This is a genomic window from Shewanella sp. 10N.286.51.B7, from assembly GCF_002873615.1.
Classification (GTDB): Bacteria; Pseudomonadota; Gammaproteobacteria; order Enterobacterales; family Shewanellaceae; genus Shewanella; species Shewanella electrodiphila.
This window is the reverse complement of sequence record NZ_MCUF01000001.1, coordinates 1-57671: the sequence shown is the minus strand read 5'-3', so window position 1 is coordinate 57671 and position 57671 is coordinate 1. Positions and strand designations below refer to the sequence as shown.

General features: G+C 40.2%; 46 protein-coding genes, 1 pseudogene and 1 riboswitch (1 of these 48 running past the window's edge). Of the genes and pseudogenes, 22 read left to right on the top strand and 25 right to left on the bottom strand.

Annotation, left to right across the window (positions count from 1 at the left end; all coding sequences use genetic code 11):
* From BCU84_RS00235 to BCU84_RS00220, 4 genes and pseudogenes are all read right to left on the bottom strand, one after another.
* On the bottom strand, positions 1-644 hold the start of the coding sequence (locus BCU84_RS00235; RefSeq protein ID WP_198589501.1) for a hypothetical protein. Its footprint begins 1300 nt before the window's first position; the window shows 644 of its 1944 coding nt (coding positions 1-644); its start codon is at positions 642-644; the stop codon falls past the left edge of the window.
* Between the two features lie 415 nt (positions 645-1059).
* Positions 1060-2460, bottom strand: coding sequence for a site-specific integrase (locus BCU84_RS00230; protein WP_102526092.1), 1401 nt, complete (start codon positions 2458-2460; stop codon positions 1060-1062).
* A gap of 90 nt (positions 2461-2550) precedes the next feature.
* A pseudogene (gene bcp, locus BCU84_RS00225) lies at positions 2551-2886 on the bottom strand (thioredoxin-dependent thiol peroxidase); the annotation flags it as partial.
* Positions 2887-2908: 22 nt separating this feature from the next.
* Complete coding sequence (locus tag BCU84_RS00220; RefSeq protein WP_102526090.1) at positions 2909-3436, bottom strand: ACT domain-containing protein; 528 nt, start codon at positions 3434-3436, stop codon at positions 2909-2911.
* A gap of 355 nt (positions 3437-3791) precedes the next feature.
* Here BCU84_RS00220 and dapA point away from each other — a divergent pair, with 355 nt between their 5' ends.
* From dapA to BCU84_RS00195, 5 genes are all read left to right on the top strand, one after another.
* The gene (gene dapA / locus BCU84_RS00215) at positions 3792-4679 is read left to right on the top strand and encodes a 4-hydroxy-tetrahydrodipicolinate synthase (RefSeq protein WP_102526089.1); all 888 of its coding nucleotides are present in this window, start codon (positions 3792-3794) and stop codon (positions 4677-4679) included.
* The gene (gene bamC / locus BCU84_RS00210; protein ID WP_102526088.1) at positions 4680-5780 is read left to right on the top strand and encodes an outer membrane protein assembly factor BamC; all 1101 of its coding nucleotides are present in this window, start codon (positions 4680-4682) and stop codon (positions 5778-5780) included.
* A gap of 319 nt (positions 5781-6099) precedes the next feature.
* Complete coding sequence (locus BCU84_RS00205) at positions 6100-7182, top strand: efflux RND transporter periplasmic adaptor subunit (protein WP_102526087.1); 1083 nt, start codon at positions 6100-6102, stop codon at positions 7180-7182.
* Entirely contained in the window at positions 7179-10274 is a 3096-nt protein-coding gene (locus BCU84_RS00200; RefSeq protein ID WP_102526086.1) for an efflux RND transporter permease subunit, read from the top strand. Before BCU84_RS00205 ends, BCU84_RS00200 begins: the two co-directional genes overlap by 4 nt.
* Before the next feature lie 233 nt (positions 10275-10507).
* Positions 10508-10843 carry a Fis family transcriptional regulator gene (locus tag BCU84_RS00195; protein ID WP_102526085.1) on the top strand — a complete coding sequence of 112 codons (336 nt, stop codon included), beginning with the start codon at positions 10508-10510 and terminating at the stop codon, positions 10841-10843.
* 134 nt (positions 10844-10977) lie between these two features.
* Here the strand turns inward: BCU84_RS00195 and fadE are convergent, their stop codons facing one another.
* Positions 10978-13425, bottom strand: coding sequence for an acyl-CoA dehydrogenase FadE (gene fadE, locus BCU84_RS00190; RefSeq protein ID WP_102526084.1), 2448 nt, complete (start codon positions 13423-13425; stop codon positions 10978-10980).
* A 243-nt stretch (positions 13426-13668) separates the two neighbouring features.
* Here fadE and BCU84_RS00185 point away from each other — a divergent pair, with 243 nt between their 5' ends.
* On the top strand, positions 13669-14448 hold the full coding sequence (locus BCU84_RS00185; RefSeq protein WP_102526083.1) for a class II glutamine amidotransferase: 780 nt from the start codon (positions 13669-13671) through the stop codon (positions 14446-14448).
* A gap of 212 nt (positions 14449-14660) precedes the next feature.
* On the opposite strand, the gene BCU84_RS00180 is transcribed toward BCU84_RS00185, so the two are convergent.
* The 3 genes from BCU84_RS00180 to BCU84_RS00170 all read right to left on the bottom strand — a co-directional run bounded on the left by BCU84_RS00180 (position 14661) and on the right by BCU84_RS00170 (position 16685).
* A complete protein-coding gene (locus tag BCU84_RS00180; RefSeq protein WP_241906313.1) occupies positions 14661-15362 on the bottom strand; it encodes a DUF3108 domain-containing protein in 702 nt (233 codons plus the stop codon).
* A gap of 201 nt (positions 15363-15563) precedes the next feature.
* Complete coding sequence (locus BCU84_RS00175; protein ID WP_102526082.1) at positions 15564-15908, bottom strand: MGMT family protein; 345 nt, start codon at positions 15906-15908, stop codon at positions 15564-15566.
* A 96-nt stretch (positions 15909-16004) separates the two neighbouring features.
* Positions 16005-16685, bottom strand: a complete 681-nt coding sequence (locus tag BCU84_RS00170) for a hemolysin III family protein (protein WP_102526081.1) — start codon at positions 16683-16685, stop codon at positions 16005-16007.
* A 428-nt stretch (positions 16686-17113) separates the two neighbouring features.
* On the opposite strand from BCU84_RS00170, the gene BCU84_RS00165 reads away from it, so the two are divergent.
* From BCU84_RS00165 to BCU84_RS00125, 9 genes are all read left to right on the top strand, one after another.
* Positions 17114-18445 (top strand): hypothetical protein, encoded by a 1332-nt coding sequence (locus BCU84_RS00165; RefSeq protein ID WP_102526080.1) that lies wholly within the window; start codon positions 17114-17116, stop codon positions 18443-18445.
* Positions 18446-18649: 204 nt separating this feature from the next.
* Positions 18650-18748: riboswitch (TPP riboswitch) on the top strand.
* A gap of 241 nt (positions 18749-18989) precedes the next feature.
* A complete protein-coding gene (gene thiC, locus BCU84_RS00160) occupies positions 18990-21023 on the top strand; it encodes a phosphomethylpyrimidine synthase ThiC (RefSeq protein WP_102526079.1) in 2034 nt (677 codons plus the stop codon).
* 2 nt (positions 21024-21025) lie between these two features.
* Positions 21026-22747 (top strand): thiamine phosphate synthase, encoded by a 1722-nt coding sequence (gene thiE / locus BCU84_RS00155; protein WP_102526078.1) that lies wholly within the window; start codon positions 21026-21028, stop codon positions 22745-22747.
* The gene (locus BCU84_RS00150; protein WP_102526077.1) at positions 22737-23528 is read left to right on the top strand and encodes a HesA/MoeB/ThiF family protein; all 792 of its coding nucleotides are present in this window, start codon (positions 22737-22739) and stop codon (positions 23526-23528) included. Before thiE ends, BCU84_RS00150 begins: the two co-directional genes overlap by 11 nt.
* A gap of 26 nt (positions 23529-23554) precedes the next feature.
* A complete protein-coding gene (gene thiS, locus BCU84_RS00145) occupies positions 23555-23758 on the top strand; it encodes a sulfur carrier protein ThiS (protein WP_102526076.1) in 204 nt (67 codons plus the stop codon).
* Between the two features lies 1 nt (position 23759).
* Positions 23760-24524 (top strand): thiazole synthase, encoded by a 765-nt coding sequence (locus BCU84_RS00140; RefSeq protein WP_102526075.1) that lies wholly within the window; start codon positions 23760-23762, stop codon positions 24522-24524.
* Positions 24525-24543: 19 nt separating this feature from the next.
* Positions 24544-25653, top strand: a complete 1110-nt coding sequence (gene thiH / locus BCU84_RS00135; protein ID WP_102526074.1) for a 2-iminoacetate synthase ThiH — start codon at positions 24544-24546, stop codon at positions 25651-25653.
* Between the two features lie 148 nt (positions 25654-25801).
* Positions 25802-26086 (top strand): chemotaxis protein, encoded by a 285-nt coding sequence (locus BCU84_RS00130; protein ID WP_102526073.1) that lies wholly within the window; start codon positions 25802-25804, stop codon positions 26084-26086.
* Positions 26087-26095: 9 nt separating this feature from the next.
* A complete protein-coding gene (locus BCU84_RS00125) occupies positions 26096-27457 on the top strand; it encodes a putative metalloprotease CJM1_0395 family protein (RefSeq protein ID WP_102526072.1) in 1362 nt (453 codons plus the stop codon).
* A gap of 102 nt (positions 27458-27559) precedes the next feature.
* Here the strand turns inward: BCU84_RS00125 and BCU84_RS00120 are convergent, their stop codons facing one another.
* The 8 genes from BCU84_RS00120 to cmoA form a co-directional block, all read right to left on the bottom strand.
* Positions 27560-28462, bottom strand: coding sequence for a LysR family transcriptional regulator (locus BCU84_RS00120; protein WP_102526071.1), 903 nt, complete (start codon positions 28460-28462; stop codon positions 27560-27562).
* An 81-nt stretch (positions 28463-28543) separates the two neighbouring features.
* On the bottom strand, positions 28544-29671 hold the full coding sequence (locus BCU84_RS00115) for a DUF3541 domain-containing protein (protein WP_102526070.1): 1128 nt from the start codon (positions 29669-29671) through the stop codon (positions 28544-28546).
* Positions 29649-31388: a hypothetical protein gene (locus BCU84_RS00110; RefSeq protein ID WP_102526069.1), complete on the bottom strand. Its 1740-nt coding sequence runs from the start codon at positions 31386-31388 to the stop codon at positions 29649-29651. Before BCU84_RS00110 ends, BCU84_RS00115 begins: the two co-directional genes overlap by 23 nt.
* Positions 31351-32310, bottom strand: a complete 960-nt coding sequence (locus tag BCU84_RS00105; protein ID WP_102526068.1) for an alpha-L-glutamate ligase-like protein — start codon at positions 32308-32310, stop codon at positions 31351-31353. Before BCU84_RS00105 ends, BCU84_RS00110 begins: the two co-directional genes overlap by 38 nt.
* Positions 32310-33815, bottom strand: coding sequence for a UUP1 family membrane protein (locus BCU84_RS00100; RefSeq protein WP_102526067.1), 1506 nt, complete (start codon positions 33813-33815; stop codon positions 32310-32312). The genes BCU84_RS00105 and BCU84_RS00100 overlap by 1 nt, the downstream gene beginning before the upstream one ends.
* A gap of 8 nt (positions 33816-33823) precedes the next feature.
* Positions 33824-34591, bottom strand: coding sequence for an ATP-dependent zinc protease (locus BCU84_RS00095; protein WP_102526066.1), 768 nt, complete (start codon positions 34589-34591; stop codon positions 33824-33826).
* Between the two features lie 55 nt (positions 34592-34646).
* The gene (cmoB, locus tag BCU84_RS00090; protein ID WP_102526065.1) at positions 34647-35639 is read right to left on the bottom strand and encodes a tRNA 5-methoxyuridine(34)/uridine 5-oxyacetic acid(34) synthase CmoB; all 993 of its coding nucleotides are present in this window, start codon (positions 35637-35639) and stop codon (positions 34647-34649) included.
* Positions 35636-36367, bottom strand: coding sequence for a carboxy-S-adenosyl-L-methionine synthase CmoA (gene cmoA / locus BCU84_RS00085; RefSeq protein ID WP_102526064.1), 732 nt, complete (start codon positions 36365-36367; stop codon positions 35636-35638). Before cmoA ends, cmoB begins: the two co-directional genes overlap by 4 nt.
* Positions 36368-36660: 293 nt before the next feature.
* Here cmoA and BCU84_RS00080 point away from each other — a divergent pair, with 293 nt between their 5' ends.
* The 7 genes from BCU84_RS00080 to BCU84_RS00050 all read left to right on the top strand — a co-directional run bounded on the left by BCU84_RS00080 (position 36661) and on the right by BCU84_RS00050 (position 47843).
* Positions 36661-39495 (top strand): transporter substrate-binding domain-containing protein, encoded by a 2835-nt coding sequence (locus tag BCU84_RS00080; protein WP_102526063.1) that lies wholly within the window; start codon positions 36661-36663, stop codon positions 39493-39495.
* Between the two features lie 261 nt (positions 39496-39756).
* On the top strand, positions 39757-41538 hold the full coding sequence (gene aspS / locus BCU84_RS00075) for an aspartate--tRNA ligase (protein WP_102526062.1): 1782 nt from the start codon (positions 39757-39759) through the stop codon (positions 41536-41538).
* Between the two features lie 115 nt (positions 41539-41653).
* Positions 41654-42400 carry a YebC/PmpR family DNA-binding transcriptional regulator gene (locus BCU84_RS00070; protein ID WP_102526061.1) on the top strand — a complete coding sequence of 249 codons (747 nt, stop codon included), beginning with the start codon at positions 41654-41656 and terminating at the stop codon, positions 42398-42400.
* Positions 42401-42423: 23 nt separating this feature from the next.
* Complete coding sequence (ruvC, locus tag BCU84_RS00065) at positions 42424-42945, top strand: crossover junction endodeoxyribonuclease RuvC (protein WP_102526060.1); 522 nt, start codon at positions 42424-42426, stop codon at positions 42943-42945.
* The gene (ruvA, locus tag BCU84_RS00060) at positions 42942-43559 is read left to right on the top strand and encodes a Holliday junction branch migration protein RuvA (protein WP_102526059.1); all 618 of its coding nucleotides are present in this window, start codon (positions 42942-42944) and stop codon (positions 43557-43559) included. The genes ruvC and ruvA overlap by 4 nt, the downstream gene beginning before the upstream one ends.
* 10 nt (positions 43560-43569) lie before the next feature.
* Complete coding sequence (gene ruvB / locus BCU84_RS00055; RefSeq protein ID WP_102526058.1) at positions 43570-44577, top strand: Holliday junction branch migration DNA helicase RuvB; 1008 nt, start codon at positions 43570-43572, stop codon at positions 44575-44577.
* A gap of 752 nt (positions 44578-45329) precedes the next feature.
* A complete protein-coding gene (locus BCU84_RS00050; protein ID WP_102526057.1) occupies positions 45330-47843 on the top strand; it encodes a TonB-dependent receptor in 2514 nt (837 codons plus the stop codon).
* Between the two features lie 72 nt (positions 47844-47915).
* Here the strand turns inward: BCU84_RS00050 and gloA are convergent, their stop codons facing one another.
* From gloA to BCU84_RS00005, 9 genes are all read right to left on the bottom strand, one after another.
* Complete coding sequence (gloA, locus tag BCU84_RS00045) at positions 47916-48326, bottom strand: lactoylglutathione lyase (RefSeq protein ID WP_102526056.1); 411 nt, start codon at positions 48324-48326, stop codon at positions 47916-47918.
* A gap of 330 nt (positions 48327-48656) precedes the next feature.
* The gene (gene nth / locus BCU84_RS00040; RefSeq protein ID WP_102526055.1) at positions 48657-49298 is read right to left on the bottom strand and encodes an endonuclease III; all 642 of its coding nucleotides are present in this window, start codon (positions 49296-49298) and stop codon (positions 48657-48659) included.
* 33 nt (positions 49299-49331) lie between these two features.
* Positions 49332-50027, bottom strand: a complete 696-nt coding sequence (locus BCU84_RS00035; protein WP_102526054.1) for an electron transport complex subunit E — start codon at positions 50025-50027, stop codon at positions 49332-49334.
* Complete coding sequence (gene rsxG, locus BCU84_RS00030) at positions 50020-50655, bottom strand: electron transport complex subunit RsxG (RefSeq protein WP_102526053.1); 636 nt, start codon at positions 50653-50655, stop codon at positions 50020-50022. Before rsxG ends, BCU84_RS00035 begins: the two co-directional genes overlap by 8 nt.
* 23 nt (positions 50656-50678) lie before the next feature.
* On the bottom strand, positions 50679-51728 hold the full coding sequence (gene rsxD / locus BCU84_RS00025) for an electron transport complex subunit RsxD (protein ID WP_102526052.1): 1050 nt from the start codon (positions 51726-51728) through the stop codon (positions 50679-50681).
* A 2-nt stretch (positions 51729-51730) separates the two neighbouring features.
* Positions 51731-54247, bottom strand: coding sequence for an electron transport complex subunit RsxC (gene rsxC, locus BCU84_RS00020; RefSeq protein ID WP_102526051.1), 2517 nt, complete (start codon positions 54245-54247; stop codon positions 51731-51733).
* The gene (gene rsxB, locus BCU84_RS00015) at positions 54241-54858 is read right to left on the bottom strand and encodes an electron transport complex subunit RsxB (protein WP_102526050.1); all 618 of its coding nucleotides are present in this window, start codon (positions 54856-54858) and stop codon (positions 54241-54243) included. Before rsxB ends, rsxC begins: the two co-directional genes overlap by 7 nt.
* Positions 54859-54860: 2 nt before the next feature.
* Complete coding sequence (rsxA, locus tag BCU84_RS00010; RefSeq protein WP_102526049.1) at positions 54861-55439, bottom strand: electron transport complex subunit RsxA; 579 nt, start codon at positions 55437-55439, stop codon at positions 54861-54863.
* Positions 55440-55563: 124 nt separating this feature from the next.
* Positions 55564-57465: a GGDEF domain-containing protein gene (locus tag BCU84_RS00005; protein ID WP_102526048.1), complete on the bottom strand. Its 1902-nt coding sequence runs from the start codon at positions 57463-57465 to the stop codon at positions 55564-55566.
* Between the last annotated feature and the right edge of the window lie 206 nt (positions 57466-57671).

Genomic DNA, 57671 nt, shown 5'->3' with positions numbered 1-57671 from the left:
CCGTAGAGTGCTGAAAGCGTTTCAAGGGTTTTAATAAACTTCACTCCATCCCGTTTATCAATATCGAAGCTTTGGTTGGTAAGTACAGCGTCTACCTCTTTATTTGCGCGTGCCTTAAAGCTCGATACCTTAACCACCTGTAAGCTTTTATCCCGCTCATCAGTATGAATCGTGACAGGATGAGCGATGCTTTGTACGTCGCCATCGTTTAATGAGGTAAAAAAGCACATTAGGTGATAAGCCGCCCCCATCGCCATGCTAAACGCGGCGGCAGACTTTACGGATGAGCCCGTTTTACTCTTCCCAAGGTTTTGGGCTTTGAGAGACGTTTTAATTGAAATGATTTCTTGGTGGCCACCTAAGTCAATAACGACAGGCAACTCGTCAGGCAGGGCAAGGTTTTCTTTTTTTGCCGCAATGAGCAGTGGGGCTAGGGTGAAAAATAACTCACTCAACCGAGCAACAAGCATCTCTTCTTCTGCGTCAGAGTAACCCTTATTTGGTGTCTTTTCGCCATTAAACCCTCGGTGATGGGTTGCCCATGTGTCAGCGGGTAATCCACACCATGAAAGGGCGGTGCGAAGTGCTGAAGTTATTTGAGTGGCTGTGCTTTCTTGGATACCCAGTTCATCACCGTGTCTCATTTCCCATAGCCTTTTGGATGGGCGGTACATTTTCACCCGGTGCCGCAGTTCGCCATCATTCCCTGAATATTTTAAATAGCCAGCTTCAGAAAAGGGGTCAACGTTTACGGCGTCACAAAAGGCAATGAAGGCTCTTAATGCCTCGTAGAGCCCCGAGATGGTTCGTATCGATCTACCATTATCAACATACTGGTTGGTCTTCTTACAAAAGCTCCTTAAAAAAGGGATACGGCTGTCGATTTTGACGTTATTGCTGTCTGCGGCAAGGTGTAACAGGTGTGATATATCAAACTCGGTTGCCTTCCTGAGTCTGCCGTCCTTATAGGGGATGGTAAGGTGCAACGGAACCACATTCTTATTGTTTCTGACGTGCTTAACCGTCTTTGAGTTCTTCGCGAGTGGGCTTTTTCCCATGCTACCATCCCTTATTAATCTTGTTGTTTTTGCTCTCTGCAACCCGTAACTGCTCATCAAACTTATTCATGAAATTAATGTACTTTTCCGTGGTTGCGGTGCTCGAATGTCCCATAAGCGAGGCTAACTCGTCCATTAGGTACTCATAGGCAACCTGCCGCTCCCTAGACTCACGCCAAAGCCAATGAGTCGCAAAGGTTGAACGCAAATCATGAACTCGGTAGTACCAAGTAGGTTCTATCGTTTGGATTAGCCTTCTCAATACTCCAAAATGGACTTCCACAGTGTTTTCTGTATACGGGCGTCCTTTATTGGAAACAAAAAGGTAATCAGTGCAATCCACCTCTTCTTTAGAATCAATCAGCTCTTTGCGTTTAACTAGGTGCTTTTGTCGTAGTTTGCTTTCTTTGTATTGCTCTAATTCTTCGTAAAGCTCGATAGGGACTTCAACAATACGGGGCTTACTGCCCTTGGTGCGTGTAATGTGAACGGGTACAACGTCTAATTCACTAAAATCCTTGTTACCAATGTTGTGTGCTGGGAAATGAGTGGCTTCTTCAACTCTAAGTCCTGACTCCTCACACAACCTTAGCATTAGGGAGATAGGCTTTGGCAACGTATCGATATGTTGGTTGAACAACGCTTTCTGTTCGAACGTCATAGGTTTTAATTTTTTATCAGCAGGCGTTTTATCATTCTTTGGAAACATCTTCATGATGTTTGACATTTCATAAACACGTTTTGAACCAGATTGAGTATGTGCAAGCATATCGTGTTGATTAATGCCTTCATAAATCTCAACGGTAGTGAAATGTGTTAATACATGTTCATCATCATTTTTGAGGTAACCATGTCTGTACATCCACTTGTAGAAGCCAATAACGGCCCCCATATAGCTTCTTGCAGTGGCAAGAGAGTATGCTTCATCACCTGTTGAATTTTGTTTAGCACGACAGTTTGCTAAAAGATGTTTAGCAAAGCACCAAGGTGCACCTTCTTCTTCATACTTCGTTAGAGACTTATACGTTAAATACTCAGTTGGTATTTCGTTACCATCGTCATCAAATCGAGGGTAATGTGTAGAATCTAAGTAGCGAGTATAAGCCAGTAACCCCTTTGCAATTGAGTCGGTGTCCTTAACGGCTCCCTTACCACGTAACTTAGAGACTAGGTAAAGAGATTGTGGGTAAACAACACTCCCATCAGGCGCAATGATAATATCTGTTTTCTTGGAGTATGATTGAAGTTTGGAAGGAGAAAGGTAGGGTGAATAAGTCACCTCTCCAGAGTCAGTATTTATGCGCTCTGAAACTTGGAGTTTTGCTAATGTATCAACCTCTATTGAAAGCAGTCGGTAGTCATCATAAATATCAGAATGTTTTTCATCATGTGTTCTTATCACAAACTATCCTCAATATGTTTACCACATATTAAAGATAGTTTCGTCATAAAAAACTATCAAGGTTTTTTGTCATGCAACTTTATCAAGGGTAAATTTCTTTTCGCCCCAGACGCCAAATGCATCGGCGATAGCGTGGTCTTCATCACTCAATAACGAGAAGTTAAGCTCTTGTTTGTCGTTAAACTTAAGCAGTTTAGCAACAGGATCAGGACTTAACCCTAGAACAGTAACCTTGTGGTTGGCAAGTTCAGCTTTACTGTCTCGTAAACCTTGAGCTTGAACTGTACAACCTGGAGTAGACGCTTTTGGGTAAAAATAGACTAATACTGGCCCCTCTTTTAATGCATCCGTTAAAGAGATAGTTTCATCAAATTGGTTTTGTAGAGAAAACTGCGGTGCTAAATCACCAACGGTTAGGGTATTCATGTAAAGTCCTTATTCAATTATTTTATTTTTCACTTGCCTGCATATGATTGATTGAGCAATCTAAAGAGAGTTCAGTTGCGAGTTCATGAATACTTTTCTCAAGCTTTATTAGATCAACTTTTTCAGGAACGTTAATCGTGAACAAAATTGTTTGAGTTAAGTTGTCATCATCAGCATGAGAACGCACAGCAGCTAAATCTAAAGAACGATCAGCTAAGAATTCAGTGATACGTTTCATCGTGCCGCGCTGATCTTGGCCATTAACGCTGACTTCAATACGAGAAACAAAATTCTTAGGCGTATGTTTGGAGGTACGCTTCATCACAGTGAGCAACTCAAGCTCAACACTTAAGCCTGGTAGCAAGGTTTCTATCTTAGTGATTGCAGCCCAAGAACCTGAAATCATCATGATGAGTGTGAACTCATTACCGAATAAAGCCATACGGCTATCGACGATGTCACAATCACATTCACTGGCTAAACGGGCTAGGCGACTTACTAAACCAGGGCGATCTGCACCCATAGCAGTAACGACCAGATAGTTGGTCATGGATTTTCCTCACTTTTTCGATATCATAGAGCGTAAACTAGCGAACTAACGCAAAGTTTTTTTGCGGAGCGTAATGCTAACATAACTAGAACTAAACCACATAAGTATGTACGTAATAGGCTATAAACTGTCTGAAAAGTGGTATGTTGAGACACTTATAATTAATAAGTATTGATTTGTAAGGAAATAAAGTTTATTTCTGCATGTATTAAATAAGATATAAATTCTAAATAAGTGTTTAAATAAGTCGATAATTTTACAGTTTTGTAGAAATGCATTTGAGAGCCCCGTTAATGCTTGTCATTAGTAGTAGGCATAAGTAACATAGCGAATCCTGAAACCTTGGGGAATTTAGATGATAAACGGAAGCATCGTTGCCTTAATCACACCTATGAATAGTGATGGCACAGTAGATTACAGCAGTCTAGAAAGACTAGTAGAATTTCATATTGACCAAGGCACAGATGCGATTGTTGCCGTGGGTACCACTGGTGAGTCAGCGACTCTGCCAATGAAAGAGCATGCACAAGTGGTTGCTCAAACCGTTAAGTTTGCTGCTGGCAGAATACCTGTTATTGGCGGAAACGGTGCAAATGCAACGGCTGAAGCCATTGAGTTGACCCAATCTATGGCCGACTCAGGTATCGTTGGTATGCTTGGGGTTACGCCATATTACAATAAGCCTTCACCTAAGGGCTTAATTGCTCATTACAAAGCGGTTGCTGCTTGTACTGATATCCCACAAATTCTATATAATGTGCCAGGCAGAACATCAGTTGATATGTTGCCTGAAACGGTAGCTGAATTAGTTTCAGTGAGTAACATTATTGGCGTTAAAGAAGCGACCGGTGATTTGACCCGTGTGGCTAAATTACGTGAACTTTGTGGTAATGACTTTAAGTTATACAGTGGCGATGATGCTACTGCTCGTGACTTTTTATTATTAGGCGGTGACGGCGTAATTTCTGTTGCGAATAATATTGTACCAAAATCATTCAAAGCAATGTGTGACGCTGCATTAGCAGGCGATCATGCACTATCAGAAAGCATTAATTTGCCGATGAAAGCACTGTATGAACATTTGTTCTGTGAAGCTAACCCAATTCCGGTTAAATGGGCTGCACATCAGATGGGTTTAATCAGTCAAGGTCATATTCGTTTACCTTTAACTGAACTTTCTGAGCAGTTTCATGGTCTGTTGTTAGAAGCGATGAAACAAGCCCATATAGAGGTAAACCGATAAATGTTGAAGCAAGTCACCCCAATTTTACTGATTGCTGCCGTTACAGCGTGTAGTACGCCGACAGATCGTCGAGTTGCAAATGGTAGTGAAGATTTTACCAATGCCAAAGAAGTACCACTTCTTACCATTCCAGAAGGATTAACTGAACCGACGTACAGTCGTGAATATGATATCCCTAAAGCTGGTGAAGGCGTAAACAAAGAACTGATTGGTAAACGTTTAGATATCCGTCCTCCATTATTAGTTCTGCCGATGTCTGAAGGTACTCGTGTCGAAGAAGGCACCGATAATATTAAAATTATCGTTGAATCTATCGCAAGCACAAAAGACCTTAAGCAAGAAGTGTTTGAAAATCTTAAAGGCTTCTTAGCTAAGTACGATGTTGCTATTGAAAAAGAAGATTATGAAGCTGGCGTTCTCGAAACGGGTTGGATTGAGAACAAAGACGTTATCGAAACAAGCTGGTTTGGCGATGACAAAGTTTATTTACTTCGTCAACGCTACCGCTACGATGTTGACGTGAGTCCTCATGGCCGTTCAGGTAGCATGAGTATCGATCTTGTAGAACATGAAGAATCTTATGACGGTGAAGAACAAGAAATCTTTTTAAGCGGTGAAGACCAACGTCGTTACACCATTGATATGCTCAATAACACCATTGCTTATATGAGTGTTAAGCGTGAAAAGCAAATCAAAGCTGACCGTATTGAACAGAGTTTAGGGATTGATGTAGATCTCGTTGCTGAAACTGAAGAAAGAGGCGCTTTCTGGATTGCTGAAGCTGATTATACAAAAACATGGGATCGTTTGCGTATCGTTATGCCTGAGCTAGGTTTTGATATTGTTGATATGAACTCAGCTAAAGGCCTTTATTACATCGTTCTTGAAGAAAGCGGCGGATTCTGGAGCTCGTTATGGGGCGAAGATAAATTACCGTTAGAACGTGGTAACTATCGTGTTGAACTTGTTGAAACAGCAGACAAAGAACAAACAGAAATCTTTATTAAAGATGCTGCCGGTGAGCCGTTAGATAACGAAGTTATTACTGAGCTTTACCGCGTATTAAGCGAAGCGATGAAAGCAGACCGTAAAGTACGATAGGCTATAAAGTAAATAATTATTTGATGTTGCTTTAAAATGCATCAATTTATTACAAAGAGACACATTTATGTGTCTCTTTTTTTTATGCTTAATTTATCGGAACATACAGTTATTTAGTTTGAATTAATCTACATAAGAGGTGATAACCGCTGATATGTGAACTGTAATTCAGTTTTAATCGTACAAAACCGAGTGTTAATGAAATGTGTATTTTGTAAGTAAAGGTAAAACGCCTTGATACCAGCTTGCTGCTGGGTAAACTAACGTTTGCTTCAATCCTTTTAACATTTTGTATATGAGTTTGACGAACGGAATTCCGATGAAAAAAATAATTATATTACTCGTTGCATTAGGTCTAGCTTGGTTCGGCTACCAATCGACTCTATCTCCTAGTAACACCAAAGAGCGTGTTAAACCTATTCCGAATGTTGTTGTGGCCAAAGTTGCCATGTTACCTGTGCGTGATGAAGTGGAAGCGATTGGTACAAACAAGGCTTTCGAATCTATTACCATTACCCCTAAAGTGACTGAGCAAATTGCGACAATCAATTTTAACGACGGTGAAAAAGTACAGAAGGGCGACTTACTGGTTCAACTTCGTAACCGTGAACAACTCGCCAAAGTGCAAGCTGCAGAAGTCAAAGTGAAAGACCACCTGCGCGAACTTGACCGAATCCGAAGTCTTGTGACCAGTAAAACAGTGGCGGAACTTGAGCGAGATAGGTTACAAACTTTAATCGACACCACTCGCGCAGAACTTGAGCAAGCTAAAGCGGCATTAGAAGACAGAGCCATTCATGCGCCGTTCTCTGGCCGTTTAGGGCTTAAACAAGTCAGTGTCGGTTCGTTAGTGTCTCCTGGCACTCAAATCACCACCTTAGATGATGTCAGCAAGATTAAGCTCGACTTTTCAGTACCTGAGCGTTTTATTCAAGAATTACAGTTAGGCAAAAGTGTTGAGTCAAAAGCCATCGCTTTCCCTGATCGTATTTTTAAAGGCGTTGTGACTTCAATCGATAGTCGCGTCAACCCTTCAACGCGCGCAGTGATTGTACGCGCCATCATTGATAACGCCGATGCTGCTTTATTGCCGGGCATGTTAATGAAAGTAAAACTGATTAAACAAAATCGAGAAACCTTACTATTACCAGAATCTGCGATTATCCCAATTCAATCTAAACAGTTCGTATACATAGTTAACGATGAAAATGTGGTAGAGCAAAAGCCAGTAACGCTTGGGATCCGTAATCGTGGCTGGGTAGAAATCATCGACGGCGTGGAGATTGGTACGCCGGTCATTATTCGTGGCTTACTTAAAGTCAGACCGGGCGATGAAGTGAAAACAGAAGCAGCTGAAGCATTTAATTTTGCCAAGGTCGCTGGTTCGGAGAATGCGGCATGATTTTAACTGATATCTCTGTAAAAAGACCGGTATTAGCCTCTGTTATCAGTATTTTGATTATCATTCTTGGTTTAGTGTCTTTTGAAAAATTGCCATTACGAGAATACCCTAATATTGACCCGCCAGTGGTATCGATTGACACCCGCTATCGTGGTGCGAGTGCCTCGGTTGTTGAAAGCCGTATTACCCAACTAATTGAAGATAGGATAAGCGGCGTAGAAGGGATTAAGCATGTTAGCTCCCGTAGCCGTGACGGGCGCTCATCTGTCACATTAGAATTTGATGTTGGCCGTGATATTGAAGCGGCTGCCAATGATGTCCGTGACAGAATTTCTGGCTTACTCGATAACTTGCCTGAAGAAGCCGATCCACCAGAGGTTGAAAAAGCCAATGGTGGTGATGAAGTCATCATGTGGTTAAACCTGGTCTCTGATCAAATGACCACATTGCAGCTCACCGATTATGCGCGCCGTTATTTAACTGACCGTTTTTCTGTGGTCGATGGCGTGGCTAATATTCGTTTAGGTGGCGGTAAAGTCTATGCAATGCGGATTTGGATTGACCGACAAGCCTTAGCGTCTCGAAATTTAACCGTAGCTGATGTTGAATCTGCGCTGCGCTCAGAAAACGTAGAATTACCAGCGGGTTCCATTGAATCTAAAGAGCGTCACTTTACTGTCCGTGTGGATAGAAGTTTTAGAACAGAACAAGACTTTGCCAATCTCGTGATTACTCAAGGTAATGATGGCTATTTGGTGAGGTTAGGTGATGTTGCTAAGGTGCAAATTGGCTCTGAAGAAGAGCGGATTATGTTCCGTGGTAATACTGAGTCGATGATTGGTTTAGGGGTGTCTAAACAATCTACCTCAAATACCTTAGAAGTGGCACGTGCTGCCAATGCGTTAGTGGATGAAATCAATCCTACATTACCTGCAGGAATGGAGATAAAACGCTCATACGACAGTTCAGTATTTATTGAAGCATCGATTAAAGAGGTTTATCAGACGTTGTTCATTGCAATGATACTGGTGATCATTGTGATTTATTTGTTCTTAGGTAGCGTGCGCGCCATGCTGATACCTGCGTTAACCGTTCCTGTATCACTTATGGGCACGTTTATCGTGTTATATACACTTGGGTATACCATTAACCTTTTAACCCTTTTGGCGATGATCTTAGCCATTGGTATGGTAGTAGATGATGCTATTGTGATGCTGGAGAATATTCACCGCCGAATTGAGCAAGGCGATTCTCCATTAAAAGCGGCATACCTTGGTGGACGCGAGGTGGCATTCGCTGTTGTTGCAACAACCTTGGTACTTATCGCAGTGTTCATGCCGATTAGTTTCCTTGATGGTGATCTAGGAAAACTATTTAAAGAATTTGCTGTCACCATGAGTGCAGCAGTGATGTTTTCAAGCTTAGTGGCCCTGACACTTAGCCCAATGATGTGTTCTAAATTACTAAAACCTGCAGGTCAATCATCTTGGTTAGTGCGTAAAGTCGATGCCATGATGGATTTTGTCACTAATATCTACCAGTCCAATCTGCAATCAGCCATTAAACAACCTTATTTTATCGGTTTAATTGTTGTTGCTGCATTTGCTGTCAGTGGTTATTTGCTTAATAAAGTCCCGCAAGAATTTGCACCACAAGAAGATCGCGGTTCGATGTTCTTAGTGGTTAATGGCCCACAAGGTGCAAGCTTTGAATATATTGAAAAGTATATGGATGAAATCGAAGGTCGCTTAATGCCTTTAGTTGAATCTGGAGATATCAAGCGTTTGTTAATTCGCGCACCACGTGGTTTTGGATCTGGTGCTGACTTCTCTAATGGTATGGCCATTATCGTACTTGAAGATTGGGCTGAGCGTCGCCCAGCGAATGAAATCATTACCGACATCCGTTCGCGTATATCTGACTTAGCTGGTGTAAGAGCTTTCCCGATCATGCGTCAAGCCTTTGGTCGAGGTGTGGGTAAACCTGTGCAGTTTGTATTAGGGGGTCCAAGTTACGAAGAACTCGCAATGTGGCGTGACATCATGATTGAAAAAGCAGGTGAGAACGAAATGCTTGCGGGTCTTGATCATGATTACAAAGAAACTAAGCCGCAGTTGAGAGTTGCAATTGATAAAGATCGCGCAGCAGATTTAGGTGTATCAATTTCGCATATTGGTCGCACGTTAGAGTCGATGTTAGGTTCTAGATTAGTCACTACCTTCATGCGCGATGGTGAAGAATACGATGTGATTATTGAAGGTAATCGAGAAAATCAAAACACTGCAACGGATCTTGAAAATATTTATGTTCGTTCAGACCGAAGCGGTGAGTTAGTTCCTTTATCAAATTTAGTGACAGTAGAAGAGTACGCTGATGCCAGTTCACTTAACCGCTATAACCGAATGCGGGCTATTACCATTGAGGCTAACTTAGCCGATGGCTATAGTTTGGGTGAAGCATTAGATTATATGAATGATATTGCGGATACTTATTTACCTGCTGAAGCTGTTATCAGTTACAAAGGCCAGTCTTTAGATTATCAAAGTTCTGGTAGTTCAATGTACTTTGTCTTTGTGTTGGCTTTAGGGATTGTGTTCTTGGTGTTGGCTGCGCAATTTGAAAGTTATGTGCATCCAATGGTGATTATGTTAACGGTTCCGCTAGCCACTTTAGGCGCGTTAATTGGCCTGTGGTTTACTGATCAAAGTATCAATATCTACAGCCAAATCGGAATTATCATGCTGGTGGGGCTTGCGGCTAAAAACGGTATTTTAATCGTTGAGTTTGCCAACCAATTACGTGATAAAGGGATTGCGTTTGATGATGCGGTAATACAAGCATCATCCCAGCGATTACGTCCTATCTTGATGACAGGTATTACGACAGCAGCTGGCGCAATACCCTTAGTTATGTCGAGCGGAGCAGGTGCTGAAACTCGCTTTGTTATTGGCGTGGTGGTACTGTCAGGCATATTGTTAGCCACGTTCTTTACACTACTTGTGATACCTGTGGCGTATAGCATATTCGCCCGTAATAGCAGCTCACCAGATGCGATCACAAAACAGCTTGAACAAGAACTTTCAAATGATTAATTAAGCTAAATTAAAACTGAAGAGCTAATTAGCAAACTTAAAAGCCAGTTATTCGTAACTGGTTTTTTATTGTTTTATATTTATGACTATTAAGCATAAATGAATATCTCATTGTTTATAAATCCCATGTGATATGTTCCGATAGTTAACGTTAGTCGTAAAATAATGACTAAGCTCAAAATCAATGGATAATAGCTATATGCTGTCACAATCAAGTACCAAGTAGAGCGCAGATGAAAAAGACCGACAAAAAATTAGATAATCAAATTAGAGATACGCTGACAGATGTGTGCGAGGTATTACTCGAGCAATGTTCAGGGTTTGAATGGTTAACCCATACTGTTAATTTCAATGCTTTCCCTGCGTCGTTAAAAGTGGTGTGTATTTTTGAAAATGATCCGCAGCTCACTCAATTAGCGTTGAGCAAAGAAGATGCTTTTATTCAAAACTTAATCATCCATAAATTATTGCAACAGGGCATTAAAGTACAAGCCAAACAAATCGTGTTTGATAGTGAAACACGATGTGAGGCGCAGAATAACGGTAATTGGGCACAGCGCTTGAAGTGAGGTTTGGTATTTGACCAACTAAATAATAAAAAGATGACTTAAGTTATGTTGGCAGTTGCGCTATCGTCACTTGAATTAGAGGCATAAAAAAGGGAAAGCAGATGCTTTCCCTTTGGCTTTAATAGACTAAAACGTTACGCTGCTTGTATTTGTTTCGCAACAGCAGCCGTTTTTGCTTCTAGTTCTTCTGAGTCGAAATCATCAACGTTAATTGATTTCAAACGCCCAACTTCAGCTCTTTCGAGTAATGCAACTTCAGCATCGCTTAACACGCCAAGTGCTTTACCTTCTGCAGCAATTTTATCTAACCACATGAATGGTAGACGTTTACCTGCTGCTTTACATACCTTGTCATATAATGGCTCTGAAGCCAGAATATCCAGTAAGGTTTGTTCTTGAATACCCACTACGTTGTGCTCTGAAGGCGTCCAGAATTGGCCTTGACCTAAGCGGTCTCGGCTGGCACACGGAGTTTGCATAATCTTTGATACTTTATGGTCCAGTACATCACTAGGACGCTTAAGAGGGCGACCAAACGGGAAGATAACAGCACGTAGTGCAAAACCTAGTCCCATAGGGAAGTTATCTAATAAGTCATCTAATGACGTTTGTAACTTATAAAGTGAATCTTCAACCGCCCATTGTACTAATGGTAAGTCTTCAGTTAAACGACCTTCATCTTCGTAACGTTTAAGCGTTGCTGATGCTAGGTATAGCTGACTTAATAAATCACCTAAACGTGCTGAAATACGTTCTTTACGTTTTAAGTTGCCGCCTAAAGTGGCCATTGCCAAGTCAGACAATAAGGCTAAGTTAGCACTGAAACGGTTCATTTGCTGATAGTAACGTTTTGTTTTATCGCTATATGGTGATTTAGAGAAATGACTTGATGTCACACCCATCCAGAAGCTTCTAACAAAGTTAGACATGGCAAATCCGATATGACCGAAAATGGCACTATCAAAGTTACTTAGTCCTTTGCCTGATGTGGTATCAAAAGCGGATTCCATTTCAGCAAGTACATATGGATGACAACGAATCGCACCTTGACCGTAAATGATCATCGAGCGGGTAAGAATGTTTGCACCTTCAACAGTAATTGCAATTGGCGCTGCTTGGTAGCCGCGACCTAAATAGTTATTCGGGCCAAGACAAACACCTTTACCACCGTGGATATCCATCGCATCGATAACACACTTTTGCATTCTGTCGGTAAGATGGTATTTAACGATGGCAGAAATAACCGATGGCTTTTCACCTAAACCAATCCCTACAGTCGTAAGAGAGCTTACAGCGTCCATAAGGTAAGCATTACCACCGATACGTGCCATTGGCTCTTCGATGCCTTCTAACTTACCAATAGGAAGCTTAAACTGACGACGAATACGTGCATAAGCACCCGTTGCGAGAGCTGCAGTTTTAATGCCGCCAGCCGAATTTGAAGGTAGAGTAATACCTCGACCAACCGATAAACATTCAACCAGCATACGCCAGCCTTGACCTGCCATTTCTGGGCCACCGATGATGAAGCTTAATGGTACAAAGACTTCGTTACCGCGAGTTGGACCGTTTTGGAACATACAGTTCAGTGGGAAGTGACGGCGACCTGTTTCAACACCTGGAATATCCGTTGGGATAAGCGCACAAGTAATGCCTAAATCTTCAGTATCACCTAATAAGCCATCTGGATCGCGTAGTTTAAATGCTAAACCTAATACAGTAGCAACAGGGGCAAGGGTGATGTAGCGTTTGTTCCATGTTAGTTTCATACCTAACACTTCTTCGCCCTCAAATTCCCCTTTACATACCACACCAAAATCAGGAATGGCGCCTGCATCACTACCAGCTTCTGGGCTAGTTAATGCAAAACAAGGTACTTCTAAACCTTTTGCAAGACGAGGTAAGTAGTGGTCTTGTTGCTCTGGCGTTCCATAGTGCTGCAATAATTCACCAGGGCCTAACGAGTTTGGTACACCTACTGTTGAAGCAAGTTCACTACTTAAACCAGCAAGTTTTTGTAATACACGTGATTGAGCGTAAGCAGAATATTCAAGACCACCGTATTTTTTCTTGATGATCATGGCAAAGAAACCTTCGTCTTTCAGGTATTGCCATACTTCTTGGGGTAAGTCAGCTAACTCATGAGAAACTTGATGCTGGTTAACCATTTTACACACAGTTTCAACAGGGCCGTCTAGGAAGGCTTGTTCTTCTGCAGTCAAACGCCCTTTAGGATAATTGTGCAATTTATTCCAGTTTGGGTTACCGGCAAACAAATCTGCTTCCCACCATGTGGTTCCAGCTTCGATTGCTTCTTTTTCTGTTGAAGACATTTCAGGCATGATGCCCTGATAGACTTTAAGCAATGGACGTGAAATGAAGTTTTGGCGAAATGATTTTACGTTTAGCGGTAGTGCTAAGACTAAAAAAACAATCCATGCCACGATACCAACAATATCTAATACGCTGCCAATCAGCATGACGACTGCAGCGGCGATGGTAGCCGTGAGTAGCGATACTCGCATATAAGTGGCTGCGCCGAGCACTGCAATCATGGCGATGATCCAAGTCAGGGTAGTCAATGTCTTTCTCCTTAAAGCATTCAAAAATTGAGCACTTACAAATTAATGATCCTATTCACAGAAGTGACTTGTGGTCAGACCTCTATCACATAAAATTAAACCTTACTGCACACGATTACAAGTTTTTTCAAACAATTGTTTAAAATATTTTCTACAATAAAAATATCCCAAAAATGTTTTGCACTAGGTACAATAGTTATTAGATAAAATTATGACTTATAAAACTTTTTAAGGCGTTTCCCCATGTGTGAGTTATTAGCGATGAGCGCTAACGTTCCAACTGATATTGTGTTTAGTTTCACAGGTTTAGCTGAAAGAGGCGGTGTCACTGGTCCTCATGTCGATGGCTGGGGAATTACTTTCTATGAAGGCAAGGGTAGCCGTACTTTTAAAGATGCTTGTCCAAGCAGTGAATCACATATTGCCAAATTGATTAAATCTTACCCTATTAAAAGTGAGATAGTGGTTAGCCATATTCGTCAGGCTAATCGTGGTTGTGTGTCACTTGAAAATACCCATCCTTTTACCCGTGAGTTATGGGGTAAGTATTGGACATATGCTCACAATGGTCAGTTATCTGATTATCAAGAAAAGTTTGTTGTTAATCGTTTCCAACCGGTTGGCGATACAGACAGTGAATTAGCATTTTGTTGGATTATGGAACAGGTGTTAGTTGAATTTGGCCCTAAGCAACCTGAAGATATGAATCAAGTGTTTACATTCATAGCTGGGTTAGCCGACGAAGTAAGAGCCCTTGGTGTGTTTAATATGATTTTGAGTGATGGGATCGATTTAATGACCTATTGCAGTAATAACTTATGTTACATCACCCGCCGTGCACCTTTTGGCAAAGCAAAGTTAATTGATACCGATGTGGTTATTGATTTTGATAAAGAAACCACACCGAACGATGTGGTCACTGTGATTGCGACTAGACCACTAACTAAAGATGAAGAGTGGCATATTTTAAAACCGGGTGAATGGAAGCTATTCAGACAAGGTGAGCTTCAGGCCTGCAACTAATTGTAGATATTATCTGAACTCTTTGTGATAGAAGAAATATCTTTGTGATAATAAAAAGTGACAGTCGATAATCGACTGTCACTTTTTTTTGGGTTAAAACTTAATTACTTGGACATTGAGCAAATGTAGATTTAAATCTGCAATTTTTAGTACGAGAACGTCTGAAAAAACCTTACTATTATATGGGGTGTTTCAAACACCTGCTTTATAGTCTATTTAGTAAAAGGTACAAGTGTTTCGTTTTCTATAGGCTCTAAAAATTGATAATTATCTATTTGTATATCGAGCTGTTTACTGCCTTTTGAGAAATGACTTAACCTTATTGGTAAGTAGCCTAAATCAGGTGCCATCCAAAAAAATGTCTGACGTTTTTTGCTGGTTCTGACGACTTCAATTTTAATGGTGTCGTATGAGCCACTTTCAAGTGTCATTAATTCTTTACCAACAATCTTAAATTCGTAATCATCTAACTCTTTTTCTTTGACCATGGTGTAGTGCAATTTTTCTGGAGGATTGTACATATCCATCCTAAATTGCAGTTGCACCATTAATGGATCGAGAATGTTGTTTTCGAATGTTAACTTTTCGCGCTCGTCTTTATATATAGTATGAATAACACCTTGCCCTTCAGCGAATACCGTTTGTTCACTATAGTCACTACCGGTTCCTGAGCGTTTACTCATGTAGCGGATAGGTTTTAATCTACTATCTACTAATTGAAACTCGCTGCTAATATTACGCACATCAGACAACATCAATAAACTGACATCGCTATCGAAACGATATTGATAGTAACCATTATCTGAGGCCGGCAGTTGATAACGAGCCTTGCCTAAATGAATACTGCCATAGTAAACATTATATTCAGCATTGTGAGCAGCAAGGGGCTTGAGGTAGTTAGGTGAATGTTCTATTTCTGTGTCTGTGGCAATATTCTGTGTGTGTTTATCTGATTGTTGTGCTGTGGTGATAGGGGATGTTTCGGCATTAACGGGTGAAAAAGGCTGCAGCAATAGGGCTGCTATTACTACTGCAGTTAATGAAGTGTTATTTGTCGTAGTAATATTCGAAAAATCGGATAATAATTTAACCAAAGCAGTACCTACGTAAGAGAGTTAAAAAGGTAACGATAAAACCAATGTCGCCATATCGGGTTTCCATTCAAATTTTGACAGTGAAATTTTGCCTTTGTTCACTTCAATTCCTTCTGATCTTAGTCGCTCTTGTTGGTTTTGGAAATTAATCGTGTTGAGTTTAAAAGATATTTTACCTTGGCTATTGATAACTCTATGCCAAGCTAAGTTTAAATGTGGTGGTGCTTCTTGTAGTGCTCGAGATACATAGCGAGCACGACCAGGAAGTCCTGCTAAATCTGCAACTTTGCCATAGGCAAGTACATTGCCTTCAGGGATCATGTTGACGATAAACCAGATTTTTTGTTTTGGCGAAAGCGGATTCATTCAATAATCATCACAGCAAAAACAACAGCATAATCTATCAGTTGCTTGATAGGAATCTTTGCAAAGTTAAAGTGACGTTTTATTTGAACAGAGCATTTAAATCACGGCTAAATAGATGCACAAAAAGTGTGATAATGCGCCAGCGAGTACAAACAAATGCCATATAGCGTGGTTATACGGAATACGCTTATTAATGTAGAAAATGACACCTATGCTGTAAAAGGCTCCGCCTGCTAATAGCAGATTAAAACCTAAATCTGTCATACCTTTGATGAGATCATTCATAACCGTAACGCATAACCAGCCCATAACGAGATATAGGATGACACTAAAGGCTTTGAAGCGGCCGATAAAAAGTGTCTTGAATATGATGCCACCCAGTGCAAGTATCCAAATAGCAGCCAAAACAATATTTGCTTGTTCCCCGTCTAAGCTAATCAGCATAAGGGGAGTGTAAGTGCCGGCAATTAATGTATAAATGGCACAATGATCGGCCATTTTAAAACGTTTTCGCCAAAGTTGTGATTTGCTTGAATGGTATAAAGTTGATGCTAGAAATAGTAAAACGATACTGAGACCGTAAATTCCGATGCCAAGCATCTCAGTGGTATTTAAATGTGTCGATCCTTTAACTAACATTGCCACCATGGCGACGAGGCCTGCTAACACTCCTATTCCATGGGTGACACTGTTTGCTAGCTCTTCAGTCGCACAATAGTCAGACTGAGAACATGAGTTAGTTTCAATTTTGGGAGCCACATTTAACTCAAGAGACATCTTGGTATACAACTTAATAAACTAATTGGAAAATTAGAGTAACAGCTTAAATTGTAAAACACTAGATTTTTAGCGTACATGTGTAAGCTAAATTTAAAAGTGTATTATTTCAGTTTGTTAACAAAGTATTATGTGTTTTATGGTCTTCTCGATGCTTTATTGAACTAATTTAAAGATTGAGTATCAGATAATATTCAGCGATTAAAACAGTAGTGAATACTTGTAGTGGATGCCTGTAGCATTAGCCTTTAGAGACAGCAGCTGTAAGCAGAGTTTAGGTTGACCAAGACTAGACAATCAAACCAATGCTTTATTAATCGCTTGATAAATCGTGTTAACACGGACATTTTTTAACACTAACTTTTTTACACTATATGCGATAAAGCGTTATAGCGTTTTATAATCACCAAGGCGATAGGATGCGCTAAATGACCCACAAGCATGAACCTAAACTTTTAACAAAAGAGCTATCTACTTCGTCGTTAGCTGCTGTAAAGGATAGTGCTTCATCAAAACAAAACTCGCCCCATGCAAATTTTAATGAAGAGATTAACCTCAGCGAATCTACAAATTTCAATCAATCTTTTTCAGAAGATATTCAAAGTCATATTATTGCTAGCGATGCCGTTTCTCAATATGTAAATGATAGCGATAACATTGCGCTTTCTGAATTAAACTTGTCTTTAGCCTTAGCCATAGCAAGCCAAAACCGCAACGAATCATTAAGTTTTGATGAGCCATTTCAACTTGATGAATCTTTTAAATTAGATAGTAAAATAACTCGATCAAATTATTCATCCGCAAAAGATATTGGTACCGTTTCTAAATTTAAAACGATAAGGAAATCGTTAACTCCAACCGTGTTTATGGTAGCAATTGCTCATATTTTAGCTTTTGTCATATTGCTAGTTCTTGCTGAACAGACAGTCAACATTTTCGTAGAAATCGCCACCTCGAAGCAAGAAAATCAAACAGAAACGAAAGAGATCAATGCTTATTTCATTACTGCTGAGCAGTTAGACAGCCTAATCAATCAAGATACGTCAGCCTCAGACGTGAATGAAACCCAAATTGATCACACTGCTACTGAACCACAAGATAACGCCATTACAATACAAGATGCAGTCAAAGAGGAAGTCATAGAGGAACGAGTTGATGATGCAACAAGTGTAGAAACTAAAATCAATACTATTAATTTACCTGTAAAGAATTCATCTGATAACCAATTAATTGAAGTTAAAGAAATTTATGAAATCAATACGATAATTGAAACCAAAGAAGATTTTAATTGGGCAAATGTAGACAGCATGTATTTACAGCAAGAAAAGGATGATGATTTAAGCTCCCATTTGTTTAAAGACATAAAATTAAATCAACACTTATTTACAGGAACAAATGCAGTTAAGCATCAAGTATTGAAAAACTTAAATCAGCAAGCGCTTAATACTTTAATTTCACAGCAAGCTCATTTAGCGACCTCAAAGAGTGGGGCAAGTTTAAGTGAGCTCACGCCTGAGATGTTTGATATTGAAATTATTGAGATTGAAGACAAGCGACAAGCAACCACACTTGACCATAGATTAGACCCCAATAGAATTATGAAACATGGGGAGACATGCTATCGTATTGTGCCATTACCTACGCAAATTAATCCTCATGCAGAAGGTCTAGGTTTTGCTGAGCCCTGTGATAGTGCAAAAATGAAGAAAGCCTTGGGGAAGGCAATTCAAAATAGATTATCTAAAGTGCAATTACCTTAAACATTTGCTGACTATTTATCCATTTTTGAAACCAATCATTGCTTTTACTCTTAATAATAATTCACTTAATATGTTAATTTGATATTCATAATTAGTATTGTTATTGAATATCAGATACTTGTCGCATGAATTAATTTGATTGATTCTTGTGTTCGCCTGACTTTATTTCACTTGTATTTTATTTCATTAGCTGAGTATACTGCTTGCATCTTGTCGGAGTGCCTTATGGCTGAGACCGTTTATTCGGGATCCGTTGAACCTGATCAGGTTAAAACCTGCGAAGGAAACAAGCAGTTAATTTGCTATTTCTTCTTATTGTTTATGTTCAATTTAATTCAGCAAACGTTGAAATTGATGTTGAAACATATAGTGTGATTTTGATTGTTCTTTACCTTTAGAATGACCAAAAATACAAAAAAAGTATCCAAAATTTATGGATGTTTTTTAAACATTAAATGCAAATTACAGAGTTATGTATAACTCGCTCGTCATCAACACACCTCTCCAGACAAGCAACTCTATTTCATTAATTTTGAGGTTGCTAATGTCAAATCGTCGTCAAACCCGTGAACAAGCCCAGGCTTTCATTGATACGTTAAAGCCGCTACAACACCCTAATTCCGAGAAAATATATTTAAGCGGATCCCGTGAAGATTTATTAGTCGGTATGCGCCAAATTCATCAGACAGACACCATTTTAGGTGGCAGCGACGATGCTCCAGTAACAGAGAAAAACCCGCCAATCAAAGTGTATGATTGTGCAGGTGCTTATTCAGATCCCGATGCTGAAATTAACGTTCGATTAGGTTTAAACAAATTTCGCGAAAGTTGGATTGATGAACGTAAAGATACCGAGCAACTTGCAGGTGTGAGTTCTGATTTTACTCAGCAACGATTAGCGGATGATGGCTTGGATCATTTACGTTTTGAAGCGTTAGTTCCCCCAAGGCGTGCTAAAACGGGTAGGTGTGTTACTCAAATGCACTATGCTCGCCAAGGTATTATCACACCAGAAATGGAATACATTGCCATTCGTGAAAATATGGCCCGTGAGCAAGTTACCGATGAAATCCTTACGCAAAAAGCACCAGGTGAAGCCTTTGGCGCAGTGATTGGACAACCAATTACGGCTGAGTTTGTTCGTGATGAAGTGGCTCGTGGCCGCGCTATTATTCCATTAAATATCAACCACCCAGAAGCTGAACCCATGATCATTGGGCGTAACTTTTTAGTAAAAGTAAACGCGAATATTGGTAATTCTGCGGTGACGTCATCAATCGAAGAAGAAGTCGAGAAATTAGTCTGGTCTACCCGCTGGGGCGCGGATACGGTTATGGATTTATCAACTGGCCGTTATATTCATGAAACGCGAGAGTGGATCATCCGAAATTCCCCAGTACCCATTGGCACGGTGCCGATTTATCAAGCGTTAGAAAAAGTGAACGGTGTTGCTGAAGATCTTACATGGGAGGTATTTCGCGATACCTTGATTGAACAAGCAGAGCAGGGCGTTGATTACTTTACTATTCATGCTGGTGTGTTGTTGCGTTATGTGCCGATGACCGCCAAACGGTTAACTGGTATCGTTTCCCGTGGTGGTTCAATCATGGCGAAGTGGTGCTTAAGCCATCATAAAGAAAGTTTTTTATATGAACATTTCAAAGAGATCTGTGAAATCTGCGCCGCTTATGATGTGTCTTTATCTTTAGGTGATGGCATGCGCCCTGGCAGTATTGCCGACGCGAATGATGAAGCACAATTTGCAGAACTCGAAACCTTAGGTGAATTGGTAAAAGTGGCTTGGGAATATGATGTGCAAACCATCATTGAAGGTCCTGGTCATGTGCCAATGCAATTGATCAAAGTGAATATGGAAAAGCAACTCGCCCATTGCGATGAAGCGCCATTTTATACTTTAGGCCCACAAACGACGGATATCGCTCCTGGTTACGATCATTTTACCTCAGGCATTGGCGCTGCAATGATGGCTTGGTATGGCGTTGCTATGTTGTGTTATGTCACGCCAAAAGAGCACCTAGGTTTACCCAACAAAGAAGATGTTAAACAAGGTTTAATTGCTTATAAAATTGCAGCTCATGCAGCAGATGTCGCCAAGGGGCATCCTGGCGCTCAAATACGTGATAATGCATTGTCAAAAGCCCGTTTTGAATTCCGCTGGGAAGATCAATACAACTTAGGTTTAGACCCTGATACAGCCCGCGCTTATCATGATGAATCTTTACCACAAGAATCTGCCAAAGTCGCCCATTTCTGTTCTATGTGTGGTCCCAAATTTTGCTCAATGAAAATCACACAAGAAGTCAGAGAGTATGCAGCAAAGCAAGAAAAACAAGCACAAAGTGCAGGAACAGAGCAGCTAGTATCGGTTGTGGATGCCAGCGAATTTAAAGCGAAACAAGTTTCAGATGCTAATGCTGAAAAACAAGTCGTTGACGTTAATGCGGCGATGGCGAAGAAGTCTGCAGAATTCAAAGCCACAGGTTCAGCACTATACCACGCCGTATCTGACAAACCGCTTGTCACCCCAGAGGCTGAGCTTGAAGAGCTTGAGGGGTAAGCATGCACAGGCCATACGACCTTAAAAAAGTGCAAGCTAAGCCCGTGCAAGCTGGGCAATTGCAAACTAAGCCTATCGTCTGGACCATAGCAGGTTCAGACAGTGGCGGCGGCGCGGGTATTCAAACTGACTTAGCAACCATAAATGATTTAGGTTGTTTTGGTTGCAGTGTCATTACCACAATTACTGCGCAAAACTCAGTTGCAGTTAATTTAGTCGAACCCGTTTCAGAGGCGATGCTAGAAGCACAATTGACGGCGCTCTATGACGATTTACAACCTGCAGCAATCAAAATTGGATTGATTGCTAATCAGCAGCAATTAAATGCAATTGCTTGCTGGCTAAATGCTTTTAGACAGCGAAATATCGCAAATCAGACTGTGCCGGTGATTGTTGATCCTGTCATGGTGGCCAGCTGTGGTGATGGTTTAAATCAAACTGACGAATTAGATTTTAGCCCTTTTAAAGGGCTGATGACGTTAGTGACACCTAATGCTGCAGAGTTATTTAGGCTAGAAGGCTTAGCTAACATAGCCAATCCCCACTCTAAAGTCGGTTTTCATCAAGCTGCAACAGCGTTAAATCAACTCTTACGTTGCAATGTGCTTGCAAAAGGTGGTGATGCCGAACCATGGCAAGGGGAAACTGCTAGTGATCTATTTGTATGTCAGCAGGTTAATGGCGTCAGTGAATCACATCAATACCAACAGTTTTGGTTAAGTTCTCAACGAATCGATACTGATAATAATCATGGCAGTGGTTGTACTTTATCAAGTGCTATTGCCTGTTTTATGGCATATGGTTATGTGCTGCATGATGCGATTGTGATGGCCAAAGCTTATGTGTCAAAAGGCTTAATAAACAGCGTACAATATGGCCAAGGTACGGGCCCAGTTGCTAAAACAGGCTGGCCTGAAGATATTAGTTTATACCCATCTATCAGCCTTTATTATGATCACCAGCCCTATGATTTATTTACTTCAACCACGCAAAGTGGTTGCTATGACAATGGTTTTCCCCAGTTATCACAAGAGATTGGAATTTACCCTGTCGTAAATGATGTCGTGATGCTCGAAGCGCTGCTTAAGGCTAACTGCACCACTGCTCAATTACGTATTAAGCAGTCAGACAATTTACTACTTAAGGATATTGAGCAACAAATTCAACAAGCAATAACGTTAGGGCGAGACTATAACGCGCAAGTGTTTATTAATGACCATTGGCAATTAGCGCTAAAGCATGGTGCTTTTGGAATTCATTTAGGCCAAGAGGATGTTGAATTGGCTAACCTGGACTCGATAAAAGAGGCTGGTATTTCGCTGGGTTTATCAAGTCACAGCATCTTTGAAATCTTATTAGCTCATCAGTTAAAACCGTCTTATATCGCACTCGGGCATATTTTTCCTACCACTACGAAAGTGATGCCATCAGCACCGCAAGGACTGGCTAAGTTAGCGCGTTATGCTGCTTTGCTTAAACCTGTTTGTCCAACGGTAGCAATAGGTGGGATTGATAAACATGTGCTCGATGCTGTTAAAGCAACAACAGTGCGCAGTGTTGCTGTAGTAAGGGCGATTACTGAAGCTAACTACCCTGAAACGGCATTTAAACAATTGTCGCATCAGTGGTTCAGTGACAGTACTGGTATTAGTAATAAAAGTCAGTATGAAAAAGAGCCTAACGACAGTAAATATATGATCAAAGGGAACAGTGATGATGAGTAAGCTAACGGATAAACAATATATCCGTTATTCAAGTCATGTGTTGTTGCCTGAAATTGGTGAACTTGGTCAGCTTAAGTTATTACAAAGTTCAGTGTTAATTATTGGTGTTGGCGGGCTGGGTCATGCCGTGGCTCAGCAACTGGCTGCGGCAGGCGTTAAACATATTACTTTAATGGACGATGACACTGTTGAGCTTTCAAACTTGCCAAGGCAGCTGCTGTTCAACGAGCAAGACATTGGTCAGCTTAAAGTTAACATTGTAAGGCAGAAACTGAGTACTGCTTATAGCGATTGTAAAATCACAGCCGTCTGTAAACGCTTCACAGCTGAAGACTTTTATTCAGTTGATTCAGTCAATTCTGTGGACTTAGTATTTGACTGTACAGATAACTTTGCTTCGCGATTATTGATTAATCAGGCGGTGGTAAATGCAAAAGGCGTGTTGATCAGTGCTGCGATAAGTGGGGCAAACGGTCAGTTATTCTGTATTGATCATAGCAAGCAGAGCAATTTTCACGGTTCAGGATGTTATCAGTGTCTTTATCCCGATGACTCCAATGTCAGTCAATCGTGTGCCCAAGCAGGCGTATTAACATCAGCCTTATTATCCATGGCATCGATGCAATCGTTATTAGGACTTAATTGGCTAACAAGTGATGTAAGCCAACGTGATCGATTAAAAGGGCAGTTGCACTTATTTAACGCCCATAACTTACAGTGGCGAAAAGTCACAATGTCACAAGACCCAGATTGTTGTATTTGCACTCCAAGTTGCATTTAGGACAAGTTATTAGTGTAGGAATTGACATGATTACAATTGAATTTAATGGACTAGCTCAAGAGCTAGGTTACAACTCAAGTTTATTACAATTAATAGAGTTGAAAAATCTGAACCCAAAGTCGTTAGCACTTGTGCTTAATGACCAAGTGGTACCGAGGAGTCGCTGGGCGCAGATTGAGTGCCAACATAGTGACAAAATTGATGTTTTCTCAGCTGTAGCAGGTGGTTAACATGCTATCTATTGCCGATCACCAATTTGATTCAAGATTATTTACGGGCACAGGAAAGTTCTCCGACGCTAAGACCATGTTAGCGGCTATTGAAGCCTCTCAGTCGCAATTAGTCACATTAGCGATGAAACGTATCGATCACAATAAAGATTTTGATGACTTACTGACACCATTGCAGCAAATGGGCGTAAAGCTTTTACCGAATACTGCAGGCGCTCGAAATGCTAAAGAAGCCGTATTTGCTGCTGAACTTGCCAGTGAAATGTTAGCGACAAAATGGATTAAATTAGAAATCCATCCTGATCCTAAGTATCTGATGCCAGATGCGATTGAAACATTAAAAGCGGCTGAAATACTCTGTGCAAAAGGCTTTACAGTCTTACCCTATGTACATGCTGATCCAGTGTTATGTTACCGGCTTGAAGAGGCAGGCTGCGCGGCTGTTATGCCACTCGGTAGCCCAATTGGCAGTAATCAAGGGTTAGCCACAGAACCCTTTTTAGAAATTATTATTGAGCAAGCTAACATTCCTGTAGTGATCGATGCAGGGATTGGCGCGCCATCTCAAGCTTGCAGAGCAATGGAAATGGGCGCAGATGCAGTATTGGTTAATACTGCAATAGCCAGTAGCGCCGATCCGGTGCTGATGGCTAAATGCTTTAATCAAGCTGTTAACACTGGTAGACAAGCTTATCTTGCAGGGTTGGGCAATGTGGAAAAACAAGCAAAACACACCAGTCCATTGACAAATTTTCTGAATTTATGATTAAAGGTTTACCTTACCAATGAGTTTTCTTGAACAGTTTAAGCGGTTAAACCTCGATGACTTATCAATGCGCCTATATAGCACGACGGCAGATGATGTTAAGCGTGCACTCAATCACCCACAAGGTAGCATTGACAGTTTAATGGCATTGTTATCACCAGCTGCTAAACCATACATAGAGCAAATGGCACAACAAGCTTACCAGTTAACAAGACAGCGTTTTGGTGCAAATATCGGGCTATATTTGCCTTTATATCTGTCAAACCTTTGTGCAAATGAATGCGATTATTGCGGCTTTTCTATGAGCAATAAACTCAAGCGCAAAACCCTGTCTGACAATGAATTGCTGGCTGAAATGAAGATCATTAAGCAGCGAGGGTTCGATTCAATATTGTTAGTATCAGGCGAGCATGAAACCAAAGTCGGCATTGACTACTTTAAGCATGTATTGCCCATAGTGAAGCAAGCATTCAGTTATGTAGCGATAGAGGTCCAGCCGTTAACTCAACCTGAATATCAAGAGCTTGTTGAGTTAGGGCTTGATGCTGTGATGGTATATCAAGAAACCTACCAGCCGCATACCTATAGCAAGCATCATACTCGCGGTAAAAAGAAAGACTTTGCTTATCGGCTTGAAACGCCAGATAGAGTGGCTGCAGCTGGCGTTGATAAAATCGGTTTAGGCGTGTTGCTGGGACTGGATGATTGGCGACTTGATGCCTTTGTGATGGGTCATCACTTAGCTTATTTACAAAAGCAATATTGGCGCACTCGCTACAGTATTTCATTGCCTAGATTAAGACCTTGTACTGGTGGCGTTTCGCCAAAAGTGGAACTGACTGATGAAGGCTTAGTACAGATGATCTGCGCATTCAGATTATTTAATGCACAGCTTGAAATTAGCCTGTCGACTCGTGAAACACCTGAGTTTAGAGACAATTTACTGCCGCTTGGCGTGACAAATATTAGCGCTGGCAGCTCTACTGAGCCTGGTGGTTATCAAAACCCACATACTCAGCTGGATCAATTTGAAATCAGTGACGACCGTAGCGTTGAGCAAGTGATTGAAAAAATGCAGATTAAAGGATTAAATCCAGTTTGGAAAGATTGGGAGCGGGCTTGGCATTAATTTAACTTTTACGTTCATCATTGTAGTACTGTACAAACTTGTAATCATGGATGATAATTAACCAATTAGTGAGTTAAGTCTAACGTGAGTGTTGTAAATAAATTTATTGTATACACGGTTAGATTTGGGTTTAAAAAGGAATGATCAAATGCAAATACCTTCTGCAATGACTTCAGGAATACAAGGTTTACAGAGTGCCCAAAATGATTTAGCACAAGCAACGACAGCTGTCGCGGCGCCTGAGCCCACTACAACGACTCCAGTTAAAGTTGAACAAGATACCGTTACGTTAAGTTCTCAAGCTACACAATCAACAGATAAAGTGTCTGCGTTCATTGATGCTGGACAAGCAGTGACTCAAGCTCAGGCATCTGCTGAAGTCATTGATGTAGCCTCTGAAAATGTTGGCACTATTATAGATTTATCTGTTTAAAATTCAGAGATGAACGTACAAAGTCAGCCACTTCAGCAAGGGACAAGTTCTCTAAATCGTCACAATACTTCGAGTAGTAAAAGTGTTGTGTCTGATTCTGCCATAAGTAAAACTGTCTCAACTGTCCCAGTAACAAATAAACCCGTTTCAAATGCATTAAATACCAATAATATTAATCATAATGTTCTAAGTCCTGAACTTGTCAGCGCTGATGTTAACGACCATAACGAAACGATCAGTGTTACAAAAAAATCTTCCGTATTGGCCTCATCTTCAAGTTTCAATTCCAGTACAATTCAGTCAAGTACAATTCAGTCAAGCACAATTCAGCCCAGTTCAATTCAGCCCAGTGCAAATTTTCACTCGGGATCCTTGAGTTCGAAGCCATTAACAACACAGAGTGTCGTTAATTCAAGTCATTTGAGCCCGCAATTTAATTTGAAAAGTGGACCAGTATCGGTTTTAGGTGTCATTTCATCTTCCAAAACGACAGACATCCAGATTGATGGCCAAGCTAATCAAATCGCTGGTGGTCATTCAAATTCTGTTAACACGAGTTCATTGACCACTTCTGCGTCAGTGAACGTTTTTGAGGATACGACTAATGATGTAACGTCCGGCTTACGAGACAGCGATAAAAGCTCTGCTGCTTCTACGCTGGTGGCGACGGATCGAAAAGAAGCTATTGCTAATGTCGATGAAAATAATAGTACAAACGAAAGTAACAACGACATTCAAAGTGACAAAAGCAAAGCTGAAGCTGAACAAAAGGCGCAAATAAAACAAGATGTGCAAGATTCACATCAAGCTGAGCAAGAAAAACAACAAGTACAACTTGATACTCAAATTATTAATGAATTATCTAAAAGGGATGCTGAAGTTAAAACCCATGAACAGGCTCATGCAGCTGTTGGCGGAAGTTTTGCTCAAACACCTCAATATACTTATGAAAAAGGCCCTGATGGAAAACGCTATGCAGTAGAGGGGGAAGTAAAGATTGATGTTGGTGTAATAGCAGGTAATGCTCAAGCTACTTTCAATAAAATGCAAAAGGTTTACGCTGCAGCAATGGCTCCAGTTCAACCTTCTACAGCAGACATTCAAGTCGCTAATGAAGCGGTTCGAAAAATGAATGAAGCTAAAAAGGAGCTTGTATCTGAAAGACAAGAAAAGGTGCTAAGCACAGAAGAGTCTCAACAAATCAATCAATTAGCTCAGCAGTTGGATGAGCAGCAATTTACGCCAACATACCCATTTGATCAAACTAATGATGAAGGAAATGAGCAAGCTAACAATGCGAGTATTTCTCGTATCAAGGATTCAGCGATTAACGCCGCACAAGAATATTCATCTATTAATATTGCCGTATAACACTTCATCACTTATCAAGTCATTCAAATCAATTCAAACTAATTACATTCAAAGTAATTGCATTCAAAGTAATCAAATTTATTAGCTAATATGAATAGTTACCTATTCAACCACCTGATTAATATCATGTTGTAATAATATCAATGACTCTAATAATTTAGATGCTGGCCCTTGTTTATCCCTATTTGGAACCACTAATGAAAGTTGTACCTTACGACTTTTACTGCCTTTCAATGCCAATCTTCGCAGTTCACCTGATTTAATCTCATCCTCAATTAAGTAAGCTGGTGCCCAACAAAAACCAATGCCTGTTTTTAAAATAGTTTTCGCTTCATGAAAATTAGAAACCGTCCAACGTTGTTCTGCTTTTAGCCAACCAGTATCTGATGCTTTATGGGTTGCTGTGTCTTTAATGACAATCTGTAGATGTTGAGCTAAAACTTGGTCATCAGCTATAACATCGTGCTGAGCTAGTGGGTGAGCGGGCGAGCACACTAGATATAATTCTGACTCACATATAGGCTCTGCAACATGACCTTTAGCGGGGATCCCACAAATGGCAATATCTGCAGTGTTATTTAAAATTAGTTCGTGAGTACCAGAAATAACTGAGTCGATAATCGTTACCCGGGTGCCGCGACTATGGGGCAAAAATGCTTTTAAGGCATCCACTAAATAGTGCAGAGGATAAATGATTTCTCGCGCAATGGTTAAGTTAGGCTCCCAGCCCTCGCCAAGATTGCTCGCGAGTTGTTCGAGTTCATCTACTGTTTGGGTTAAATGTCGTGAACGACGTAATAATACTTCGCCTTGTTCTGTGAGATAAGCTTTACGGCCTTTAACTTCGAGTAATTGGATACCCAATTGAGTCTGTAGTTTTGCCACTGCATGATTAAGAGATGATTGGCTTTTGTTAAGCTGTTCAGCAGCTTGGGCGTAACCACCGAAATCAACCACAGATTGAATAATTCGCCACTGCTCTAACGTCGATTTAGCTCTACTCATCTATTAAATTACTCATGCTGGGGTAAACTGCAAAAATAAGGGGTAACAATCGTTACCCCTTAATCATCACTAATATCTTACTTACTTGTTTTTACTCGTGACATTTTTAGGTGTCACTTGTACAGGTAAGTACTTCTTCGTCGCTTTTGTTTCAGCAAGATATGGCCCTTTATGAAGGGTTTCTGGCCAATCAAGTAACATCATGGCTAAAACATTTCTGTGTTCACCCATGACCATATCTGGATTTCCACGTGGTGAAGGGATCAGTTGGTATTCAGGATTAAACGATGCTGCTATGTGGTTTTGCGTCTTCTTAATGACAGGATGATCACGTAAGCCTGTTAAATAGAAACTTATCCCAACTTCAGAAATAATATCGTCTGTGGCATCGGTAAGGATACGGTCAATGTTGTCATCAAAGTAATCTAAAATCCATTTAAACTCTTTGGCACTTACTTCTTGTTGATAATAACCGCTTGCAGCAAAGATAAAGTGAGTCATGCCATACAATTTATTTCTGAATTGTCTTTTATCTAATTCGCTATCTTTATCATTAGGGTAAGCGGCAATGAAAGCTTGTTTGTAATCATCGACGTAGTTTCCGACTTCAAGTTGTTCTGCCCAATACGCGTAATTGATCAGTTGTGCAGCCCAAGCTTTAATCATCTTAGGATCAGTCAATGCAGGTTTAAGATCATATGCTTTTAATGCCGTAACCATTTTTTGATGGCAAGGCCCCATAAAACCTAACTCGTCCGTACGACTGGCATAACGTAATAAAATATCGCTATAAAAGATAAATTCTGGGAAGGGCTTCAGTGCTTTCTTTCTCGCTTTTGCACGAGGGCCTTTACCTAATACACTTATTGCTTCATTGGCTTGCTGTTCGATAAACTTAGGCTTATCAATATTACAGGCAAAATAGTTTTGACGTTCAGTAATAGTGATTAAATCTATCAAGGCTGCATTTGTATACTTTTCATCACCCGTCATTCGGTACATTCTTAAACCATAGTGCCCTTGAATTCTTGGTGGCAGAGAATACATATTTTGTTCAAGGTTAACCTGTATCGCACTTCTTACTTGTTGGTGTGTTAATGGTGTTGCGGTTGATTTTGGGTCATCGGCAGCGAAGGCTGATACCGAAGATACTATAAATGATAAACCAATTAAGCACGATAAGGATTTACTTTTGCGAGTGGCCAGCATTGAAGGCTCTCCTGATGAGTGAAGATAGATCATTGGGTGGAGTAAGTATAATGAACATTTGCTCCATTAGGGGTAAATTATCTTCATTAACCACCAAAATATCAAAAACTTGACGTTCTGTTACTGAAGATTTACTAGATTCGAAAATCATACTAACAAGGCTTTGATGCCAAAGAGGTAAATAATAGTTAACCCCTTCATTTGCAATACCATTGAAGCTAAAAGCTAAATCATTAGCGTATTGCCACTCTTCATTGAAGCTATCTTTAAAAGCCATTGATAACTGTTGTTGCTTTGAGGGCTCATTCAAATAGAAGTCAATAATAACTTTGGAACGTATAACACGTAATTGCCGACGATAATCTTGGACAACTTGCTCTCGTTGAGATAATACAGAATCGTTTTGCTGGCGTAGGTATGCAGACAGCCAATATTGCCCTAATAAATGGTTATCAGCAGATTTCCCCTGTTTATTAATCAGATAAAATTTATTACCCCGTGCTAACCCTGTAACAGCTTCTGCAATTGCATTAATCAACTTATTTGCTTGTCTTTTATTAGAGATAGCGTCTGAATAACTGATGCTTGCTTGTGCAAATTGATGTCCGATCACGGGGTAACGAATAACATGGGCGTTAGTCTGACCTGTTGGGCTAACAAACAATTCTCCGAGTAGACGTTGTTGGTGCCATACACGATAAATTGTATTTTTAACGCCATCTTTGGTGATAGTGTGGTTTGTATCGGTTGTTTCAACTGTTGTAGTGTCGGTTATGTCACTGAGATTCAATGCTTCTATTCGAATCCCCAAATTTTCTAATTGAGTAAATACTCGTGTAAAAATCTCATTTGCAGACTGAGGTCCAGAGTAGGGCTGGTGAGGTAATGAAGCAAGATGTTGCCCAATGTTCCAAGGTGCAAGATTAATATTACTTGTTTGTTGCTGTAAATATTCATTAAGTGAAGCGGCATTGAGTATTTGAGTGTTAAGTGACTCGAAAGCCGTTGCTTGCAAAAGCTGCTTAATGATATCTAATGACGCCGCATTTTTATCTTTTGCTCGTGATTGGTAAGCAAGCCAAGCATTTTTTCTACATTGTTCGTTAGGTTGTGACATTAAGTATTTAGCTAAACTGACATCCAGATTTGGCTTGGTGGATTTCAACATTGAATTGGCAGTCGGTGTGTCTGAGTTATGGTTTGTTTGAGTCGGTAGCTGACAGGTTTTATCGTTGAAAACCATAGCAATATGCTGATTAGTTAAATTTCTTCTGATGGTTGCCTGGGCATTATGCAGTTGTGATTTGGTATTAATATCGAGCTGACGCTGTTTAACCTTAGTTAATGTTTCAGCCAAAGAGGAATAGGGGGGCTGTGATTGCGACAGATTCATTATTAACTGATCAAGTTTTGGTTCTAAAAGTAGTGTTTGTAATTCGTCAGCTAAATGTAACTGACACATTAATATGCTTTCTCGTTGGCTATTAATGGCCAAATCACGATAGTAATTTAAACGATCATTAATGTTATTAAGGCCTAGGGTGAGCTGCTCAAATTGAACGGCCTGTTGGGAAACCGACCGAGTTAAGTCTAATTCAGATAGCGAAGGCTGGTAACGCAAGCATTGTTGGATAAACAGGTTTAGAGGGTTGGCAACTGCGGGAGCAGTTGCCAATAAACTAAAAGTTAGGGTTGCTGCAAAAATGTTTTTTAGCATAAGCGACACGTTCTTCCACTGATAACGTCGGCCCTTTCAGGCTTTCTACGTGTTTAAGTCGGTCTAAAATTCCTTTTCCGTTCGCTGTTTGAATTGCTAATCCTGGTCGTGCATTTAACTCTAACAAAAGAGGGCCACGGACTTTATCTAACACCATGTCAGTGCCCAAATAGCCTAATTCACACATTTCATACGCGCTTGATGCGGTATGAAGTAGCACGTCCCAATTAGGTACTTGGATTTGAGAAAGTTCATAATTGGTATCAGGATGCCTAAGCACTGGCTTATCAAACTGAACCGCATACAAACTTTTACCCGTTGCAATGTCTAAACCGACACCCACAGCACCTTGGTGTAAGTTTGCTTTACCGTCTGAAGCCGCTGTTGAACAGCGAAGCATGCCCATTACTGGATAGCCTTTAAAGACGATAAGACGAATATCAGGTACACCTTCGTAACTAAAACCGTCAAAAATTGGGTCAAATTCAATTAAGCCTTCGACTAATCCAACATCAGGTATCCCACCCAATGAGAACAGGCCACTTAAGATATTAGACACATGGCGATAAACTTCATTTGGCGTTACTTCATCGCCATTAGGTTTGTAATAACGGCCATTTTCAACATGGGTAATAACCAGAATACCTTTACCACCAGAACCTTTAGCAGGTTTGATAACAAAGCCAGTTCTGCCTAATACCATTTGTGGTATTTCGTTAATTTTATGCTGCTCTTCAACAACACCAATTAGATCAGGTACTGCAATATCATTGGCTAAAGCTAACTGCTTAGTAATGAGCTTATCATCTACGCGTTTATAAAATTTGCGTTGATTGTACTTACCAATGTAATCGATATTGCGCTTATTCATATTCAATACGCCATTTCGACGTAATTCCCAAGGCCAAGCGTAATTCTTCATTACTTATCCTCAGCCAGTGGTTTAAAGCGTTTTAACTCAGTTAGGCGATAACCTGTGTATTGACCCATTACCAGTACCATAGCCAAAATAACTAAGTGAATGCCAAGGAAGTTAAATACCCAATGTTGGATCCAACTGTTACTCATCGCGAGGTAAGCTAATGTGGCGACAAATAAGCTACCACCCCCAGACATAAATACTGACTTAGGACCTTCTTCTTCCCAAAGGATAGACATACGCTCAATGGTCCAAGCAAGAATAATCATAGGGAAGAAGGTAATCGTTAATCCTTCACTGAGCCCCAGCTTGTAAGATATAAGCGTGAACAACCCAATAATAAATATCACCACAATAATCACCGCGGATATTCGGGATATGAGCAAGAGATTGAGTTGCGATAAATACGAACGAATCATTAATCCGAATGCGACAATCAGTAAGAAACCGATTAGACCAGTCAGTAAAGTGGTTTGAATAAATGCCAATGCAATCAGAACCGGCATGAAAGTACCAGAAGTTTTGATACCAATGATGACCCGAAGGAATACAACAACTAACACACCGATAGGGATGAGTAAGATGCCTTTAAAGGTACTTTGTTCCTCAAGGGGTAGCTGATAAAGCGAAAAGTCTAACGAATCAGTGTTCATCATCATGTCAATAGAAGTCGCTAACGCAGAACGAGTTTCCTTTAACATTGAGAAATTAACTTGTGAATTACTACCACCAATGACATCAAGCACTGACATGCCGTTGTGTTGCCAAAGTACTAAGTTATCTGGGCGACCTTGCTTGTTGTTTTCTACATCAAATAAAATCCATTCACCATCTTGGTAGACTTGAACGTAAGGATTAAGTTGTTGACGACGACGTTGATCTTCTAGCATCAAGCCACTAACTAACTTGGCTGGAACACCTTTTGATTGAAGCATTTGCACAAAAAGCTGAGTTCGTGAATTAACTGATAATAGTAATGCAAGGTTTTGCGATTGGTTACTATCATTAATCACATCCATTAACTGTTGAGCATAAGAAATGTTACTCGCACTTCTTTCCCATACCTGGTTAATGATTTGTTCAGCTGCACCCCGTTCAGTAACTTGCCATAAAAACGGCTCTGGGGTGACAGGCTCTTCATCAGCATCAACTTTTAGTTGGCCAGTAGGCACTAATGTCACTCGATAGTATAAAGACTGACGACCAGATGCTTCACGAATTGACCAGACCGCGCGGCGGTCTTCGCCTTCAGAAATATTTAATCCATAACCGGCAGATGTAGCATTTTCTGCTAACACATCAAATGCAGGGTCTTGAGGTAGAGAAAGCGAGGCTTCAGCTGGCTTGCTAGTACCGTTGAACATTACTTTTGCTTCAACAGACCAACTTTGAACTTGTTTGCCTGGAAAAAAGGGAACGTTGTGTTCAACGCTGCGGTAAATACTTGCGCTGATCCCTGATATGAATAATAGGGCTACAAAGATAAAAAATGGCTTACGAGAATGCATTTGAATTCCTATTTCGCTTCTTTAGTCGATTCTGTTTGTGGTTTTTTGCCATGAACATAAATTTGTCCAACATCAACTACTGCAATGTCTTTCATAAATTTACGGCCAAGAAGTAGCGGGAACTCAAGGTGACTTCGGTCGGTTAAGTTCAAGTCTGTTTCGGCAGCATATTGACCAATTTTTAAATGAGCATGAATCACAGGACGGCGATCGTCAGGTAAATCAGCATCTTGTTTGATACGAACAAAGCGCTCGACTTTATGCTCGAAAGTATTGCCAGGTTGCTTTTCACCGTTGGTCATCACATCAAATCTAACCCATTGAACACCGTTACGCTCAAATAACACAATGTTACGTGCATCTAATGAAGATGACTCTGCACCTGTATCGATGCGGGTTTCAAATGACGCTTTTAACTCATCAACATATACATGCTCAATTTCACCTAAGACTATTTTGTCAGAGACAACTGACTCTGGACACTGCGGTGGCTCACTTAATTGTGCAAGTGCTGCAGCATCATCATTCATTTTTTTAGATTGTTTTGCTAATGCATCAGTAATTTGTAATTTTAGGTCGTTGACTTCAGCACTCAAGGTTTGCATTTCAGTAGATGAGTGAGCACATTGAGCATTTATTGCCTCGATAATCGCAGTTTGTGAAGTTGCAAGATTAGCACTCAATTCCTCACTTCCAACGGGAGTGATTTTCGCACTTGATGCACAGCCTGATATTAATGCGGCGGTGACGGTTAAAATAAATACCTGCTTTAACATGACAATTCCTGTTTTCTTTAATCTAAGCTAATGCTTTGATAATTATAATACTATATTAAACTAGGTCGTGATTAGGTTGATTTTTTATCGCTATTATCGTTGCCCGTTTTGGGGCTGGATAACCTTCGACCGTTAAACTTACATCGTTGGGGTCAAGATAATCTACTAAAGATTCATTCTTCATCCATTGTGTTGAGCGTTGCTCTGCCATTGAAGTAATATCCACATCAACGCAACGTATGTCGGTGAAGTCACACTTTTTTAACCATAACATGAGTGCATCGACAGACGGCAAAAACCAGACATTATTCATTTTGCCATATCTGTCTTGTGGGACTAAAACAGCATTTTCATCGCCATCTATCACTAAGGTCTCTAATACAAGTTCACCGCCCATACGCAGTTGATCACGCAATTGCATTATATGATCGATGGGTGAACGACGGTGGTACAACACACCCATAGAAAATACGGTATCAAACGCATCTAATGCTGGAAGCTCTTCAATGCCCAGTGGCAATAAATGTACAGGATGTTCATTACCAGCTAAACGCTTTACTGCTTCAAATTGACATAAAAACAGCGGGGAGGGATCAATCCCGACGACACGTTTAGCGCCAGCACCTAGCATGCGCCACATGTGATAACCACTGCCACAACCGACATCTAATACTGTGCGATTATCTAATGGAGAAATATGTTCTTTAACCCGATCCCATTTCCAGTCACTTCGCCATTCAGTATCAATTTCGATTCCATGAATGTAAAAAGGGCCTTTACGCCAAGGTTGAAATAACCCAAGTAGATTTTGTAACTTTTCTGTTTGTCCTGGAGTCAACTGGCTACCGTCACCAATTTTGACTCCGTTGAATAAATCAATATGAGTTGGCGCTGGGTAATGTAATTTATTGAGGACTTTTTCCCATTTTGGCAAGTTGCCATGTTTATGTTCTCTTTGCCATTTCCCTAAAATTGCTGGAAGTTCTTCTAGCCAATGTTGCAGGCTTGAATCGGCAATTTGTTGATAAAAGGTGCTAAAACTTATCACTTGATGGCCACCATTGATGCAAAATTAAAACATTGAAACCACACTGTTGAATGGCTAAAACCATTCTCAGTAAAGCGTTGTTGGTGCATGGATAAACTGTCTGGGCGCATCACATTTTCAAGTGCACTGCGCTTTTGGCTAATTTCTAGTTCGCTGTATCCATTTGCGCGTTTGAAGTCTAGATGTTGTTCATCTAAAAGTGTTTGAATCACGTTATCTTCAAATCGTAATTTTTCTGAAATAACTAAAATACCGCCAGGGAGTAAACCTTGATAAATCTTGGCGATTAACTCGTCCCTGTCATGAACAGGTAAAAATTGTAGAGTGAAATTTAATACCACCATTGAAGCATTAGTGATGTCGATGTCTCTAATGTCACCACAAATGAGTTCTACTTCAGTATCACTGACGTAGGCAGATAAATTTTCCTGGCAACGCTCGATCATCGATTCACTGTTATCAACAGCGATAATACGACATTGTCTTTGCTCAATTTGGCGTCGAATACTCAAAGTCGCAGAACCTAAAGAACTGCCTAAATCATAAATATTAGATTTAGGGGTAACATAACGGTCAGCAAAATCCCCAATCGTACTAATGATTTGGGTATAGCCAGGTACTGATCGTCGTATCATGTCATTAAATACACCTGCAACCCGATTATCAAATTGAAAATCTGATATTTTATCGGTTGCTGCAGCGTAAATTGTATCTTGTTGAGAGTTCATCTGAGGTAACTTGAGAAAATCATAGATTCATTTTAGCCAATCCTACCAAATAGCAGCAAGTATCCTATTGGTATTTTTTGTTTTATTTTGTTTATTTGCTCTTTTTTGGCTAAATAATTAATTAAGTAGGACAATTGGTCGATATAAATCGGTATGATGAACATATAATTAAAATGATTTACAATTAAGCTTAAGGTTGATTAACAAAATTTCAACCAGATAAAGTGTGTGGTCAAAAAACGAATATAACAAATAACGACTAATAAAATGACAACTAGCACAAAGGAACGCGCTTGAAGTTAATTAGCACTATTTTTACTTTTTTCCTGTTTACGTTGATGACATTTATTGTATCAGCCGATGAAAATGAATCCGCCTCGGTATCATCATTGGCTGTTCCAAGTTCATTAGCCATTTCAATGAGTGAAGATGCTTACCCTTATCAATTTGTTGATGATAACGGTAACCCCGCAGGTGTCATGGTAGATTTATGGCGCGAGTGGGCATCTGCAACAGGCGTAAAAGTGTCGTTTTATCCCATGCAATGGCAACAATCTTTACAATCAGTCGCTGACGGTGACGTCGATGCTCACATTGGTATGGCAATAACCAAAGAGCGACAGCAACTATTTTCATATGCAGATAAAGTATCTTCTCTTAATTCCTACCTTTACCTTCACAAAGATATTGCTAATAAAAAAGCGATTAGTGATATTCGTCCTTTTAAAATAGGCATTATTGAAGGGACTTCACATGAACAGGACTTACTGGCGATAGAACCCAGCCTGACATTTAAATATTTTAAGACTAAAAAAGCGTTATACGATGCTGTTGTTGCAGGTGAAATATACGTATTTGCAACGATTCAAGGCTATAACCAAGGCATTCCTATTAATTTAGAACTAGCCAACAATTTCCATATATCTTCACGTATATTGATTAAAGAAATAGAACTTGCGCCAGTAGTCTCTTTACTAAATCAATCTTGGGTCTCCTTTATTAATGAAGGTTTTAAGAAAGTGTCTACTACCCATGTCGATGAAATTGAAAAGCGTTGGTTTGGCTATCGTCGTGAATCCAACGGTCTATTGATTGCGATGCAAATGAATGTAGAGCCATTTGTGGATATTGGTTTAGACGGTTTACCCCATGGTTTATTTGTCGATTTGTGGCGACTTTGGTCTGAAAAAACAGGTATATCAATAGACTTTATTCCAAGCGATATGAATGGCAGCATTGAACTCATTAAAGATGGTCATGCCGACGTACATATTGGTTACCCTGAGAGTGAAGAAATCAATACAGGTCTTAATAGAGCTAATCATTTTTATTCAGTTAAAAGTCGATTCTTTAGCTACAACAAAGAAATCAAAGATATTAGTGAAATTGATGGTAAACGTATCGGATTGTTTGCTACATCACCTTATATTATCGAGCTTAGGAAAGTTCTTCCTAATGCGCAGATACGTTATTACGATTCCATGGAGCAATTAATCAAGGCAAGTCGTGATGGCGACATCGCAGGCTTTGTTGCTGCAAGTGCTTACACTTCACACTACCTATTACATCAAAAATCATGGTCTGAGTTTTATCAATATAATAAGCTCGATTTTGGTACTCAAATATATAACCTCACCAATGTAGAAGATACAGAACTTGCAGAGCGCATCGCTAATGGTTTTCAGCTAATTAGTGATTTCGAAATGGCAAAACTTGAACAGAAATGGCTTTTAAATAAAGCCGATAGAACATTTTCTACTGTCGATAAACAAATCTATATCAGTAATAAAGACAGAAAATATTTAGACTCACTGGGTGCAATTAAACTGGGGTATTTAACTCAGTGGGCGCCCATGGAGTATCAAAATGAATTAGGTGAATTTTCCGGTATTAATAAAGAAGTTATCGAAATTGTTACAGAGCAACTAGGCATCGATATTATTCCTGTTGCCTATCAGCAGTGGGACAAACTCAATAAAGACTTACAGAATGGCAGTATTCATTTAGTCGGCAGTATGGCAAATAATAAAAATCGAGAGCCAGCACTTGAGTTTACTGAAGGTTATTGGCCATCACCTTGGGCTATTGCGACTACGTTAACTCAACAGCCGTTGTTCAATTTAAGCCAATATAACGGTAAGCGAATAGGGGTCGTCAAAGGCTATAACTTGATCAATATATTGCGCCAACAATTTCCAGGTTTAGAAATTGTTCAAGTAGATAATACTCAACGTGGTTTACAGGCGGTTTCTTCTGGTGATGTCGATTTATTCATCGAACAAGTTGTGACCCTTGCTTATGTGCTGAATGAAGGGGAGTTTCCTGATTTAAAAATGGCCCTAGTTGCAGATTTAACAGAACAAAAAAGTCATATTGGTGTTTATCCCAAACTCAAAACTATCATTCCATTACTGAACCGCGCCATTGAAACGATTGATGAAACCAAACAACAGCAGATGTACCAAAAATGGGTGGCGGTTGACTTGCGTTCTGAAGCGGACAAATATCAAAAGTGGTTTAAAATTGTACTATTAGGTTTGCTGATTATCAGTATGATCACCTTTATCGTCTTCTTGGGTAATAAACGTCTTAAACGTGAAATTACTTTGAGAAAAACGGCTGAGCAAAAGATAAAGTTTGTTGCAGAGCACGACCCTGTGACTAAACTCCCTAATCGTGGTTTACTCGATGACCGTTTAGCGTGTGCGATCAAAGCCCATGAACGTGAACAAGCCAAGTTTGCATTGTTATTTATAGATTTAGACAAATTCAAGAATGTTAATGATCAACATGGTCATCACATTGGTGACGCATTATTAATTCACATTGCCACAGCACTTAAATCAGTAGTACGAAAATCTGATACCGTGTCTCGTTTTGGAGGCGATGAATTTGTCATCTTACTTAACAAGGTCGACAGCAGCGAATGCGCGATAAAAGTCGCAGATAATATTATTAATGTGTTATCTGACCCCCTCATTATTGAAGGAATAACATTAACTGCATCAGCCAGTATCGGTATTGCGGTTTATCCAGATGATGGTGATGATGCTATCGCCATATTACAGATGGCTGATAAAAAGATGTACAAAGTAAAAAAGCAGGGTGGTGATCAACGCAGCTTTTAATCACCGGTTGAGTTTTCAAGGTGATGAACAAACAAAATTGTCTTATTTGCTGTTTTTTTACTCGGTTATAACGGGAACTTTCCCTAAAGCCTGTTCAATTGCAGTAAACTAATCGATACTTCCATGCAAAAATGTAGCACACGTTCAATAAACGCGTTTTTAGGCGTATTATAAGTGCTATAGTTGCCTGCATTATTTTAATATAATGCCAAATTAAATTGTTTTTTAGACACCTATTTCCGAATTAAAGGGTAGAGTTAAATGCGCAGTCATTATTGTGGAGACGTTAATAAGTCTCATCTTGGTCAAGAAGTCACCTTAGTCGGTTGGGTTAACCGTAGTCGCGATTTAGGCGGCGTAATTTTTTTAGATCTTCGTGACAGAGAAGGGATAGTTCAAGTTGTTTACGATCCAGACTTGGAAGACGTTTTCAAAGTAGCCAGCAGTTTACGCGGTGAGTTCTGTGTACAAGTTAAAGGTTTAGTTCGTGCAAGACCTGATAGTCAAATTAATGCACAAATGAAAACTGGCGAAATTGAAGTCTTAGGTCAAGCCCTAACAATTATTAATGCTTCAGCGCCGCTTCCTTTGAGCATGGATAATCATCAAAACAACAGTGAAGAACAGCGCTTAAAGTATCGCTATCTTGACTTACGTCGCCCTGAAATGGCTGACCGTATTGTTTTCCGTTCAAAAGTCACTAGCGCGGTTCGTCGTTTCCTTGATGATAGCGGTTTCTTGGATATTGAAACGCCTATTTTGACCAAAGCCACACCAGAAGGTGCGCGTGATTACCTAGTACCAAGCCGTACATATAAAGGTCAGTTCTTTGCTCTGCCACAGTCTCCTCAATTATTTAAACAATTGCTGATGATGTCTGGCTTTGATCGTTATTACCAGATTGTAAAATGTTTCCGTGATGAAGATTTACGTGCTGATCGTCAGCCTGAATTTACTCAAATTGATATCGAAACTTCTTTCATGTCAGCTGAGCAAGTCATGGAAAAAACTGAAACTATGGTTCGCGGTTTATTCAACGAATTAATGAATGTTGATTTAGGTGAGTTCCCACGTATGTCATATGCAGAAGCTATGACGCGTTATGGTTCTGATAAGCCAGATCTACGTAACCCACTTGAACTTGTTGATGTTGCTGACTTAGTTAAAGATGTTGAGTTCGCAGTATTTAGTGGTCCAGCTAACGATGAAGAAGGTCGTGTTGCTGCGCTTCGTATTCCAACAGGAGCATCTTTATCTCGTAAGCAAATCGATAACTACACTAAATATGCTGGCATTTACGGTGCTAAAGGCCTAGCGTGGATGAAGATTAATGATTTATCTGCTGGTATCGAAGGTATTCAATCACCAGTACTTAAATTCTTAAACGAAGATATCGTCAATCAAATTATCGCACGTACTAATGCTGAAACTGGCGACATCATCTTATTTGGCGCAGATAAAGCAAACGTTGTTGCTGAAGCAATGGGTGCATTACGTCTTAAAGCCGGTGAAGATTTTGAACTTCTTGAAGGTGAGTGGCGCCCAATGTGGGTTGTTGACTTCCCAATGTTCGAAAAAATCAATGGTGGTTACCATGCAGTTCACCATCCGTTTACCGCTCCTCGCGGCGTAACTGCTGAAGAACTTGAAGCCAATCCAGGTGCAGCAATTTCAGATGCTTACGATATGGTATTAAATGGTTGCGAATTAGGTGGTGGTTCTGTTCGTATTCATAATGCTGACATGCAAAGTGCGGTATTCCGTATTTTAGGCATTGATGATAAAGAAGCGAATGAAAAGTTTGGTTTCTTACTAGAAGCATTACGTTACGGTACACCACCGCATGCAGGTTTAGCATTTGGCTTAGACCGTATTATCATGTTAATGACAGGTGCTAGTTCAATTCGTGATGTAATGGCATTCCCGAAAACAACGACTGCAGCATGTCCATTAACGAATGCCCCAGGATTTGCCAATCCTCAGCAATTAGTTGATTTAGGGATTAGTGTTATCCCTCAAGAAAAGCCTGCCGCTGACGAATAATGTTAATCAGCAAAATTACAAATCTTATTGGTTTGTACTAAAGCGTTAACCCACATACCGAGGCTTTTGCCTCGGTCTGTTTTTATATAGAACAAATATAACTGAAGGAGTCACAATGGCTGGTCACAGTAAATGGGACAACATTAAACACCGTAAAGCTGCTCAAGATGCAAAACGAGGTAAGCTATTCAGTAAATTTATTCGAGAGTTAACGGTATCTGCTCGTGAAGGAGGCTCAGATCCTGATGCCAACCCGCGTCTACGTGCAGCAATTGATAAAGCATTATCAAATAACATGACTCGTGACACTGTTGAACGTGCTGTCAAACGTGGGGCTGGTGAACTCGATGGTCAGCAATTAGATACCATTATTTATGAAGGTTATGGGCCTGGCGGTACAGCAGTTATGGTAGAAACCATGACAGATAACAAAAACCGTACCGTCTCAGGCGTGCGTAATGCCTTTAGTAAATCTGGTGGAAATTTAGGTACTGATGGCTCAGTGGCATATATGTTCACTAAATCAGGGGTTATTTCTTATGATGCAGCCATTGACGAAGACGAATTAATGGATGCTGCATTAGAAGCTGGTGCTGATGATGTTGTCACTCATGACAATGGTGCATTTGATGTTCTGACTACACCTGATGCCTTTGGCAGTGTTAAAGATGCACTGGATGCTGCTGGATTTGAAGCCATCAATGCAGAAGTCACTATGATAGCAGGTACCAAAGCTGAATTAGATGCCGATACTGCGGCAAAATTTATGCGTTTAATTGATAACCTTGAAGATCATGATGATGTTCAGGAAGTTTATCATAATGCTGAAATCTCAGATGAAGTGATGGAAAGCCTTGAATAATTGTTCCAAGGAAGCGTAAAGCGATGACAATCATTTTGGGTATTGACCCAGGTTCGCGGATCACAGGTTATGGTGTCATTCAATGTCAGGGTAGACAGCAAAGATACCTTGGTAGTGGTTGTATTCGCACCTCTGCAGATGATCTGCCCACTAGACTTAAACAAGTCTTTGATGGGGTCACTGAAATAATAAAGCAGTACCAACCCGATCAATTTGCTATTGAACGGGTTTTTATGGCAAAAAATGCTGATTCAGCCCTTAAATTGGGTCAAGCAAGAGGCGTAGCCATTGTCGCTGCAATGAATGCGGGTTTACCTGTTGCCGAATACAGTGCAACTCAAATTAAAAGTGCGGTTGTAGGAACTGGACGCGCGCAAAAAACACAAGTTCAGCATATGATCCAACAAATTTTTAAGTTGCCAGCAGCGCCCCAAGCGGATGCGGCAGATGCGTTGGGCGTTGCTGTTTGTCATAACCATACTTTTCAAAGTTTAATTGCAATGGGCGGAAAAGCCCAAAGCCGCACATATGGACGATATAAATGATAGGAAGATTAAGTGGACTTGTTGTTGAGAAACAAGCGCCTGAAATAGTGTTAGATGTTAATGGCGTGGGTTATGAGTTACAAGTGCCTATGACCAGCTTTTACGAGCTTCCGGAACTTAATCAAGTTGCAATGTTATACACTCATTTTGTGGTTCGTGAAGATGCGCAGTTACTATATGGTTTTATCACTAAACAAGAGCGTGCACTGTTTCGCTTATTAATAAAAACCAATGGTGTTGGTCCCAAGTTAGCTTTAACTATTTTATCTGGCATGACAGCATCTGAGTTTGTTAATTGTGTCGAAAGAGATGATATTGCTACTTTAGTTAAACTTCCCGGTGTCGGTAAGAAAACCGCAGAACGTTTAGTTATCGAAATGCGTGATAAATTGAAAAGCTTATTAGAAGCATCAGTAGGTTCTGAACGTGAATTTGCTCTACAAAGTAATTATAAGCCTGCAGCCATCGAAAATAATGCAGAAGAAGATGCCATTGCTGCGTTAATTGCTTTAGGTTACAAACCAGCACAAGCAAGTAAAGCTGTGCTAAGTGCTTATAGCGACGGAATGACAAGTGAGGTGTTAATTAAAGCCTCTCTAAAGTCAATGTTATAAAGAGGCCACAATGATAGAAGCGGATCGTTTAATCCAGCCACAAGAATTCGAGCAAGAAGTTCACATTGATAGAGCTATGCGGCCTAAAATGTTGGAGGATTACACAGGGCAGGATGATACTCGTGCCCAGTTAAAAGTGTTTATTGAGGCCGCGCTAAAGCGCGAAGAAGCACTTGATCACATGCTCATCTTTGGCCCTCCAGGACTCGGAAAAACCACATTAGCTATGATCGTTGCGAATGAAATGGGCGTCAATATCAAATCGACTTCTGGGCCGGTACTTGAAAAAGCAGGGGATTTAGCTGCTCTTCTAACAAACCTTGAACATGGTGACGTGTTATTTATAGATGAAATACACCGTTTGAGCCCTGTTGTCGAAGAAATCCTATACCCAGCAATGGAAGACTACCAATTAGATATCATGATTGGCGAAGGCCCTGCTGCAAGATCTATTAAACTTGATTTACCGCCTTTTACCTTGATTGGTGCAACTACCCGCGCGGGTGCGTTAACTTCACCATTACGCGCAAGGTTCGGTATTCCACTTCGTTTAGAGTTTTATAACGTCAAAGATCTGTGCACCATTGTCACCCGTTCTGCCAAGGTGATGGAGTTACCGATAGATGAAGCGGGGGCATATGAAATTGCAAAGCGCTCACGTGGTACACCACGGATTGCTAACCGCTTATTACGACGAGTGCGAGATTACGCCGAAGTAAAACATGATGGTTTTGTAACTGAAGAAGTCGCTCAAAAAGCATTAGATTTATTAGATGTTGATTTAGAGGGCTTTGATTACCTTGATAGAAAGTTATTATTAGCCATTATTGATAAGTTCATGGGCGGACCGGTAGGGTTAGATAACTTAGCGGCTGCAATTGGCGAAGACCGCGAAACTATCGAAGATGTGCTAGAGCCCTTTTTAATTCAACAAGGGTTTATTCAGCGTACACCAAGAGGGCGAATAGCGACTGACAGAGCATATCAACATTTTGATATAATCAAACCTGCAGAATAAATTGTTAATATTAAATCAAGACAATAAAATAGAAAAAGGAAAGCACAGGCTTTCCTTTTTTATTGCCCAAATAAAATGAATATCTATGCAATGAGCCGAGAACCAACTTATTAACATTTTCTTTTGTTTAAACTTTATAAAGTGAAATTCATAAATTCGATAAATGTTTATTTTTTGTTAGTTAACGCTTAATTGTTCTGTGAATGTAAAAAGTTATTACTTAATGTTCTTCATTCAATAGTGAGGAATAAAACAACTGCAGTAAAATAATCACCCTTTATTGTCGCCAATCAACTTGGTTAATAAACCTCCTTAATTTAGCAATTAGCTCTGAGTCACAGCAGGACTGAGTTTCAGTGTTTTTAATTGTGAATAATTTAAATTCTGAATGAAAACTGAAGATATTTGATTTAACCGAGTCAAGGTTCAAACTATTTATGTGATCTACGTCACACTTTCGCAATTAGGTAAGTTTTAAAAATGTTATTTGTGACCTAGGTAATAATTCTATTGCACAGGTGTTTTACTAGTTTATTCAACTGAAATATTAAACTAATAATGTTTTGAGATGTTCATCACCTATTTTGGTTTACATACTTGGCGCATATTTATTAACAAAAAATGGTTCAAAAGTTACAAGTTAGTGGTTTGACGAAATATCTCTGGTTATTCAGTATCTAGTCCAACGCAAATTTAAATATTTATTTAATTGCGTAAACAGAATAAGAAAAGATATCACCTGGGAGCAACAAATGATTAAAAAATCTAAAATATCAAACAGCATTAATGTGGCGTTATTAGCCTCAGTTTCTGCTGCTTCAGCAGTTTCAGTAAGCGCTTATGCTGAAGAAGAATCTGCAAACGTAGAAAGAATTGCAGTCACAGGCTCCCGTATTCAACGTCAAGACATGGAAACTGCTTCTCCAGTAACTGTAATTGATGCTGCTGCGATTCGTTCTGAAGGTTTCACTACAGTAGATGAGCTACTTCAAGCTCAAACATCAATGGCAGGTGCTGCAGTTGGTTCTAGTACCAATAATGGTTCAGACGGTGTAGCGCAAGTCGATTTACGTGGTATGGGTTCACAGCGTACTTTAGTACTGCTTAATGGCCGTCGTATGGTGAACTCTGGTTCTGGTGCTGATAGTGCTGTGGATTTAAACGCTATTCCAGTTGCTATGATTGCACGAGTAGAAATCCTTAAAGATGGTGCTTCAGCAGTATATGGCTCAGACGCTATTGCTGGTGTAGTGAACATTATCACTAAGAAAGATTTTGAAGGTTTTCAGGTAGACGTTCAAGGCGGTATGACTGACAAGAGTGACGGTGAAAACGGCGAAATCAGTGCTCTATACGGTTTTAATACTGAAGGTGGTAACTACACAATTGGTGCAGCTTACTCTGAGCGTAAAGGTGTTGTTCAATCAGACCGTGACTGGACAGATCCAGGCAATAGCTCATTCATCCCAGGTGGCTCTTTAGGCGGAATGGTTAAAGATGACAATGGTAACTGGGTTGATCGCGGCGAAGGATATGACTACACACAAGATAGTTTCTATCAAACGCCAAGTAAGCGTTACAGCTTATTTGCAAATATGACTCAAGAGTTGAGTGATGACTTAATATTTACGGGTGATATTCTTTATACCAAGCGTAAGTCTAATCAGCAATTAGCACCACAACCTGCCAATCTTACGCTTGATGTTTGTGAAGCAGGAGATGATCCAGCAACATGTTTCGAACTTGATCAAGATATGATTGATGCTGGTATTACTGCAGATGATAAAGGTCAAGTTAACTACAGAAAACGTATGAATGACGTTGGTCCACGTGTTTATACTCAAGATACTGATACGCTACGTGTATCTGCAGGCTTAGCCGGTTATGTTGATGTTAATACTGGTATGGATTGGGATATTTCATACACTTACGGTAAAAACAAAGCTAAAACAGCTGTTGAAAACTCGATTAATGCATCAATCATGACTGACGCAATTTATGCAGATCAAGACCCTTGGTTGACTGGTCAGCCAATGACAGACCAAGCGCTATTAGACAGCGTTGCTTACACTGAAGAAGCTGATGGCGGTAACGAGCAGCATGTCTTCTCTGCCGGTCTTACTGGTGAGTTGTTTGACTTAGATGCAGGTGCAGTTGCTTTCGCAATTGGTGCTGAATACCGTTACGAGAGTGGTTATTACAACCCAGATCCAATCGTAATTGCTGGTGACAGTACTGCTGCACAACAAGATCCAACGGATGGCGATTACAGCGTAATCTCAATCTTCCAAGAAGTTAGCGTACCGTTTACAGATAAATTAACCGGTGAATTTGCTCTTCGCTTTGATGATTACTCAACATTTGGTAACGCATCAACTTGGAAAATTGGCTTAACTTATGAAGCGACAGATGACTTAATGATTCGTACTGTAGCCGCTACTGGTTTCCGTGCTCCAAGTGTTAGTGAGCTATACGGCGGTAACTCAGGTTCGTTCGATTACCTAAATGATCCTTGGGGTAACGAGCAAGATCCACAAATTTTGGTTAATTACACATCTGATGAAGATCTTGAACCAGAAGAGTCAGAGTCTTACACAGCAGGTTTAGTTTACTCGCCTAGCTATGTTGATGGCATGTCGTTAACACTTGATTACTGGCGCTTTAAAGTTAAAAACGCGATTACACGTTTAGATACTCAAGCAGGTCTAGATGCATGTTACGGTGGCGACCAAGCAACTTGTGAATTATTCAACATCGGACCAAATGGTGATTTATCTAACCTAACTAACTCGTTAACGAACGTAGGTTACCAAGATACAAGCGGTATTGATTTTAACTTAGCTTATACTTTCGATGCGCTGAACTTAGATTGGACTATCAGCAACGATACGACTTACTTGTTGAACTTTGAACAAGATGGCATTGACTACACTAATACTATCGACGGTAACTTTGGCGCATACGCTCAAGTACGTAACAACTTTAGTATAAAAGCTGGTCAAGACGATTGGAGCGTAATGTACTTCAACCGTTATATCGGTGAAATGGATGACTTAAGTGCAGGCAATAAAGTAGATTCAATCCTTTATCACAACGTATCAGCTAGTTACTTTATCAACGATAGCTGGATGCTAAGCGCTGGTGTTAAGAACTTAACTGATGAAGAGCCATCAAGAGTTTCGAACGGCAGTGACGGTGGTACTGTACCAGAAGTTTACGACACAATCGGTCGTACTTACTTCGCTGGTGTAACAATGAAGTTCTAATCGAACTTTACAGAATCAAAAAAGCCAGCATTTGCTGGCTTTTTTATTGGTTGATGAACTAAACAATAATTATTAGCCCAATCCCTCACTCATTGCTTTCTTCTGTATCAGTTCAATTTTATAACCATCTGGATCTTCAACAAAAGCAATCTCAGTACTTCCGCCTGCAACAGGTCCTGGAGCACGGGTAACTTTACCGCCAGCTGCAGCAATCGCATCACAGCGTTGATAGATATCTTCTTCGCCAATGGCGAGATGACCAAATCCAGTACCTAAATCGTAATTTTCAGTGCCCCAGTTATAAGTTAACTCAATCACTGCTTGGCCAGTTGATTCTTCACCAAAACCGACAAATGCAAGGGTATATTGATATTCAGCATTTTCTGATTGTCTAAGTAATTTCATGCCCATGACTTGAGTATAAAACTCAATACTGCGCTCAAGGTTACCGACTCGGATCATAGTATGTAATAGTTGCGACATAGGGTGCTCTTTAGTTATTGATTGGGTATTTTTTGTAAGCATAACAAATTTCTATTGCAGTTAAAAAATTGATTTAGAATATTATTTTTTGTTGTTTAACATCACATAATCACGGTTAAAAGCTGTGAAATATATCCATATTAGCTAGAATTAACTTAAATTCATTTGGAGACAAGATAATGACAACAGAACTAAAAATGGCTCTAGGTACCTCAGTAGTAATCGCAATTTGTTTCAGTGCTTTTTTTGTATCGTTGTTTTAATAACCTTGACCAAATAGCCATAAAAAAACCGCTTAACGCGGTTTTTTTGTGTCTGAAATAAATTGATTCAATCTTCAGGGTAAACCTTGTCTTTGAATTCACACAAATCTTCTATCATACAGCTACCGCAACGCGGCTTTCTAGCGATGCAGGTATAGCGTCCATGTAAGATAAACCAATGATGAACATCAACTTTAAATTCAGCAGGGGTGACTTTAAGCATTTTTTCTTCAACTTGATCGACATTCTTGCCCATAGCAAACTTGGTTCGGTTCGCCATTCTGAAAATATGCGTATCAACGGCTATCGTCGGCCAGCCAAAGGCAGTATTGAGCACAACGTTAGCTGTTTTTCTGCCTACGCCGGGTAGGGCTTCTAATGCTTCACGATTTTCTGGCACTTCACCACCGTGTAAATCGATTAGCATTTTACAGGCTTTAATGACGTTAATCGCTTTGTTGTTATACAAGCCAATAGTTTTAATATAGGTTTTTAAGCCATCAACACCAAGGTCGTAAATTGATTGAGCGGTATTAGCAACTGGGAATAGTTTATCGGTTGCTTTGTTGACACTAACATCGGTTGCTTGCGCAGAAAGCGTTACCGCGACTAGCAATTCAAATGGGCTGGCAAAGTTAAGTTCTGTTTCAGGCTTAGGGTTATTATCTCTAAGCCTAGTCAGCATTTCATAGCGTTTTTGTTTATTCATTTTATTTATTCGTTATGTTGATATTTTAGTTGTTTAACCGACTTTAGTGATCCGCGCACGTGCAATAGCTTCTGGTGCTTGTTGAGGTTTCTTTTGCTCAATTTTACTATCTATAACGTTTTTAAGTGCGATCAATAATCCCATAGCGATAAACGCGCCAGGTGGCAACATTGCTAGCAAAAACGGTGTATCAACATTAAATACTTGAATGGTGAGGTTCGCTGCCCAGTCTCCCAGTAAGAGTTCAGCTCCATCAAATAAGGTTCCTTGGCCAAGTATTTCTCTCATACCGCCTAAAACAACCAAAATTGCCGTAAAGCCAACACCCATCATTAATCCATCAAATGCAGCACTGGTAACATTATTGCGAGACGCAAACGCTTCAGCGCGGCCGATAATGACGCAGTTTGTTACGATAAGTGGTAAGAAGATCCCTAAGGATAAGTAAAGGCCATAAGCATATGCGTTGATGAGTAACTGTACACAAGTCACTAGTGCGGCGATGATCATGACAAATACAGGGATGCGTATTTCTTTAGGAACAAATTCACGCACTAAAGAAACCAGCACATTGGAGCCTACAAGCACAATGAGTGTTGCGAGGCCTAAACCTAACGCATTAGTGACTGTAGCAGTAACAGCTAAAAGAGGGCAAAGCCCAAGTAGTTGTACAAGCCCAGGGTTATTTTTCCATAATCCTTGCCATGCAATTTCACGATAATTAGTCATTTTCACGTCCACAATGATTGACGGTGTTATAAAGTGATTCTCTATTAGCGCTGACAAAAGCGAGTGCATTGTTAATGGCGTTGACGTAAGCACGCGGTGTAATCGTTGCCCCAGTGAATTGATCTATGTCGCCACCATCTTTTTTAACTGCCATTGGCTTGCTATTTGGGTCGTACAATAAATTGCTAAAGCCTAATACCCAATCTGATTTACGAAGTTCAATTTTATCGCCAAGCCCTGGGGTTTCTTGATGAGTTAAGGTTCTAACACCTAATAACTCATTGTCATTATTAACACCTAAAATGATTTTAATATCACCGTTATAACCATCTGGTGCAATAGCTTCAATTGCAATCGCTATAGGTTCATTATTCATCTTAGCAATATAAACAGGCAACGCTTCATCAGAACCAAGGAACTCTTGATTGGTCACTAAAATACAATCTTCAGTTAACTCATTATCATGCAAATGATTAGGGATAATTTGTTCTAAGATACCTGCAAGTTGTTTACGTTGCTGGTCGATAATTCGATCTTCGGTAAAAAAATTCACTGAAGCGACCAAGCCTGTGCAACAGAGTGCGAACAGGGCAAGGATAAGGCCGTTTCGAGTAATAATATTGAACATGTTTAATCCTGTAGTTTAGCGGCTTAATTTCCCGCGCGATGACCATATGAACGAGGACGAATATAGTAATCGATAAATGGTGCACACATGTTGGCAAGTAACACTGCAAACGCTACGGCATCAGGGTAACCACCGTAAGTTCTAATCACGAAAACTAATACACCAATAATGGCACCGAACAAGAGTCTTCCACGTGTACTGGTCGCTGCAGTGACAGGATCAGTTGCAATAAAAAATGCGCACAACATTGTCCCGCCAGAAAATAGGTGCAGCATTGGGCTTGCGTGAGTGTCTGGGTTGAGTAAAAATCCGAAACCCGAACAAACGAATATTGCTAATAAAATACCAGTGCTAATGTGCCAACGTATGACGTTAAGTTTCAACATAATTAGGCCACCTGCAAGGTAGGCTAAATTGATCCAGAACCAACCAACACCAGTCATGCCATCAAATACATTACGCTGTAGACTTTCACTACTTGTCATACCCATTGATAAGTCTGTTTTAAAGGTATCAAGTGGCGTGGCCATCGTATGTCCATCAACGGCAATTCGAAAATGATCTAAGCCCGCACTGGTAAATTCAAAAATATGGGCAAAAGCTGCCACAATACCCACCTGATTCGCAGCTAATTCAGCAGGCGCTACCCAGTTAGTCATTTGCACTGGAAAGGATACGAGCAGTAATACATAAGCCGCCATGGCAGGGTTGAATATGTTATTACCTAATCCGCCATATAAGTGCTTAACAATCACCATCGCAAACCCGCAACCAATGACAGTCATCCACCAAGGGGTAAGTGGTGGGATTGCTATAGCTATTAATATCCCAGTAACCAATGCACTGTTATCAGATAAGGCATTTTTAATCGATTTATTACGAAGCTTCATTATTGCAGCTTCTGCCGATAAACAAGTTAATACAGCAATTAGGATTTGTACCAGAGTACCCATACCAAAAAAGTATACTTGAGCCAAAATGCCAGGAATTAAACATAATGCCACGCGTTGCATCACTTTATTAGTGTGCAATGTGGTACTTACATGGGGAGAGGATGCAATTTTAAATGCCATGATTATTCCTTTTCGCTCAACTTCTGTTTATTAGCCAGTTTTTTCGCTTTGGCTTTTGCAACCGCTGCAGCTATACGTGCTTTTTTATTATCTACTGGTTCGCTTACATTAGAAGGCGTAACAGGCAGGGCACTTGTTTCGGTTTGAGCTGGTGAAGTAAGCGCATCAGCCTTTGATCTGTTATCAGACTCAACATCAGTTTTATTTTCAGATTCAGCTGCTTTTTGCGCGAGCTTTTTCGCTTTAGCACGTGCGACAGCAGCGGCTATTTTAGCTTTCTTATCATCAAGCGGTTCGGATACATCAGACTCCGTACCTGTGCCTATTTCTGTATGAACTTGCACTTGTGAAGTTTGATCTTGAGATGATTGCACTGGCGAACTTTGTATATCCGTATCGGCAGCTGACTCAGCTTGTTTTTGAGCTAGTTTTTTCGCTTTAGCACGCGCTACAGCAGCGGCTATTTTAGCTTTCTTATCATCAAGCGGTTCGGATACATCAGAATCCGTATCTGTACCTATTTCTGACTGAGCTTGCACTTGTGGCGCTTGCTCTTGAGAAGACTGCTCTTCATAAGATAGCTCATCAGAAGATAGCACTTGCGAATTTGCTGCATCCGTATCGCTGGCGGATTCAGCTTGTTTTTGTGCAAGCTTTTTCGCTTTAGCACGTGCAACTGCTGCCGCGATTTTAGCTTTTTTGTCATCAACGGGTTCGTTTTGTGCTGATGCAGTATCATTCTCAGACAGCGTTGCTTTATTCTGAGCTAATTTTTTTGCTTTAGCTCGAGCTACAGCGGCTGCAATTTGCGCTTTTTTATCATTAACTGCAGGTAAATTATCAGTTGATGCATTTTCATCTGGAGTATTCGATGTTGTTGATTGATTGGCTAACTTCTTCGCCTTAGCTCGCTCAATGGCCGCTTTTACAGCTGCAGATTTATCTGTCGCTGGTTTGTCTTGTTTACTTTCTTGTTCTGCTGCTAACTTTTTAGCTGCGACGCGGGCCATGGCTTCAGCGACAGTATTCTTATTGCTACTAGCATTTGCCGCAGCTTTGCGTTTTTCTGCAGCTAAACGAGATTTCTCTTCTCGGGCAAGTTTTTCATCTTCTAAACGTTTGAGTCGTGCTTCGAAGCGAATTTTTGCTTGTTCAGCTTGTTGTTTTTCTTCAGCTTCATTTTTTAATGCCGACTTAGCAACGCGATAGTATTCCACTAATGGAATGTCACTTGGGCAAACAAAACTACAACAACCGCATTCAATGCAATCTTTTAAATTAAAGCTGGCTGCTTTGTCGTATTCTTCCGCTTTAGCATGCCAAAATAGTTGCTGTGGTAATAATAAAGCAGGGCAGACAACGGCGCATTCACCACAACGAATACAGGCTTTTTCTTCGACATCAGGTGCGATTTCGTTGGCACTTGGCGTCAGAATACAGTTAGTGCCTTTTAATACAGGCACATTATAATCAGGTAGCGCGTAACCCATCATAGGGCCACCAATAATCACTTTCTGATTAATATCTGCGTTAAAACCGACTTGCTGCAGCGCATATTCAACGCTAGTACCTATCGAAATCCAATAATTACCCGGTTGAGTAACTTGTTCACCCGTTAAAGTGACGAGTCGTTCGATAAGTGGTTTTCCATGTAAAACAGCATCTTGAATAGCATATGCAGTACCAACATTGTGCACCACCACACCTTGCTGAGCTGGAATACTGCCAGTTGGGACTTCTCGGCCGGTAATAATTTGTATTAATTGTTTCTCACCACCTGAAGGGTATTTTGTTGGTATAACGGTGATTTTGACAATGGAGGTTAAATCATCAAATCTTGCTAAACATTGCTGCATAGCAAGAGTCGCTTCTGGTTTATTATCTTCAATTGCAACAACAATACGTTGTGGTGTTAGCAACTGATTAATAATTTGAATACCCTTAAAAATCTCTAAAGCATTCTCACGCATTAATACATCATCAGATGTGATGTAAGGTTCACACTCAACACCATTGATAATAACTAAATCGATTTCACTCGCTGGGTTAAGCTTTATATGACTCGGAAAAGTTGCACCACCCATTCCAGCAATACCAGCTTGCTTAATTTTATCTAAAATTTGCTGATTTGATAATTCAACTAAAGCTGACTCTTGATAGTCAATTGTTTGATTAAGGCCGTCAGCTTCGATTATACAAGTAAGTGTTGGTAGCCCTGAAGCATGGTTACTTGACTGTAAGCTGATATCAATAACATGGCCGGAAACTGGGGAATGCACTGGTAAGTACATAAAACCTTCGCCATCGGTTAATTTTTGGCCCTGTTTTACCTGCTCGCCCACTTTAATGCTTAGCCGAGCGCAATCACCTACTTGTGGTAATGGAACGCGATATTGGCTAGCAGGCGTTAATCGCTTGGCTGTCGATTGATTTGAAAGTGATTTGAGTTGCGGCGGATGGATCCCTCCAGGAGAGTGCCATAACGTTCCTTTATCAATTTGTTCTAATAAAGTTAGCACTGAGAGTCCTCTTTTACAGCTTTATCTTCTTGCTTCATTCTGATGGTGACAGTTCTATCTTCTACGACTGTGACTGGAATACTCGCTAACTTCCAATCCCAATTTTTAAGATTTTGTTCAACGGGGATCATATCAATACAGTCAACAGGGCAAGGTTCGACGCATAAGTCACAACCTGTACAATCTTTGGCAATGACTGTGTGCATGAGTTTGCCCGCGCCTAAAATGGCATCGACAGGACAGGCTTGTATGCACTTTGTGCAGCCAATGCACTCATCTTCGCGGATGTAAGCCACTTTTTTTACGGCTTCTTGTGCAACTTCATTTAATGGTTCAGGGTCAACACCCATTAAGCCTGCAAGTTTTTCCATGGTAGCGGTGCCACCGGGAGGGCATTTATTAATGTTATCGCCATTTGCTATGGCTTCTGCGTAAGGCCTGCAACCTGGGTAGCCACATTGGCCACATTGTGTTTGAGGTAATAAGGCTTCGACCTGATCAATAATTGGGTTACCTTCAACTTTAAATTTAATTGAGGCGTAACCTAATATTAATCCGAAAATTAGTGCTAGAAGTGTCAGCACAACGACAGCAATTGCAATACTCGACATGACTATTTAACCAGCCCCGCAAATCCCATAAAGGCTAAAGACATTAAACCTGCAGTGATCATGGCAATAGCGCCGCCTTTAAACGGGAGTGGCACATCTGCAGCGGCTAAACGTTCTCGCATGGCAGAAAATAAAACCAGCACCAATGAAAAACCAACTGCAGCACCAAAGCCATATACAGCTGATTGAATAAAGTTATGATCTTCATTTACGTTTAGCAGGGCGACACCGAGTACCGCACAGTTGGTGGTAATTAGCGGTAAATAAATGCCTAAGGCGCGATGTAAAGATGCACTGGTTTTTTGGACTAACATTTCAGTAAACTGCACGACAACGGCAATGACTAAAATAAAGCTCATTGTGCGTAAATAAGTTAATCCAAATGGCTGTAGTAAAAACTCATTAGTTAGATAGCTTAAGATAGAGGCTAAAGTTAGTACAAATGTGGTAGCCATCGACATTCCGATGGCGGAGGCAAGTTTACTAGATACCCCCATAAAAGGGCACAAGCCAAGAAATTTTACTAAAACGAAATTGTTAACCAGTACGGTACCAATTAACAGTAAGAGATAGTCTGTCATTACTACACTTTTCTATTTGATATTAGCTCTATTATCTAAGGTTTAGGGTCGAGAAACAACGGATAAAAAAAAGGGTTATGTAAATATTAACCCTATTTTGGAAGATTGGTCTTACATTGATTATTTATTTATCAGTTTTAGCGATGATTTCTGGTCTAGCAATATAATATCCTTGCAAGCCATCAACTAACATTTTTTCTAATGTCAGTTTTTCATCTTGTCTTTCAACGCCAGTTGCGATGACTTTTATGCCAATGCGACGTGAAATATCAACAATCATTCTGACAAAGAATTTGTTGTTATTGTCTTGGTCAATACCGTCGCTATAACTGCTATCAAGTTTAATCACATCAGGCTTTACTTCTCGGAAAAATTTAAATGATGAAAAGCCTAAACCAAATTGCTGGATGGCAACTCTTGCTCCGACCTTATGCATTTCGTGAACAAAACGTCGACTAGCAGTGACATTTTGTTGCATACCCGATTCACTGACTTCGAACACAAGCCTTGCCGAGGTCGAACGATGGCTTGATAAAATATCTCTCAGCCAAGAAACAAATATTTCTTGTAGGGCAGAAGATGCACTGATATTGACGCCAAAATTACCGGTTAAACTTGGGTTTGCATTGAGTAACTGTAAGGTGTGAACCACGATCATTTTATCTAAATCGATATTCAAACCGTGACGTTCCGACATGGCAATAACGCTGGCTGTGGGTAAGTTTGAACCTTCAGTATTAAAAAATCGCGCATAAAGTTCGCGGTATACATCGACTTGATTGTTACAAGGCAATATCGGCTGTTGAAAGAACTTAAGACTTTTGCGATTAATTAATTCATTAATCGTTACTTTCCAGTGGTCATCACCTAATTGTTCGTTGCCGGTAAATTTTTCAAGAATATGGTAACGATTGAGTCCAGAAGTTTGCGCTATGCTCACTGCTGTGTCTGCCAAGGTTAACAGCGCATGAGTATCGCTATTACTTTCAAATGGCACCATGCCACTATGGGCAATGTTATCGGTTTCAACAGTTTGAGCATACTCATCGAAGTAGGCTTTTAATGTGACTAAAAATTGTTCGCCTTCTTTTACTGTAATGTCTTGGATAAACAGCGCAAAATCACTACTCGATACGCGATAATATTCACTCACACCTGATTTAGCTGCAGCGCGTCTTATACAAGATGCAATTTGACTTAAGTAATCATCACCCGCTTCACGGCCATGTAATTGATTGATGGTTGATAAATCTGCGGCTTTAATTATTGCAAGCACACCAAACTGTTTTTTGTCAGAGTTACTGATACTTTTCATATAATCATTAAAGCGACGGCGGGTAGAAAAGCCCGTAACAGGATCTTGATATGCCGCTTTTGCTAGTAAATCATTTTCTTTATGAAAATTACCAATGCTGGTTTTAAGCTCTATACGGCTTTTTTCAAGCGCGATACCAATGGGTTTTAAAGAACCTCTTAAACGAGATGTTTGAACGGCTTGGAAGGTTAGGTTCGGAATGTTGTCGATATAATCGCAAAGGTATTTTATGCCACGACGATGCAGCATCATTAATAAAGCAAAGCTAATCATGAGAATAAGGTAAGCAAAAATAACCAGGGTCGCGGCTTTTTCTAAATTGGCGAAACTTGCAGATATGACTGATTTAGTGCTGAGTCTGACTTGCAAGCGACCATTGGGTAATGACTTTGTATGACCTAATTGAATGCTGAAAATTTTGTCTTCAAATTCTGCATCACTTTTTGCCAATGTGCCGTAGGTATAGTTGAGATCACTGTCGCTTTCATGGATATATTGAAAAAACTGAAAGGTAAAATTTTGGGACAGGGTGTTGAATAGCGTTTCACCGTTTTCATCCCACTCAGTCATATTATCAATATGTGTGATGTAGTTTTGGATGGCTAATGCGCCTTGTTGCTGCATTTCTTTATTTTCCAGATCATAAATCCGGAAAAACAGTAGTCCAAAAATCACAAACAGTACTAATTGGAATGATTTCGATAAGCCCATGGATAGTCCATTTCCTGTAATAATCTGATGTCATCATACATTTATGTATAGCGGCAAAAAATTAAAAAGCTATAACAAATAAAGGAGTTAACACTAAGATTGTAGTGTAAATTTTAGGAAATTATAAAGGAATTTAAAAAAGATAGATATCAAGAAAGGGTATAATACTGACAAAGCGTCAAAATCTTGGCTCCCCGGACTGGACT

What these genes read in the sequence shown, in the direction of transcription:
- nth (WP_102526055.1), bottom strand. Translation starts at nt 49,298, where the DNA reads ATGAATAAACAAAAACGCTATGAAATGCTGACTAGGCTTAGAGATAAT.
- BCU84_RS00095 (WP_102526066.1), bottom strand. Translation starts at nt 34,591, where the DNA reads ATGTTAAAGCAGGTATTTATTTTAACCGTCACCGCCGCATTAATATCA.
- BCU84_RS00170 (WP_102526081.1), bottom strand. Translation starts at nt 16,685, where the DNA reads ATGTCTCTTGAGTTAAATGTGGCTCCCAAAATTGAAACTAACTCATGT.
- BCU84_RS00200 (WP_102526086.1), top strand. Translation starts at nt 7,179, where the DNA reads ATGATTTTAACTGATATCTCTGTAAAAAGACCGGTATTAGCCTCTGTT.
- BCU84_RS00220 (WP_102526090.1), bottom strand. Translation starts at nt 3,436, where the DNA reads ATGACCAACTATCTGGTCGTTACTGCTATGGGTGCAGATCGCCCTGGT.
- BCU84_RS00100 (WP_102526067.1), bottom strand. Translation starts at nt 33,815, where the DNA reads ATGCATTCTCGTAAGCCATTTTTTATCTTTGTAGCCCTATTATTCATA.
- BCU84_RS00035 (WP_102526054.1), bottom strand. Translation starts at nt 50,027, where the DNA reads ATGACTAATTATCGTGAAATTGCATGGCAAGGATTATGGAAAAATAAC.
- BCU84_RS00185 (WP_102526083.1), top strand. Translation starts at nt 13,669, where the DNA reads ATGTGTGAGTTATTAGCGATGAGCGCTAACGTTCCAACTGATATTGTG.
- BCU84_RS00205 (WP_102526087.1), top strand. Translation starts at nt 6,100, where the DNA reads ATGAAAAAAATAATTATATTACTCGTTGCATTAGGTCTAGCTTGGTTC.
- bamC (WP_102526088.1), top strand. Translation starts at nt 4,680, where the DNA reads ATGTTGAAGCAAGTCACCCCAATTTTACTGATTGCTGCCGTTACAGCG.
- BCU84_RS00125 (WP_102526072.1), top strand. Translation starts at nt 26,096, where the DNA reads ATGAACGTACAAAGTCAGCCACTTCAGCAAGGGACAAGTTCTCTAAAT.
- rsxB (WP_102526050.1), bottom strand. Translation starts at nt 54,858, where the DNA reads ATGTCGAGTATTGCAATTGCTGTCGTTGTGCTGACACTTCTAGCACTA.
- BCU84_RS00150 (WP_102526077.1), top strand. Translation starts at nt 22,737, where the DNA reads ATGATGAGTAAGCTAACGGATAAACAATATATCCGTTATTCAAGTCAT.
- BCU84_RS00005 (WP_102526048.1), bottom strand. Translation starts at nt 57,465, where the DNA reads ATGGGCTTATCGAAATCATTCCAATTAGTACTGTTTGTGATTTTTGGA.
- BCU84_RS00130 (WP_102526073.1), top strand. Translation starts at nt 25,802, where the DNA reads ATGCAAATACCTTCTGCAATGACTTCAGGAATACAAGGTTTACAGAGT.
- thiS (WP_102526076.1), top strand. Translation starts at nt 23,555, where the DNA reads ATGATTACAATTGAATTTAATGGACTAGCTCAAGAGCTAGGTTACAAC.
- rsxD (WP_102526052.1), bottom strand. Translation starts at nt 51,728, where the DNA reads ATGGCATTTAAAATTGCATCCTCTCCCCATGTAAGTACCACATTGCAC.
- BCU84_RS00070 (WP_102526061.1), top strand. Translation starts at nt 41,654, where the DNA reads ATGGCTGGTCACAGTAAATGGGACAACATTAAACACCGTAAAGCTGCT.
- cmoA (WP_102526064.1), bottom strand. Translation starts at nt 36,367, where the DNA reads ATGAACTCTCAACAAGATACAATTTACGCTGCAGCAACCGATAAAATA.
- BCU84_RS00165 (WP_102526080.1), top strand. Translation starts at nt 17,114, where the DNA reads ATGACCCACAAGCATGAACCTAAACTTTTAACAAAAGAGCTATCTACT.
- gloA (WP_102526056.1), bottom strand. Translation starts at nt 48,326, where the DNA reads ATGTCGCAACTATTACATACTATGATCCGAGTCGGTAACCTTGAGCGC.
- rsxA (WP_102526049.1), bottom strand. Translation starts at nt 55,439, where the DNA reads ATGACAGACTATCTCTTACTGTTAATTGGTACCGTACTGGTTAACAAT.
- BCU84_RS00105 (WP_102526068.1), bottom strand. Translation starts at nt 32,310, where the DNA reads ATGAAGAATTACGCTTGGCCTTGGGAATTACGTCGAAATGGCGTATTG.
- ruvC (WP_102526060.1), top strand. Translation starts at nt 42,424, where the DNA reads ATGACAATCATTTTGGGTATTGACCCAGGTTCGCGGATCACAGGTTAT.
- rsxG (WP_102526053.1), bottom strand. Translation starts at nt 50,655, where the DNA reads ATGTTCAATATTATTACTCGAAACGGCCTTATCCTTGCCCTGTTCGCA.
- ruvB (WP_102526058.1), top strand. Translation starts at nt 43,570, where the DNA reads ATGATAGAAGCGGATCGTTTAATCCAGCCACAAGAATTCGAGCAAGAA.
- BCU84_RS00175 (WP_102526082.1), bottom strand. Translation starts at nt 15,908, where the DNA reads ATGAATCCGCTTTCGCCAAAACAAAAAATCTGGTTTATCGTCAACATG.
- thiC (WP_102526079.1), top strand. Translation starts at nt 18,990, where the DNA reads ATGTCAAATCGTCGTCAAACCCGTGAACAAGCCCAGGCTTTCATTGAT.
- BCU84_RS00115 (WP_102526070.1), bottom strand. Translation starts at nt 29,671, where the DNA reads ATGCTGGCCACTCGCAAAAGTAAATCCTTATCGTGCTTAATTGGTTTA.
- aspS (WP_102526062.1), top strand. Translation starts at nt 39,757, where the DNA reads ATGCGCAGTCATTATTGTGGAGACGTTAATAAGTCTCATCTTGGTCAA.
- BCU84_RS00050 (WP_102526057.1), top strand. Translation starts at nt 45,330, where the DNA reads ATGATTAAAAAATCTAAAATATCAAACAGCATTAATGTGGCGTTATTA.
- BCU84_RS00195 (WP_102526085.1), top strand. Translation starts at nt 10,508, where the DNA reads ATGAAAAAGACCGACAAAAAATTAGATAATCAAATTAGAGATACGCTG.
- dapA (WP_102526089.1), top strand. Translation starts at nt 3,792, where the DNA reads ATGATAAACGGAAGCATCGTTGCCTTAATCACACCTATGAATAGTGAT.
- ruvA (WP_102526059.1), top strand. Translation starts at nt 42,942, where the DNA reads ATGATAGGAAGATTAAGTGGACTTGTTGTTGAGAAACAAGCGCCTGAA.
- thiE (WP_102526078.1), top strand. Translation starts at nt 21,026, where the DNA reads ATGCACAGGCCATACGACCTTAAAAAAGTGCAAGCTAAGCCCGTGCAA.
- BCU84_RS00110 (WP_102526069.1), bottom strand. Translation starts at nt 31,388, where the DNA reads ATGCTAAAAAACATTTTTGCAGCAACCCTAACTTTTAGTTTATTGGCA.
- BCU84_RS00120 (WP_102526071.1), bottom strand. Translation starts at nt 28,462, where the DNA reads ATGAGTAGAGCTAAATCGACGTTAGAGCAGTGGCGAATTATTCAATCT.
- thiH (WP_102526074.1), top strand. Translation starts at nt 24,544, where the DNA reads ATGAGTTTTCTTGAACAGTTTAAGCGGTTAAACCTCGATGACTTATCA.
- BCU84_RS00140 (WP_102526075.1), top strand. Translation starts at nt 23,760, where the DNA reads ATGCTATCTATTGCCGATCACCAATTTGATTCAAGATTATTTACGGGC.